Origin of the sequence: Nocardia sp. NPDC101769, assembly GCF_044766925.1 — a bacterium.
Taxonomy (GTDB): Bacteria; Actinomycetota; Actinomycetes; order Mycobacteriales; family Mycobacteriaceae; genus Nocardia.
In genome coordinates this window covers 55,455-113,125 of the sequence record NZ_JBIWMX010000003.1, presented here as the reverse complement: position 1 = coordinate 113,125, position 57,671 = coordinate 55,455, and the positions used below count along the sequence as shown (strand labels likewise).

Genomic DNA, 57,671 nt, shown 5'->3' with positions numbered 1-57,671 from the left:
CCAGACAGCCCGCCACCAGCGTGTTCAGGAACACCGCTGAGGCAATGCCATTGGCCGCCAGGGCCGAACCCGCATTGAAACCGAACCAGCCGAACCACAACAGGCCCGCGCCCAGCAGGACGAACGGCAGATTGTGCGGACGCATGGCATCGGTCTTGAAGCCCACCCGCGGTCCCAGCACCAGCGCCATGGCCAGTGCCGAAGCGCCCGAGGCGATCTCGACCACCAGACCCCCCGCGTAATCCAGCGCGCCCAGCTTGGCCAGCCAGCCGTCCGGCGTCCACACCCAGTGCGCGATCGGCGCGTACACGATCAGCGCCCAGGCCGGCACGAAGATCATCCACGCCGAGAACTTCGCGCGGTCGGCGATCGCGCCGCTGATCAGCGCCACGGTCAGGATCGCGAAGGTCAGCTGGAAGGTGACGAACAACAGTTCCGGCACCGCCGCACCGCTCTTGTCCACCACGTGCAGCGTGTTCGGATCGATTCCGGCCAGCCCGAAATGCCCGAGATTGCCGATGATCCCGTCGCCCGCGTCATCCCCGAAGGCCAGGCTGTACCCGAACAGCAGCCACGCCACCGCGACCAGCGGAATCGAGATGAAGCTCATCATCAGCATGTTGAGCACACCGCTGGACCGCACCATGCCGCCGTAGAAGATCGCCAGTCCGGGTGTCATCAGCAGCACCAGCGCCGTGGCGGCCAGCAGCCAGGCCGTCGCCGCTGGGTCGAGATGAGGTGGTGTCATGCGGTAACTCCTTCCACGCGGTGATCGCGTTTCGTGGAAGTTACCGAATCCTCACGTTAAGGCGCTGTTACAAAAATGAGGCTTTGGATACCTGCCGTTAACAGCCCTAGCTGCGATGATCCTTGACTTTTTTGGCCAGCGCGCGCAATCCGCGCGGGCCGGGGACCGGATTGCCGTCGTCGAGTGCCATCCAGTCGGCGGTCACGAGCCACTGCTGCTGGGTCCGGGCGTCGGCTGTGTCGTTGAACACGCGCCGCCCCCGGTCGTCGCGCAATTCATAGGCCAGTACCGACCAGCGTGGCGGGCGGCCGTGCTCGGCCAGCTGGTCCCGCAGATAGGCCGCCACCAGCGGGCCGATGGTGTTCACCGGTCGCAGCGACACCCGATTACCGTACCGGGCGGCATGGAAACGCCTTCCGGCACACAGGGATCGGGGCGTGGCGTTGTAGGCGATCCAGCCCGCGCGCTGGGCGCGCTCGATCAGCCACAGATGCTTGATGGCGGTCGGTGGGATATCGCCCACCCGCTCCCGGATCAGGGCGATCGCCGGTTCGGAGAGCAGAATGTCGCGTCGGGTCGGACCGGTGCCGTGCGCGATCCAATAGTCATCGGTGAGTTTCGCCAGCACCCGCCCGAAATCGTCGATGCTGCGCTGCGCCCGCCGGCCCAGTCGCTCGATGCGGTCGGCCTCGGCCCGCATGTCGTTCTGCACGATGAGGGTGTGTATCGCCGCCAGGGTCGGCACCTGGCCGCGCTGCAGCAGTTCCAGAATCGCGCCCGCGGTGGCCGGATCGGCGGCGGCGGACACGGGTAGGGAGTCGCGCTTGATGTCGTAATCGTGCGGACTGATGGCCCGGCTGAGCAGTCCGACCGCGGCGGAATCGCCGGCGAATTCGGTACTCGAGAGCCAGGCTGCGGCGATGACGTCATGCGACGGCACGAGGCATGTCCTCCGGGAGATTTGGTTGTGCCCCGGTCGGGATGAGGGACCGGCCGGGGCGACCAACCTGATGAAGGTTTGGCTACCGAAGTTGCCGTTGCCCACGGTAGCCAAGCGATTGCGATCTTGCCGCATCGTTTGACTGGATCGTTATGTCCGCTCTGTGGAGCTGAAACAGAACGTAAGTCTGTATCTGGTGAAGTAGCTGGTAGATGGTTTTGGACAACTGATTGTAAGAATGCGCTGAGAATTAGCTAATGGACTTGTCGAGACATCCGTCCGGGTCGGTCGGTTCTGGCCTAACTCTGGGATTGCATGTGATTTGCATCACAATTTGAATGGTTCACCGGACGGAACCGACATACCGGTCGACCGGCCCGGCGGCGCATGTCCACCTGTCGGACTGCCCCGGTAACCTCTCCACGTGGCTCTGTACCGGAAGTACCGACCGGCAACGTTCGCTGAAGTGGTGGGTCAGGAGCACGTCACCGATCCCCTGAGTATCGCGCTCGACACCGGGCGGATCAGTCATGCCTATCTCTTCTCCGGACCGCGCGGTTGTGGCAAGACCTCCTCCGCGCGCATCCTCGCGCGCTCCTTGAACTGCGTACAGGGCCCGACCTCCAAGCCGTGCGGCGTCTGCTCGTCCTGTGTGGCGCTCGGCCCGGGCGGATCCGGCAATCTCGATGTCATCGAGCTCGACGCCGCCAGTCACGGCGGTGTGGACGACACCCGAGAACTGCGCGACCGCGCCTTCTATGCGCCGGCCGAATCCCGGTACCGCGTCTTCATCGTCGACGAGGCGCACATGGTCACCACCGCGGGCTTCAACGCGCTGCTCAAGATCGTGGAGGAGCCGCCCGCCCATCTGATCTTCGTCTTCGCCACCACCGAGCCGGACAAGGTGCTGCCCACCATCCGCTCGCGCACCCACCACTACCCCTTCCGGCTGCTCCCGCCCGCCACCATGCGCGGACTGCTCGGCAAGATCTGCGACCAGGAGGGGGTGCAGGTCGAAGAGTCGGTGTACCCCTTGGTGATTCGCGCCGGCGGCGGCTCGCCGCGCGACAGCCTCAGCGTGCTGGACCAGCTGCTGGCGGGCGCGGGCCCCGACGGCGTCACCTATCAGCGCGCGGTCTCGCTGCTGGGCGTCACCGATGTCGCCCTGATCGACGACGCCATCGAGGCGCTGGCCGCCTCCGACGGCGCGGCCCTGTTCGGCACCATCGACCGCGTGGTGGAGGCGGGTCACGACCCCCGCCGCTTCGCCACCGACCTGCTCGAGCGGCTGCGCGACCTGATCCTGCTCCGTGCCGTCCCCGACGCCACCGACCGCAACCTGGTCACCGGCCCCGGCGACGTCATCGACCGCATGCGCTCCCAGGCCGAGCGCCTCGGCGCCGCCACCCTGGCCCGCCACGCCGAACTCCTGCACGAGGGCCTCGGCGACATGCGCGGCGCCACCAACCCCCGCCTGCTGCTCGAAGTCATCAGCGCCCGCATGCTCCTTCCGGCCGCCTCCGACGCCGAAACCGCCACCCTCCAGCGCCTCGAGCTGCTGGAGCGCCGAATGGCGAGCGGCGCAATCCCCGCTGCCCCGCAGCAGGCGCAGGCCGCCCCGGCTGTCGAGGCCGCGGCCTCGTCCGCCGCTCCCGCCGTGCCCCCGGCCGACGGCGACAACCGCCGGCGCGGAGCCGCGGCCCTGGCCGCGCTGCGCGCCGAAAAGTCCGGCACAACGGCAGCTACCGTCGCCGAGACGGCGTCCGCGCCGGCCGCTCCCGCACCGGCGCAGGCGGCTCCTGCCCCGGCCGCCGATCTCGCACCGCAGGCCGTCACCGGCGGCATCGCGGTCCGGCCGCCCGAACTGAGCCCGGTGGGCAGCGCCGCACCACAGGTTGCGGCGACCCTGGGAGCGGAAAGCCCTGTGCCGCAGCCAGTTCCGGCCGCCGCTGAACCAGTGCCCGCGTCGGTGGCACCCGAGCCGGAGCCGGTGGCGGTCGAATCCGTTGCGCCGGTTGCCGATCCGATCGCGGTCGCGCCGGTCGCGGAGCCGGTGGCCGAGGCCGAGCCGGTCGTTACTCCCGAGCCGGAGCCTGTCCCCGCGCCCGAGCCGGTCGCGGCACCGGCCGAGGTCGCTGCTCCGGCGGACACCGCGCCCGCGGGCGACGCCGTGCTGCAGGAGATCGAGGCGGCCTGGGCGGATATCCGTGCCAAGGTGCGCGATTTCGGCGCGGCGGTGCAGGCCCTGCTGACCGGGGCCAGCGTGGCTCGGGTCGAAGGGCAGACGATCGTTTTCGCGCATCTGCACGCGCCGCTGGCGCAGCGGTTGTCGCAGCCGCAGAACCTGGACGCGGTGCGGTCGGCGGTGCGGGCCGTGCTGGGGCGCGACCACGATGTGCGGTGGGAGGTCGGGGGACCGGCCGGTGGCGGATCGGCGGCCAAGGCGGCGGCGGGGCGGGCCCCGGCGGGCGGGCAGCCCGCGCCCAAGAAGGCCGCGCCGACGTTCTCGCGGCCGAGTCAGGCCAAGGCGGCCGCGGCCGCGCCGGTCGCCGAGCCCGCGGCGGCCGGTGGATGGGGGAGCACCGCCGCACCCGCGGCGCCGGCCGCTCCGGCACCGGCGGATCCGGGTCCGGGGGGCGGGGATCCGTTCGATGCGAACAGTGCCCGGTTCGCGCCGCCGGAGGACGATATTCCACTGCCTGACGGGCCGGATCTTCCAGATGATCCGGGCCCGGGTGACTACTCGCCGGTAGGTTATGACGGCGTCCCACCTGCTACTACGCCGGAAGAGGAGCGGGAGATGCTGGAGGAGTCGGCGAAGCCGGTGCCTCCGGAGGAGCGCCGCGACCCGGATGAGGTGGCGCTAGCGCTGCTGCGGTCGGAGTTGGGGGCCACACCTCTCGAGGGTTGACAGTTCCCCTGCGGGGCAACTTAAGTTAACCGGAGTTCGCATGGTTCGGTACTATGATCGGGTGGCCGTGAGTATCGGTTTCGCGAGGTTCTAAGGTATGCCCGGGCGTACGGGCTTCCGGAGCGTCGACAAGCCTGCTCGGGACGCTGTTTGTACAGCGTCTAGGCGATCGGTCGTGGGGCCGGTCGGCGAGGTTATAGCCATGGCACTGCCCGCACAACGCGGTGACGGCGCACCCAAGAGAGGAAAACTCCGATATGACCACAGAGGCCTACATTTACGAGGCCATCCGCACCCCGCGCGGCAAGAACCGGAAGGGCTCGCTGCACTCGGTCAAGCCGATCGACCTGACCACCGGTCTGGTCGAGGAGCTGCGGAACCGGTTCCCGAACCTGGACGAGGACCGCATCTCGGACATCATCCTGGGCGTCGTCTCGCCGGTCGGTGATCAGGGCGCCGATATCGCCCGCACCACCGTGCTCACCGCGAACCTGCCCGACACCGTCGGCGGCGTGCAGATCAACCGCTTCTGCGCCTCCGGCCTCGAGGCCGTCAACATGGCCGCCTCGAAGGTCCGCTCGGGCTTCGACGACCTGGTGCTGGCCGGTGGCGTGGAGTCCATGTCCCGCGTGCCGATGGGCTCCGACGGTGGCGCCATGTTCATGGACCCGTGGACCAGCTACAACGCTTACATTGTGCCGCAGGGCATTTCGGCCGATCTGATCGCCACCATCGAGGGCTTCTCCCGCGACGACGTGGACGCCTACGCGGTCCGCTCGCAGAACCTGGCCGAGCAGGCCTGGAAGAACGGCTACTTCTCGCGCTCCGTCGTCCCGGTCAAGGACATCAACGGCCTGACCGTCCTGGACAACGACGAGCACATGCGTCCCGGCACCACCGCCGCCGACCTGGGCAAGCTGAACCCGGCCTTCGCCGGCATCGGTGACATGGGCGGCTTCGACGCCGTCGCCATGCAGCGCTACACCTACGTCGAGAAGATCGAGCACGTCCACACCGGCGGTAACTCCTCCGGCATCGTCGACGGCGCCGCGCTGGTGCTGGTCGGCTCCGAAGAGGCCGGTGCCGCTTCGGGTCTGACCCCGCGCGCCCGCATCGTCGCCACCGGCACCTCCGGCGCCGACGCCACCATCATGCTGACCGGTCCGACCCCGGCCGCGCACAAGGCGCTGGCCAAGGCGGGCCTGACGGTCGATGACATCGACCTGTTCGAGATCAACGAGGCCTTCGCCTCCGTCGTCCTCAAGTTCCAGAAGGACCTGAACATCCCGGACGAGAAGCTGAACGTCAACGGTGGCGCGATCGCCATGGGCCACCCGCTGGGCGCCACCGGCGCCATGATCACCGGCACCATGGTCGACGAGCTGCACCGCCGCAACGCGCGCTACGCGCTGGTCACCCTCTGCATCGGCGGCGGTATGGGTGTCGCCACCATCATCGAGCGCGTCTGACGCCCACCGACTTTCATCTTCAGGAGAATCGAAAACAATGACCGAGAACATGATCGGCTGGGAAAAGGACGCCGACGGCATCGTCGTGCTGACCATGGACGACCCGAACCAGGGCGCCAATACCATGAACCAGCTCTACAAGGACTCCATGCGGGCCACGGTGGACCGCCTGGTCGCCGAGAAGGACGACATCACCGGTGTCGTCATCACCTCCGCGAAGAAGACCTTCTTCGCCGGCGGTGACCTCAAGAACATGATGCAGACCACCCCGGCGGACGCCGCGGCCATCATGGAGGAACTGACCTTCATCAAGGACGACCTGCGTCGTCTGGAAACCCTTGGCAAGCCGGTGGTTTCGGCCATCAACGGCGCTGCCCTGGGCGGCGGCCTGGAGATCACCCTGGCCACCCACCGCCGCATCGCGGCCGACATCAAGGCCGTGCAGCTGGGCCTGCCCGAGGTCTCCCTGGGCCTGCTCCCGGCCGGTGGCGGCGTCACCCGCATCACCCGCATGCTCGGCATCGCGAACGGCCTGATGGGCGTGCTGCTGCAGGGCCAGAAGTTCAACGCGCAGAAGGCCAAGGCCACCGGCCTGATTCACGAGACCGTCGCCTCCGTCGAGGAGCTGGTCCCGGCCGCCAAGGCGTGGATCAAGGCCAACCCCGAGGCGGGCGTGCAGCCCTGGGACGTCAAGGGCTACAAGATCCCGGGCGGCACCCCCTCCACCCCGTCGCTGGCCGCCAACCTGCCGGCGTTCCCGGCCAACCTGCGCAAGCAGCTCAAGGGCCAGAACATGCCCGCCCCCAAGGCGATCATGTCCGCCGCCATCGAGGGCGCGCAGGTCGACTTCGACTCCGCCTCGCTGATCGAGTCGCGCTACTTCGTGTCCCTGCTGACCGGTCCGGTCGCCAAGAACATGATCCAGGCGTTCTTCTTCGACCTGCAGCACATCAACAACGGCGGTTCGCGTCCGAAGGACGTGCCGAAGCGTGAGATCAAGAAGGTCGGCGTGATCGGCGCGGGCATGATGGGCGCGGGCATCGCGTACGTCACCGCCAAGGCGGGCATCGACGTGGTCCTCAAGGACGTCACCATCGAGGCCGCCAACAAGGGCAAGGACTACTCGGTCAAGCTCGAGGAGAAGGCGCTCTCGCGTGGCAAGACCACCGAGGAGAAGTCCAAGACCCTGCTCGACCGCATCAAGCCGACCGCCGACGCGGCCGACTTCGCGGGCGTCGACTTCGTCATCGAGGCCGTGTTCGAGAACCCCGATCTGAAGGCCAAGGTCTTCCAGGAGATCGAGGACGTCGTGGATGCCGACGCGCTGCTCGGCTCCAACACCTCGACCCTGCCGATCACCCTGCTGGCCAATGGAGTGAAGCGGGCCGAGGACTTCATCGGCATCCACTTCTTCTCGCCGGTCGACAAGATGCCGCTGGTCGAGATCATCAAGGGCGAGAAGACCTCCGACGAGGCGCTGGCCCGGGTGTACGACTACACCCTTGCCATCCGGAAGACCCCGATCGTGGTGAACGACTCGCGCGGCTTCTACACCTCGCGCGTGATCGGCAAGTTCATCAACGAGGCCATCATGATGCTCGGTGAGGGCATCGACCCGCAGACCATCGAGCAGGCCGGTCTGCAGGCGGGCTACCCGGCGGCGCCGCTGAAGCTGTCGGACGAGCTGAACTTCACCACCATGCAGAAGATCTACAAGGAGACCGCCGAGGCGATCACCGCCGCCGGCGGCGAGATCGACGCCGCCTCCGGCGCGACCGCGCAGATCCTCGACAAGCTGGTGGGCGAGTTCGACCGCAAGGGCAAGGCCGGCGGCGCGGGCTTCTACGACTACGCCGACGGCAAGGCCACCGGTCTGTGGTCGGAGCTGCGCTCCACCTTCAAGACCTCCACCGAGCTCCCCGAGGGTGTCACCCTGCAGGACCTCAAGGACCGCATGCTGTTCGCCGAGGCCATCGAGACCCAGAAGTGCTTCGACGAGAACGTGCTGACCTCGACCGCCGACGCCAACATCGGCTCCATCTTCGGCATCGGCTTCCCGGCCTGGACCGGCGGTACCCACCAGTTCATCGTGGGCTACCCGGGTGGACAGGAAGCCTTCGTTGCCCGCGCCGACGAGCTGGCCGCCAAGTTCGGCAGCCGCTTCGAGGTTCCGGCTTCGCTGCGCAAGTAATACGCAGGTAATAACGGCGCTCCTGCGCTGAAACACCCGGCCCGGGTCGCGAATACGCGACCCGGGCCGGGTGTTTTACAGGTGTGTGAAGAGGACCGGACGGGACACCCGGAGCTGAGTGAAAGGTCCACACGCCCGTCCGGTCCGCGCTACGTTGGAATATGCGCGGGAGAACACCGGAGGCAGGTCCAGATGAATCCACAGGCGCGCCCGGGCGGCTCGCGGAGTGAGCAGGCCCCTCCCGAGAACTCCACGCAGTCCTACCTTCCCATGACCCTCGACGACGAGCTCGAGGCCATGGGCCTGTTCGACGCGCAGGAGATCGGCCGGGGCGGTTTCGGGGTGGTATACCGCTGTGCCCAGCGCGCCCTGGACCGGGTGGTGGCGGTCAAGGTGCTGTCCACCGAGATCGACGACGAGAGCCGGGAGCGATTCCTGCGCGAGGAACACGCCATGGGCCGGCTGTCGGGGCATCCGAACATCGTCGACATCCTGCAGGTGGACGTGACGCCCAGCGGGCGGCCCTTCATCGTGATGCCCTATGCCACCCGCGGTTCCCTGGAACAGGTGGTGCGGGACAGCGGGCCGCTGTCCTGGACGGATTCGGTTCGGGTCGGGGTGAAGCTGGCGGGGGCCATCGAGACCGCGCACCGGGTCGAAGTGCTGCACCGGGATGTGAAGCCGGCGAATGTGCTGCTGAGCCGGTACGGGGAACCGCAGCTCACCGACTTCGGAATCGCCCGCATCCCAGGGGGTTTCCGCACCTCGACGAGTCTGATCACCGGTTCGCCCGCGTTCACCGCGCCCGAGGTGCTCAAGGGCGACGAGCCGACCGTGCGCTCGGATGTGTACGGGCTGGGATCCACCCTCTTCGCGCTGCTGACCGGTCACGCCGCCTTCGAACGGCAGGCCGGGGAGAAGATCGTGGCGCAGTTCCTGCGCATCACCAGTCAGCCGGTGCCGGATCTGCGGGAGCTCGAGATTCCGCCCGACGTGGCGGCGGCCATCGAGGCGGCCATGTCGCCGGATCCGCGTGATCGGCCCGGCAGCGCCGTGGAATTCGGGGAGCTGCTGCGGACCGTGCAGGGCGAGCACGGGCAGGTCCCGGACGAGATGGCGCTGCTCGAGGGTGAACAGCCCGGGGCGGACGGCGCGGATTCCGCTGCCACCCGGACATATTCGCACCGACGGACGCACACCGTGGTGACCGCCCCGCGCACCCGCTCGCTGACGCTGCGCCCGCAGGGCAATCCCAGCGCCGTGTTCGGGGCCGCCGGCACTACCGAGTTCGGGGCCGTCGGCAATACGCTGCCGCCCACGGCCACAACGAAATTCCTGCCCCCGATGCCGGCGCGCGAGCCGATACCGCGCCCGCGCCTGCTGGAACCGCTGCGCGCGGGCGGTCGCCGCCGGCTGGCGGTGATCCACGCCCCGGCCGGATTCGGCAAGAGCACCGTCGCCGCGCAGTGGTGTGCCGAGCTCACCGATCGCGGGGTTGCGGTGGCCTGGATCGGCATCGACCGTGACGACGACAACGAGGTGTGGCTGCTGGCCCACATCATCGCCGCCATCCGCAAGGTGCGGCCGGAGATCGGCGCGGGGCTCGAGCAGTTGCTGGAGGAGCGGCCCGCCGAGGCGGTGCCGTACGCGGTGTCGGCGTTGATCGACGAGGTGCAGGCGAGCGGGAGCCCGGTGGTCGTGGTGGTGGACGACTGGCATCGGATCACCGACGCGGGGGCGCAGCGGGTGATGGAGTCGCTGCTCGACAACTGTTCGCACGACCTGCGTTTCGTCATCACCAGCCGGGAGCGGGCCGGGCTGCCGCTGAGCCGCCTGCAGGTGGCCGACGAACTGGTGGAGATCGGCTCCCGTCAGCTGCGGCTGACCGAGGCGGAGACCCGGCAGATCCTGGTCGGGCGCATGGGGCTGAAGCTGAGCGAGCGGCAGGTGGAACAGATCCACACCGCCACCGACGGCTGGCCCGCCGCGATCCAGCTGGCGGGGCTGTCGCTGCGGTCGGCCGACCACGACGTGGACCGGTTGATCACTGGACTCTCCGGCGACAACAAGGCGATTCGCGAGTACCTCGCCGAGAACGTGCTCGACACCATCGAGCCGCGCATGCTCGAATTCCTCAGTGCCATAGCGGTTCCCGAACGTGTGAACGCCTCGCTGGCCGAGGCGCTGTCCGGCGCGAAGGACGCCGCCGATCTGCTGGATCAGGCCGAGCGGCGGGAACTGTTCGTGCACCGGCTTGCCGACGATCCGAGCTGGTACCGGATGCAGCCGGTGGTGGCCGAGCACCTGCGCACCCGCCTGGACCGCGCCCAGCCCGGGCAGCTGAAGAAGTTGCACGGCAAGGCCTCTCGCTGGTTCGCGGAACACAATTTGATCAAGCAGTCGGTGGATCACGCGCTGGCCGCCACCGATCTGAAGTACGCGCTGGACCTGGTCGAGAAGGGCGGCATGGACCTGATCGACAGCTCCCGGCTGGCGACCCTGTTCGGTACGGTGTCGAAACTGCCGGTGCAGCAGGTGACTTCGCGTTCCAAGCTGCTGATGGCGCTGGCCCGGGCCAATGTGAACCTGCAGCAGTCCGGTGCGGCCCGCACCGCGCTGGGGCGGTTGTCGAACATGCTGGCGCGCAGTGGCACCGACGACGCCGAGGCGGTGACCCAGCGCTGTCAGGCGGCGGTGCTGGCCGCCGCCGATCAGGTGGCCCGCGACCGCACCGAGGGCGTGCTCGACAAGATCACCGAATGCCTGAAGCTGGCCGACGACCTCCCGGCGTGGACGGTGTCGACGGCCGCGAATCTGGCCTCCTTCGTGCGCCTGTGCGACTTCGACTTCGAGGGCGCCCGGGACATGCAGGAGTGGGCCGCGCCCTATCACGTGCGGTCGGCCGATCCGCTGGGCGAGGTGTTCGGCCGCTGCGCGCAGGGCGCCGCCGCGTACGAGCAGCTCGATATCGACACCGCCACCCGGTGTTTCGAGCAGGCGTGGCAGACCGCCCGCGACCGCGCGGGGTCGCGCTCGAACTCGGCGCGGGTGGCGGCCGCGCTGCTGGGCGAGGTGGCCTACCGGCGTGGAGACCTCGACAGCGCCGAGCGGCTGCTGGATCAGAGCCACGAACTGACCGCCCGGGTCGGCCCGGTGGACTTCCTGGTCACCATCTTCGTGAGCGGGGCCCGGGTGAAGGCCGTCCGCGGTGACCTGGAGACCGCCGCGGCGCGGCTGGACGAAGGCGCGCGCATCGCGGCCGACCGCCGGCTCACCCGTCTGGCCGCCCAGGTCCGGGCCGAGCGCCTGCGGCTGGGCCTGCCCGCCGATTCCCTGACCGCGGGCCTGGTCACCGACCCGGCGGTCCGCCCGCTGCGGCACGCCACCGGTGCGGCGGCGCTGGCCGCCGAGGCGGAGGAGATCGCCACCATCCGCGCCCTGCTGGCCCGGCACTACCGCGGCGAGGACCGCGCCACCGACGACCTGGCCCCGCTCGGCACCGACGACACCGCGGTCAAGCGCGCCCGTGCCCTGTATTCGCGTATCCGCGAACAGCATCGGCCGCGCGCCGAACTCGACGCGGCGCTGCTGCTGGCCGAATGCCTGTCGGTCTCCGGTTGGCTCGGGGAGTCCATCGCGGTGCTCACCCCGGTGGTGGTCCGCTGTGCCGGGCTGGGCTGGTCCCGGCCGCTGCTCGATGCCGGGCCGGGCGTGGTGAACATCCTGCGCACCATGCGCCATGAGATGCCGCTGGACGCCGATACCGATGCGCCGGAGCTGCCGCGGCGATTTCTCGATTCGCTGCTCTGAGCAGCGGATTCGGCGGTACGGCCGGCGAATTCGGGCGAGCGCGCCCAGCATCCAGGCTTCGTGCAGCCTATTCACAGGGTTTCTCGAGGAACGGTGTCGAGAATCGCCGACGTGCCTGTGACGACGATGCTGCAGTCCCCGCCCGCTGTGCCTCCGGCGCCGCAGTTGCCCGCACAGACCCAGACCGGGTTCGGGGGCGGGTTCCACCACGGGGTTTCACTGCTGCACGGCTGGCTGCCCCAGGTGATCACCTTCGTCGCGGTCTTCCTGCTGGTGGTGGCGTTCGCACGGTTCACCCGCCGCTGGTGGCTGCTCTGGGTGCCCGTCTGTGTGGTGTTCGCGCTCGGGGTGGTGTGGGCCTCCTGGATGTACACCAACAACGAGGGGCTGGCGTCGGATCCGGCCCCGGTGCTGCTGTGGGTCGCGATCGGCCTGGCGGGGGCGGCGCTCGCCGCCGCGGTGGTCGGCATCCGGACCGGTGGCTGGTGGCAGCGGATCGTGGCCGTGCTGGCGGTGCCGGCGGCGCTGCTGAACGTGGGTGTCGTGCTGAATCAGTGGGTGGGGTACTACCCGACCGCGAATGCGGCGTGGGCCGCCGTGACGGCGGAACCGCTGCCGCATCAGACCAACCTGGATTCGCTGGCGTCGCTGCGGAACACGAATGTGGGAGCCGGGCGGATCGTGCCGGTGGACATTCCGGAATCGGGTAGCCACTTCAATCACCGCACCGAATACGTGTACCTGCCGCCGGCCTGGTTCCAGGGCGACAAGCCGCCCACCCTGCCGGTGGTCATGATGATCGGCGGCGAGTTCAATACGCCCGCGGACTGGGTGCGCAGCGGTCAGATCATGCCCAGCGTGGACGATTTCGCGAAGTCCAACAGCGGCCTTACGCCGATCCTGGTGTTCGTCGATTCCGGCGGCAGTTTCAACAACGACACCGAATGCGTGAACGGCCCGCGTGGCGACGCGGCCGACCACCTCACCAATGATGTGCCCGCATATGTGGAATCGACCTTCGGCGCGTCCGCGGATCCCGCGAAGTGGGGGATCGTCGGATGGTCCATGGGCGGAACGTGCGCGGTGGATCTGGCGACCATGCATCCGGAACTGTTCGGCACGTTCGTGGATATCGCGGGTGATCTCGGTCCGGCCGCGGGCAACAAGGAGCAGTCCGTCAAGCGGCTCTTCGGCGGCAGCGAGCAGGCATGGGCGGCCTTCGATCCCACGACGGTGATGCAGAAGCACGGCCCGTATGCCGATACGGTCGGCCTGTTCGACGATCTGACGCCGCCCGCGTGGCAGAAGAAGATGGCCTCCGATCCCAAGGTGAAGGCCTACATGCAGCAGCAGTCGATCGACGAGAGCAAGGTCGGCATGGGCGGCAAGGACGGCGTCTACGACACCGGCGAGGTCGGCGCGGCCGAGGCGCTCTGCGCCCAGGGACAGCAGGTCAATATCAACTGCACCGTGCACACCACCGAGGGCGGCCACACCTGGCAGTTCGCTGCGGCGGCCTTCACCTCGTCATTCCCGTGGATGACCGCGCGATTGGGAATTCCGGTGGCGGGTCTGTCCTCGTAGAAGCGAAAGCAGGCGTGCGGTGAAAGCCGCACGCCTGCTTCGTCTTACGAGGGTTCTTACGCCTTCCACCAGGGGCGTAGCGGCACGGTCCACTCCTGGTCCGCGCCGAGCTTGACGCCCAGGATCTGGTGCAGCTGCACCACATTGCGTTCGAAGCCGAGCTGACAGCCGGCCATGTAGAGCCCCCACACCTTGGCGGTGCCCTCGCCGACCTCCTCGACGGCGGCGTCCCAGTTCTTCACCAGGTTGTCGCACCATTCGGCGAGGGTGAGGGCGTAGTGCTGGCGCAGGTTCTCCTCGTGCAGCACCTCGAGGCCCACGTTCTGGACCTCGGAGATGATGCGGCCGGAGCCGGCCAGTTCGCCGTCGGGGAAGACGTAGCGGTCGATGAAGTCGCCCGCCTTGGTGATGCGGGTGTTGTCCGGCCGGGTGATGGAGTGGTTCAGGAACAGGCCGCCGACCTTCAGCTTGGACTTGATGAATTCGAAGTAGGCGGGGTAGTTGTGCACGCCGATGTGCTCGGTGAGCCCGATGGAGGAGACCGCGTCGAACTCACCCTCGCGCACGTCGCGGTAGTCGCTGTGGCGCACCTCGGCGAGGTCGGACAGGCCCTCCTCGGCGATCTTGGCGTGCGCCCACTCGGCCTGCTCGGCCGAGAGGGTGGCGCCGATGACCCGCACGCCGCGCTTGGCGGCGTAGCGCACCATGCCGCCCCAGCCGCAGCCGATGTCGAGCAGCCGGTCGCCGGGCTTCAGGTTCAGCTTTTCGAAGACCAGGCGGTACTTGTTCTCCTGGGCCTGCTCCAGCGTCCAGGCCGGGTCCTCGTAGGACGCGCAGGTGTATGTCATGGACGGGCCCAGTACGTACTCGTAGAACGTGTTGGACACGTCGTAGTGGTGGTGGATGGCCTCGGCGTCACGAGTCTTGCTGTGCCGCAGGCCTTCCAGCGCGATGCGCCGCCAGCGCGGCATGGCCTCCTGTGGCGGCGGGGGCACCGGCTTGAGCAGTTCCCAGCCCAGCGAGCGGGCGATGACCACCAGCTGCAGGGCGGTGGGGCGGCGGAACTTCAAGCCCGCCATGGCCTTCAGCAGAGCGTAGGGGTCGCCGGGTTCGACGCCGTGGGCGATCAGGTCACCGGAGATGTAGGCGCGGGCCATGCCCAGGTCGCCGGGTGCGGTGGCGATGAAGTTGACGCCGCGCGGGGTGGTGATCTCCAGGCCGAACTCCGAGTCCTCCGGTCCGGCGCTGCTGCCGTCGTAACAGGTCAGGCGGATCGGTACGGGTCCGTCGAGGAGGGTCTCGAAGATCTCGGCAATGCTGAGTTTTGTTCCGAGCTCGGCGAATACGTCGGAACGGTCCTTGTACGTGGTCACTTGCGTTGCACCGCCTTCGAATACAGATCCAGTAGACGAGAATCCGGGTCGTAGCGTTTCTTGAGGGTGGAGTACGTATCGCCGCCGTAGTAGAGGGAGGCGAATTCATCCTGGTCGTAGAAGGAGTCCGAATACAGGGATTTATGACCGTCCAGTTCGGACACCTTGCGCTCGATGGCACGGTTGGCCGCGCCGTCGGGTTGTCCCGGCACGGTCGGCACGGCCGACCAGAAACCGACATTGACGTAGATGCGGCCGGGCTCCAGCGGATAGAGCGGCCAGGGGCGTTCGGCCGCGCCCCGCACTTCCGCGCGGGTGTCGCGCAATCGCAAGGGGCACAACCAGATCGGCTCGATGGGGATCTCGCGTAGGAACCACTCCACGAAATCCGCGGTGTGCTCGAGGGGCACCTCGATGTCCTGCACCACTCGTTCGCGCGGCGGATTCCCGTGCCGCGCCTCGATCTTGTCGCCGATCGCGTACCTGTGATCCAGCGCGATGAGCTTCCAGTAGAAGCTGGAGCGCCGATACCGCTGGGGCCAGAAGCGCCGGATCCGCGGGTTCTGTGCCCCGAATGCCCGTGAGCACCAGAACCAGTCGGTGTCCCAGCGCCACAGGTAGTCGTGGATGGTCAGCCGATCGCGCTTGGGCCGCGCCGAATCGTGCTGGATGGATCGGTAGTAGATGTCCATGCCGGTGTAGTCGCTGACCGGGCCGGGCTCGTCGGTCTGGCGGCCCAGGATGAGATAGCTTTCGTCGGCGGTGAAGACCACGCCGTCGAGGTAGTCGACCGGCTCGCCGTCGTGGGAGCGGTCCGCGATGATCTGTGTCATCGTCGCCTCCAGCTCCCGCAGATCGTGGAACCGTATGTGCCGCAATGCCACGTAGGGCAGTACCGGCTCGAGTTCTATCTTCAGCCGGGTCGAGTACCCGAGCGTGCCGTAGGAATTCGGGAATCCGCGGAACAGATCCGCGTGTTCACCGTCCGGGGTGGCGGTGACGATCTCACCGGCGCCGGTCAGCACGTCGATCTCGAGCACGGATTCGTGCGGGAGACCGTTGCGGAACGAGGTGGACTCGATGCCCAGTCCGGTGACGGCGCCACCCAGGGTGATGGTCTTCAGCTGCGGGACCACGAACGGGGCCAGCCCGTAGCGCAGGGTGGTGGCGACCAGGTCCTCGTAGGTGGTCATGCCGGCCACGTCGGCCGTGCGGACCTCCGGGTCCACCGCGATGACCTGCGTCAATCCGGACACATCGAGGCCGGGTGCGGTGCTGCGCGCCCGGGCCCGGAAGAGGTTGGACGTCTTCTTGGCCAGCCGTACGTTCGCATCCGGCGGGATGGCGCGGTACGAGGCCAGGAGGCGATCGACTCCGGCCCGATGCGCGGCGAAACCTGATTCCTGTGCGGCCGGTGCGCGGCCGGCCTTCCCCAACAGACTCACTGCCACCTTCGGAAACCTAGCGTGCACCGACCGGTACGGCCAGCAGGGGAGTACCGGCGGGGCGGGTTTTCACGCACAGTTTGCATGCGTGTCGGCGGGTGCGACCTGCCGTGTAGCGAGGGTATTCCCGCCCTCGCCGTGATGATTGTTACTTCAGCTAACAATTGGGTTACGGTGCTGCCAGGCGCTTTACGGCGGGTCGTCGAGCTCCTGATCGAACCGTCGTCGCCGGCGCCGGCCGGCAGCCGACCCGACGCGGCGCAGCGAACCGGCGCACCCGGACGCGGCGTAGCATGACCCGCGGTAGCAGGGCAGAGTGCCGGTCGGCCCGCGCAATCACTAAGGAGCACATGGTGGGACAGGTCAGCGCCTCCAGTTCGATCGTCGTCGCGGCGGATCCGAAGCGCACCCTCGACGCGATCGCCGATTACGAGACAGTGCGGCCCAAGATCCTCTCCGCGCACTACCGCGACTACAAGGTGGTCGAGGGCGGCCAGGGCGCCGGCACCGTCGCGGAGTGGACCCTGCAGGCCACCGAGAAGCGCTCCCGCAATGTGCGCGCGGCCATCTCGGTCTCCGATTCCATGGTGACGGAACGGGATTCGAACTCCTCCATGGTCACCGCCTGGACCGTGACCCCCTCGGGCACCGGCTCGCTGGTCACCGTGCGCACCACCTGGAAGGGTGCGGGCGGCATCGGCGGCATCTTCGAGGGCATCTTCGCGCCGCTCGGCCTGAAGAAGATCCAGGCCGAGGTGCTCGAGAACCTGAAGCGCGAGCTCGCCTAGCAAGCAGGGGTCAGCCCTCGCCGCCGATATCGAAGAGGTTGCCCTCCGGGTCCGTCAGCGTCGCCCACTTCACGCCGTATTCGTCGAAGTCCGCGAGATGCTTGGCCCCGAGGGCAACCGCGCGCTCCACCTCGGTGGTCAGGGCGCTGCCTGCACTCAGATCGACGTGCACGACGTTCTTGCCCGGGTTCTTGTCCGGCACCTGGACGAACATGAACGTCGGGGTGGCGGCGGCGTTGTCGATGGTCGCGAAATGCTCGTTCGCGCCCTCGTCGACCGGGCGGTCCAGCAGCTGCGCGTAGAAGCCCGCCAGCGCGGCGGCGTCGTGGCAGTCGAAGACGATATTGCCGAGGGACAGTGCCATGGATTCTCTCCTTCTTCAGAGCCGGCCGATGGGCCAGCAGACTTCGGTGCGGTAGTCGGCGGGCCCGGCGTCACCGGGCCCGACCAGGTAGATCTCGCGCACGGGTTCGGCGAGCGCGGTGTCGTGTTCGGCCACATGGCTACCCAGCGCGCCATAGGTGCGGTCGAATTCGGTGAACGGGCCCGCGTGGACGGCGATGGCGAACCGGCGGGCGGGCAGGTCGAGGAGGGTCCCGGCGTCGATACGGTCCCGGTGCCGCTCGTCGATGGGCACGAAGGTGACGACTTCGCCCCGGTCGTATTCGAAGAACTCCGGCGCGTAGGTGGCGCCACCCGGTCCGGAGGGTGCGAGGTTCGCGGCGGTCAGTTGCGCATACATGGTTCCGTAGCTGTGCTCACACCACGCATCGCACTCCTCGCGCGCCACTTCCGATCTCATGGCCAGCGCCGGATAGCTTGCGACGGAACGGTATTCGACGTTGATCCCGGTCGCCGGCAGCAGGAGCGCCCGGAGCGAGGCCACCACATCGCGGGTGCGCACCAGCTCGGCCTCCATGCGCTCGAGATGCGCCCGGATGGCCGCGTCCCGAGCCGCCTGATCCGGGGCGGCCATCACCGCCTTGATCTCCGGCAATGGCATGTTCAGCTCGCGCAGCCGCTTGATCAAGTGTGCCTGGTCCACCTGCTCGGTCGAATAGAACCGGTAGCCGGAGCCCGGGTCGATCGCGACCGGGGCGAGCAGATCGATCTCGTGGTAGTACCGCAGCGTCTTGATGGTCAGGTAGGTGAGCCGGGAGAACTCGCCGATCGGAACCGTTGCCGTCATGCCCTAAGCGAACACCCTCCAGCGAGGGGAGAGTCAAGCAGCGCGGAGCGCGTCGCCGACTAGGCTGGGGGCGATCACCATCCCCCAGGAAGGACGCGCCGTGCAGCCCGGTGAAGGTTTCGATTTCCAGCAGTTGATGGCCCAGGCCCAGCAGATGCAGCAGGCCGTCATGGCCGCGCAGCAGGAGATCGCGGAGTCGGAGGTCGAGGGCGAGGCGGGCGGTGGCCTGGTGCGCGCCCGGATCCGCGCCACCGGCGAGGTGCTGGCGCTGACCATCGACCCGAAGGTGGTCGATCCCGAGGATGTGGACACGCTGCAGGATCTGATCATCGGCGCGCTCAACGACGCCATGGAGACCGCGCAGAATCTGGCCGCCGAGCGGCTGGGCCCGCTGGCCGGCGGTCTCGGCGGCGGCGCGCTGCCCGGACTCTGATCGGGGCTGGGTAGGTGTACGAGGGTCCGGTTCAGGATCTCATCGACGAGTTGGGCAAGCTGCCCGGCGTCGGCCCGAAGAGCGCGCAGCGCATCGCATTTCATCTCCTCTCGGTGGAGCCGCCGGAGATCGATCGGTTGCAGGCGGCCCTGCAGAAAGTGCGGGACGGCGTGCGGTTCTGCGCCGTCTGCGGCACCGTCTCCGACGGTGAACTGTGCCGTATCTGCGCCGATCCGCGGCGCGATCGCACCATGATCTGCGTGGTCGAGGAGCCCAAGGATGTGCAGGCCATCGAGCGCACCCGTGAATTCCGCGGGCGCTATCACGTGCTCGGCGGTGCGCTCGACCCGCTGTCGGGTATCGGCCCGGATCAGTTGCGCATCCGGGAATTGCTGACGCGCATCGGAAATCAGGACGACGGCGTGGATGTCACCGAGGTGATCATCGCCACCGACCCGAATACCGAGGGCGAGGCGACGGCCACCTACTTGGTCCGCATGCTGCGCGATTTCCCGGGACTGAGCGTGACGCGCCTGGCCTCGGGCCTGCCCATGGGCGGCGATCTGGAATTCGCCGACGAATTGACCCTGGGCCGCGCCCTTTCCGGGCGTCGCGCCCTGTAAGTGGTTTACCGGGATCGGGTTATGTCCAGGTCGGCGGCGCGGGGAGCGCCGCCGGCTGCGGGCAGGGGATGTGCTGAACGTTCCTGGGGATATCGGCCCCGGCCCCGCTGGCGTGCAATGCCACGGCGATAGCGAAGGTAGCCGCCAAACCGGCCACGACTGCCAAACCCTTACGCAAGGTCCTGGTCTTCAAGGACTGGCGTAGCTTCGACGGGCGTAGCTTCATTTTTCGCTCCTCGCCTCGGTGAGTAATGCGTACAAGCTCGGAAACACCGCGTGCAATTAGCGAAATGCTAGCTTTCCTGCGCGTGCGCAGCCTTCATTCCGGGGGGCTGGAAGTGGAAATTGAAATCTGTCCGTTATTCGACGGTCAGAACGTGAGACGTTGCCAATCCAGCGCGGCGAATCCCGAACGATCTCCGGTGGCCCAGCCCCACATCAGATCGGCCACAATTCGCGGGTCGTTAGCGGTGGCGGCGAAATGCTTGTCGGCGGACCCTTCCCGGTATTCCAGGTCGTAATGCCCGTCCGGATGCCGATAGGTCTGGATGTAGATCTGATCTCCGGTTTCCACGATCAGATACGGACCGGGCTGTCCCAGCTCCGGAATCCACAGCTCCACCAGTTGCCGTGTCAGATACGGGAATTCACCCGCCCCGCCGTGCGTGACGGCGGCCGTGATCGATTCGGCCGGATCCACCAGCCAGGCCAGCTGCGGGTCCCACAGCGCATAGTCGTGCGGGGTGCCCAGCTCGAACAGCAGCCCGCGCACATGCCCGATGGCGTCGTAGGGGGTGGACACGAACAGGGCGTCGCCCAGCACGCCGTCGACGGCGGGCGAGCCCAGGAAGCTGTCCGCCTCGGGCAGTTCGCCATTGCGCTCGTCCAGCTCGGCCGCGATCTCGGCGACGGCGTCACCGGCCGGTCTGCCGTCCTGCGCGGTCAGGTACGTGTCCACCTCGGCGGGGGACACGGCGGCTCCGGAGGGCAGCAGAACGAGGTCGTAGCTCACCCGGCCAGGCTAATGGCTAGCCGGCGCGGGTCCGCCGCCCGGTGTCCGCCGCGGCGGCGGCACAGCCGCAGCCGCCCGCCATATCGGAGCAGTCGGCCACGAACAGATGCCGCGACCGATCGGTCTCGAGGCAGTCGGATTCGGTGCATTCCACCGATCCGGCGGCGTGCACGATCAGTGTCCCGTGACAGTGATCGAGGGCCGATTCGCACGGTGAGCAATCCGCAGGATGCACCGCAACCTCCTTCACGCGTCGTTACGGTGATATCACCCGCGTGCGACATCTGCGGGAGCTCACCGCGTGTCGCCCGAACTGTCGGAAAAACTCCAGCGTGTCCCGGCCTTCGCGTGGTGAACTGGACAGATGGGGATCAAGGTTTCCCTCGAACACCGCACCACCTATTCCTTCGACCATCCCGTGCGCGTCCATCCGCATGTGGTCCGCCTGCGACCCGCCCCGCACACGCGCACCGCCATCGAGGCGTACTCGATGCGGGTGACCCCGGGGAACCACTGGGTGAACTGGCAGCAGGACGCGTTCGGAAATTTCCTGGCGCGCTTGATCTTCCACGAGCCCACGCCGGAACTGTCCATCGTGGTCGGGCTGATCGCCGATATGGACGCCATCAATCCCTTCGATTTCTTTGTCGAGGAGCACGCCGAGCATTTCCCGTTCGGCTACTCGCCGCAGTTGTCCGCGGACCTCGAGCCCTATCTGCGGCCGGTGGACGAGGGTGGATCCGGTTCCGGCCCCGGCGCTTCGGTGCGGGACTGGGTGCGCCGCCACACGCCGTCGGACCGGCCGCGCACCATCGACTTCCTGATCGCGGTGAATCAGGCGCTACGCCACGATGTCGCGTACACCATCCGGATGGAGCCGGGCGTGCAGTCGCCGGATCACACGCTGCGCGCCGCTCTCGGCTCGTGCCGGGATTCGGCCTGGCTGCTGGTGTCCATCCTGCGGGAATTCGGGCTGGCCGCCCGCTTCGTCTCCGGGTACCTCATCCAATTGGCCCAGGACGTACCGTCTCTGGACGGACCCTCCGGGCCGCCCGCCGATTTCACCGACCTGCACGCCTGGACCGAGGTGTACCTGCCCGGCGCGGGCTGGGTGGGCCTGGACCCCACCTCGGGCCTGTTCGCGGGGGAGGGCCACATTCCGCTGGCCGCCACCCCGCATCCGGTCTCGTCGGCGCCGATCACCGGATCCACCGACCCGGTCGCCGCCAGCCTCGACTTCTCCAACACCGTGCGCCGGATCCACGAGGATCCGCGAGTCACCCTGCCCTACACCGATTCCCAGTGGGAGCGCATCCGCGCCGCGGGCGCGGAGGTGGACGCCCGCACCGAGGCCGCCGGGATCGGCCTGACCATCGGCGGTGAACCCACCTTCGTCTCCCTCGACGATCAGACCGGTCCGGAATGGACCACCGGGGCCGACGGTCCGCGCAAGCGCGAACGCGCCGCCGACCTGGCCGAACGCCTGCGCCGCATCTACGCGCCGACCGGCCTGGTGCAGTACCGCCAGGGCAAGTGGTATCCGGGAGAACCACTGCCGCGCTGGGAAATCGCCATGCTGTGGCGCGACGACGACGAACCGCTCTGGCGGCACCCCGACCTGCTCGCCCACCCCTGGCTCCCGCTGGCCGGCAACGCGGGTGGGGCCGCCGCGGGGACACCCGCTCCGACCGAACAGCGGCGGGCCGCGCCGGGCGACGCACGTCGATCGCGTGGCTCGGGCCCGGTGACCGAAATGCTCGGCGCAGCGGATGTTTCGAGTTCGGACGGTATGGCCGAGCGTCGGGTGGTCGCGTCGAATCCGGATGGTCCCTCGCCGGAGCCGGCCGTGACCGTGACGGAACCGTCGTGTCGCCCGGACGCACGGGTCGCGCGGGCGGTGATCGCCCACATCGCACGGGGCTTGGGGCTGCCGGACAGTCAGGTGCGGCCCGCCTACGAGGATTCGCTGCTCCGGATGGCCGCCAAGGCCGCTGTGCCACAGGGTGATCCGGTCGGTGCCGACGAGGATCTGGACAGCGGCGGGGATTCGCCGTTGGCGCGCAGCGCGCTGCTGGCTCGGCTGGATGCAGCCGTCGGCGAGCCTGCCGCCTACGTGCTGTCGCTGTATCGCCGGGACGACGAGGCCGGGTGGGCGAGCGCCGACTGGAAGCTGCGGCGCGGTCGAATCGTCCTGACGGAGGGCGATTCCCCGGCCGGACTGCGGTTGCCACTGCGGTCCGTCACCTGGAACGCGCCGCCGCCGCGACCCGAGGCGGACCCGTTCGCGCCGCGCCCGCCGCTGGCCGCGGATGAGCCGCCCGCGGTGGTGGAGTCCGCCGAGCGCGCGCCGATCACCGCGCTGGTCGCCGAGGTCCGCGACGGCCGGCTGTTCGTATTCCTGCCTCCCGTCCAGGAATTCGGCGCGTTCTGCGATCTGGTGCGCCGGGTCGAGGAAGCCGTCGTCGCGGTCGGGCGGCCGGTCGTGCTGGAGGGTTATCCGGCCCCGGTGGACGGCCGGCTGCATACCCTGTCCCTGGCTCCCGACCCGGGCGTGATCGAGGTGAACGTCCAGCCCACCACCGATTTCACCGAGCAGTCGCGGCTGCTGGAGACGCTCTACGAACAGGCCCGGCTGGCCCGGCTGAGCACCGAATCCTTCGATGTGGACGGCACCGACCGTGGCACCGGCGGCGGCAACCACATCACGCTCGGCGGCCGCACCCCGGCGCGCTCACCCCTGCTGCGCCGCCCGGACCTGCTGGTGTCCCTGCTCACCTACTGGCAGCGGCATCCGGCGCTGTCCTATCTGTTCTCGGGCCGGTTCATCGGACCGACCTCGCAGGCGCCACGCGTCGACGAGGGCCGCGAGGACGCACTCTACGAACTGGAGATCGCCTTCGCCGAGATCGACCGCCTGAGCCGGGCTGCCGCGGCCACCGATCCCGACGAGCCGGCCGCGCCGCGCTGGGCGGTCGATCGCGCGCTACGCCACCTGCTCACCGACCTCACCGGCAATACCCACCGCGCCGAATTCTGCATCGACAAGCTCTACAGCCCGGATTCGGCGCGCGGCCGCCTCGGACTGGTGGAGTTGCGTGGCTTCGAGATGCCGCCGCACTTCCGCATGGCCATGGTGCAGTCGCTGCTGGTGCGGGCGCTGGTGCTGCGGTTCTGGGAACACCCCTACACCGCGCCGTTGCTCCGCCACGGCGCCAACCTGCACGGGCGCTACCTGCTGCCGCATTTCCTGCAGGCCGATATCGCCGAGGTGGCGGCCGATCTGCGCACGCACGGCATCGAATTCGACACCAGCTGGCTGGATCCGTTCTCGGAGTTCCGTTTTCCCCGGTTCGGCACGGTGGTACTCGGGGATATGGAAGTGGAACTGCGCGCGGCGATCGAGCCGTGGAACACCCTCGGGGAACAGACCACCGTGTCCGGGACCGCGCGATACGTGGACTCCTCGGTCGAGCGCCTGCAGGTCCGGGTGACCGGGGCGGACCGGGACCGGTATGCGGTGACCTGCAACGGTTTCCCGCTGCCCCTCATCCCGGCCGGCCGGGCGGACGTGCAGGTGGCGGGCGTGCGGTATCGGGCGTGGCAGCCGCCGGAGTCGCTGCATCCGACGATCACGGTGGACGCGCCGCTGATCTTCGACGTGGTCGAACTGCAGACCGGCCTGTCCCGCGGCGGCTGCACGTATCACGTGAGCCATCCGGGCGGTATGTTCTATGCCGGGCCGCCGGTGAATTCGGTGGTGGCGCAATCCCGGCGCAATCGGCGATTCGAATCCTCCGGGCACACCCCGGGCCCGGTCGATATCGCGGATTTGCGTGCCAAAATGGCCATACAGGCAACAGATGTCGGTGCGCCCGGAATACTCGATCTGCGCCGGGCGCGGACCGTGTGGGGCGTCGGCGGCGATCGATAGGCATACCCGGGGAAGTGGTAGCGGTGACAGTGCTCGAAGCAGTGCCACCCGGCGAGGAGTTCGCGAATTACCGTGCCGCCGCGGCCGATACCGGCGCTCGCGACGCCTGCGGCCTGGCCACCGGCGGCTTCTACGACGAACTCGTCGATCACGACGGCCGCCTGCGCAGCCTGTGGGCCGACCTGTCCGCCGACTTCCTGGACCAGGGCCGGGCCGGACTGCACCGCATCGACGGCCGGGTCCGGCGGCTGATCGAGGACGACGGCATCACCTACACCGAACTGACCAGCTCCGAGGAGCCCGCCACGCCCTCGCCGTGGCGGCTCGACCCGATTCCGCTGCTGCTCTCCGACACCGAGTGGGCGGCGCTGGAATCCGGTGTGGTGCAACGCTCCCGGCTGCTCGACGCGGTGCTCGCCGACGTGTACGGCCCGCGCCGCACCCTCACCGAGGGCCTGCTGCCGCCGCAGGTGGTCTTCGCGCATCGCGGCTATGTTCGTGCCGCACACGGTATTTCACTGCCCGGCCGGCATCAGCTGTTCCTGCACGCCTGCGATGTCAGCCGCTGGAGCGACGGCGGCTTCCGGGTGCTCGCCGATTGGGCGCAGGCGCCCTCCGGCGCGGGCTATGCGCTGGCCGACCGCCGCGTGGTGTCCGCCGCCATTCCCGAGGCGTTCGAGCTGGCCAGCCCGCGTCCGCTCACCCCGTTCGTGCGGGCCATGCGGCTCATGCTCATCGAGGCCGCGCCGCACGGCGCCGACGAGGACCCGGTGGTCGTGGTGCTGAGCCCCGGTGTGCACTCCGAAACCGCCTTCGATCAGGCGTATCTGGCCTCCGTGCTGGGCTTCCCGCTGGTGGAGAGCGCCGACCTGGTGGTACGCGACGGCCGGCTGTGGATGCGCTCGCTGGGCACGCTCGAACGGGTCGACGTGGTGCTGCGCCGCGTGGACGCCGAGTTCTCCGATCCCCTGGACCTGCGGCCGGATTCACGATTGGGCGTGGTGGGCCTGGTGGAGGTGCTGCGTCGCGGCGCGGTCACGGTGGTCAACACCCTGGGCAGCGGGCTGCTGGAGAATCCGGCGCTGGCCGCGTTCCTGCCGCGCCTGTCGCGGCGGCTGCTGGACGAGGAACTCACTCTGCCCGGCATCGAATCCTATTGGGGCGGAGACGATTCTGAACGCTCTCACCTGGCGGTCAACCTGCACCGCCTGATCCTGCGCTCCACCGTGGACGGCACCACGGTCTTCGGTCCCATCCTCACCGCCGTGCAGCGTGCGCAGTGGCGGGCCCGCATCGAGACCGAGGGCTGGAAGTGGATCGGCCAGGAACCGGCCCGCTTCTCGGTCGCCCCCGCGGTCGACGGCTCCGGCGGACTCGCCGCCGCCCCCGTCGCCGTCCGCCTGTTCTCCCTGGCCGGACGTGTCGGATACCGCATCATGCAGGGCGGATTGGGGCAGCTGCATCAGCGCGGCGGACCCGAGGGCGTGGTGGGGGAGGTCGCCGCCAAGGACGTCTGGGTGCGCGCCGCGCCCGCCGCCGTCCCGGCCGTGCCCGCGGCGACCGCCGAGGTGCCCGAGGAGCGCGAGCGCCGGGTGGCCGCGGTCGCCTCGATGGAGGTGGTCAGCTCGCCCCGTGTGCTCAACGACCTGTTCTGGCTGGGCCGCTACGGCGAGCGCGCCGAGGTCACCGTGCGCCTGCTCAGCGCCATCCACGAACGCCACCAGGACTACCGCTACCGGCCGTGGCTGGAGGGCGCGGCGGCCATGCCCGTCCTGATGGCCGCCCTCGCCCGCATGACCGGCACGACCCTGGCCGAACCGAAGCTGCCTGGCGTGCCGAAACCAACTGCCGTGCAATTGGATTCATCGGAGCGTCGGCGCGGGCGCCGCCAGCCCGAGGCGCAGACCCGATCAGGATCCCAGCCGCCGCGGCGGCGCGAATACTCCGACGAGCCGACCGTCCCGATCGCGCTGCCCGGCGCGTCCCGCCGCGACCACGACTACCTGGTCTCCCTCACCGTCGACCGAGAGGTTCCCGGCTCGCTCGCGTTCTCCGTGGAGCGCTACGCGAAAGCCGCGCGCGCCGTGCGTGATCAGCTCTCTCCCGACACCTGGATGGTGCTCGGCTCCATCGATCGCGCCCTGTCGGAGTACCGCGCTGTCCGCGGCGATCGCGGCGCGGCGCTGTCGGCCGTGCACTCCCGCGCCCTGTCCGCCCTGTTGTCGCTGACCGGCATCGACGCGGAATCGACCGTGCGGGACACGGGGTGGCACGTCATGGACATCGGCCGCCGCATCGAGCGCGCGCTGGCGCTGTCGGCCCTGCTGACCTCCGCCCTCACCGGCGCCTACCCGCCGGAGGTCGGCCGGGTGCTGACCGACGCGGTCCTGCAGGCGACCGTGTCCGCGGTGAGTTACCGCCGCCGGCACGGTGATTCGGTCCGCATCGCCGCCGTCGCCGGACTGCTGCTGTTCGACGGGCACAATCCGCGCTCGCTGGCCTACCAGCTGGAACGCCTCGAGGACGACTTCCCGGCGCTGCCCGGGGCCTCCGGATCCTCACGCCCGCAACGACTCCTGGCCGATGCCCAGCGCATGCTGCGCCGCGTCGACCCGGCCGAGCTGGAGACCGTCGCGGACGGCCGCCGCACCGAACTGGCCGAGCTGCTCGACGGCGTCCACCTGCGGCTGCGCAAACTCTCCGAATCTTTCGAGGCGAGCCGGCTGTCGGTGCCGCGCGAGATCCAGCCGCTGTGGGGCTCCGCCCGGGTGGTGGGCTGATGCGCCGCTATCGGGTGCTGCACCGCACCGTCTACCTGTACTCGGACGTGGTCAGCAGCTCCTACGGCCGCGCCTACCTGACGCCGCGCGAGTTTCCGGGACAGCGGTTGCTGTCCCACGACATTCGTGTCGATCCCCTCCCGTCGGATCGATCGGTCGGCACCGACGTGTACGACAACACCACCCTCTACTTCCACGTCACCGCCGAACATCGCCGCCTGGAGGTGACCGGCGAATCCCTCGTCGAAGTCGGCGCGTCCGCCGCGCCCGCCGCGCAGCCGGCCTGGGAGCAGGCCCGCCCGACCGCCGAGAACGGCCCGCTCGCCGTGGAATTCACCCTCGACCTGACCCCGCCCGAGATCATCCCCGAGGTCGCCGCCTACGCCGCCGAATCCTTCCCGCCCGGCCGCCCGCTGCTGGACGCGGTGCGGGAACTGACCGCGCGCATCCACACCGACTTCGCCTACGAATCCGGCTCCACCACCGTCAGCACCAGCGTCGCCGACGTCTTCGCCGCCCGCCACGGCGTCTGCCAGGACTTCGCCCGTCTCGGCATCGCCTGCCTGCGCTCCCAGGGCCTGGCCGCCCGCTATGTCTCCGGCTACCTGTCCACCGACCCGCCCCCGGGCAAGGAGCGCATGGTCGGCGCGGACGCCACCCACGCCTGGGCCGCCGTCTGGCTCCCGGGCGGCGCCGGGCACTGGATCGGCTTCGACCCCACCAACGACCAGTTCGCCGACGACCGCTACGTCACCGTCGCCTGGGGTCGCGACTACGCCGACGTGCCGCCCCTGCGCGGCATCATCTATACCGACGCCAAGGAATCGACCATCACCGTGTCGGTCGATGTGGCGCCGATCGCCGCCGATGAGTGACGCACTCGCACCGTGGCCCCGCCTCCCCGACTTCCGGGCGTCTATCGCGCCCCTGTAAGCTCGCGATCATCATGCAGCGGGCACTTCTCCTCGGCCGCCGCGACGGGGTCTGATTCGGACCGGCTCCCGTCGCGGGGATCTGCCGTGCCGGTCTACCCCAAACCTGGGATCCAGCCACACCCTCGGAGATAAATCGCCATGTCAGCCGCTGACGCTTTTGTATCCGGTACGCGGTCCATCACCGCGCCGTCCAAGCCCGCGCCCGCCGACCAGCCCGCCTGGAACACGCAGAAGAACTCCTCCATGCCGGTCTTCCGGTACCGGCCCTTCGCCGAGGAGGTCGAGCCGGTCACCGTGCCCGACCGCACCTGGCCGGACAAAATCATCGACCGCGCGCCCGGCTGGTGTGCCGTGGACCTGCGCGACGGCAACCAGGCGCTGATCGACCCGATGAGCCCCGCCCGCAAGCGCCGCATGTTCGACCTGCTGGTGCGCATGGGCTACAAGGAAATCGAGGTCGGCTTCCCGTCCGCCTCCCAGACCGACTTCGACTTCGTCCGCGAGATCATCGAGGACGGCGCGATTCCGGCCGACGTCACCATCCAGGTGCTGACCCAGTCCCGGCCCGAGCTGATCGAGCGCACCTTCGAGGCCTGCGCCGGCGCGGCCAATGTGATCGTGCACTTCTACAACTCGACCTCGATCCTGCAGCGCCGCGTCGTCTTCCGCGCCGACCGCGACGCCGTCAAGAAGATCGCCACCGACGCCGCCGAGCTGTGCCTGGAGGTCGAGAAGCGCTACCCGGACACCAACTGGCGCTACGAGTACAGCCCGGAGTCCTACACCGGCACCGAGCTGGACTACGCCCGCGAGGTGTGCGACGCGGTCTCCGAGATCATCGCGCCGACCCCGCAGAAGCCGCTGATCATCAACCTGCCGGCGACCGTGGAGATGGCGACGCCCAACGTCTACGCCGACTCCATCGAGTGGATGCACCGCAACCTGGCCCGCCGCGACTCCATCGTGCTGTCGCTGCACCCGCACAACGACCGCGGCACCGCCGTGGCCGCGGCCGAACTGGGCTACCAGGCCGGCGCCGACCGCATCGAGGGCTGCCTGTTCGGCAATGGCGAGCGCACCGGCAATGTCTGCCTGGTGACGCTGGGCATGAACATGTTCTCGCGCGGCATCGACCCGCAGATCGACTTCTCCAACATCGACGAGATCCGCCGCACGGTCGAGTACTGCAACCAGCTGCCCGTCGCCGAGCGTCACCCCTACGGCGGCGACCTGGTCTACACGGCCTTCTCCGGCTCGCACCAGGACGCCATCAACAAGGGCCTGGACGCCATGAAGGCCGCCGCCGACGCGCAGGGCGCCGACGTGGACGACATCGTGTGGGAGGTCCCGTACCTGCCCATCGACCCGAAGGACGTGGGCCGCACCTACGAGGCCGTGATCCGGGTGAACTCGCAGTCCGGCAAGGGCGGCGTGGCCTACATCATGAAGACCGATCACGGGCTGGTGCTGCCGCGCCGGCTGCAGATCGAGTTCTCGCAGGCCGTGCAGAAGCTCACCGACGGCGAGGGCGGCGAGGTCACCCCGAAGGAGATGTGGGACGTCTTCTCCGAGGAGTACCTGACCCCGATCCTGCCGCTGGAACGCATGCGCCAGAAGGTCACCGCCTCCGAGACCGACGGCGGCGTCGATCACATCGAGGCCGTGGTCAAGGTGGACGGCGTCGAGCACGCCGTCTCCGGCGAGGGCAACGGCCCACTGGCCGCCTTCGTCGACGCGCTCGCCACCATCGGCTACGACGTGCGCGTGCTGGACTACAGCGAGCACGCCATGTCCTCCGGCGACGACGCCCAGGCCGCCGCCTACGTCGAATGCGCCATCGGCGATCAGGTCACCTGGGGTGTCGGCATCGCCACCTCCATCACCACCGCCTCGCTGCGCGCGGTCGTCTCCGCAGTCAACCGCGCTGCCCGCAAGGCCTGAGCGAAATCGCAGGTAGGAGAGCCCGTCTCGACGTTGTCGAGGCGGGCTCGCCGCGTCCGGACGGGTCAACAATGCTAGCGTTGGGGCGCATTAGCGCCGAGCTCTCTGTTCGAGCCGTCGAGCAGATGGGGGACACGTGACCACGAAAGATCAGAATTCGACCTCTAAGCCTGTGCAGGGCAAGGGGGATACCGACGACGCCGTCAAGGTGGCCGATGTCGAGGCCGAGCAGGTCGCGGTGCAGGCCGACGGACAGGCCGAGAACAACGGCGCGGCGAGCGATTCCGAGGAGCAGGTGGCCGGATTCTTCCCGCCGGTGCCGGATTCGATCGACCGGGCCGTGCCGCACAACGGTCCCTTCCCGGGGCCCTACGGGCCGGGCGGGCCGGGCGGCCACAACCCGTTCGCAAGCGATGGCCACAATCCGTTCGCGCCGGGCGGTCCCGGGCCGTACGGCCAGCCGGGCTTCCCGCCCGCCGGCGCGTTCCCGCCGCCGGATGCCGGGCAGTTCGCGCCGCCGCCGAATCCCGGTGCGCCGGGCGGTTTTCCGCCGCCCGGTGCACCGCTGGGTGAGGTGCGCGAGCAGACGCCCTACGGCGAGATCCGGCAGGAGATCGGCAGCGACGGCATGGTGCGCCGGGTGTTCGCCGAGCCGCCGGGCGTGCCGGGTGACGGTGAGAAGCCCGGGGAGCCGGGACATTTCGGTGGTCCGGGACAGCCGGGGCAGTTCGCGCCGTCCAATGATCAACCGGGCGGGCCGATCTACAGCTGGTCGCCGCCCCCGGCCGCGCCGCCGCTGCAGACCCAGCTATCCCAGCCGCAACCCCAGGTCGGTTTCCAGCCGGGCTGGAATCCGCAGCCACAGCAGGGTTTTCCGCAGCAGCAGGGCGGTTTCGGGCAGCAGTTCGGGCAGCAGCCGATGCCTCCGGGGCATTCGGTCAATGATCTGAACCTGTTGAAGCGGGCCAAGCGGGCGCCGCGCAGCGGGTGGCGGCGGGCCGTGCACAAGGCGTCCGGCGGTGCCATCAACCCGGGCGAGTCGGCCGCGGACGTGGTGTACCGGCAGCTGGTGGACCGGGTGAACCAGCCCGTCCGCGGGGACTACCGGATCGCGATCCTGTCGCTCAAGGGCGGCGTCGGAAAGACCACCACCACGGTCGGTCTGGGCTCCACCTTCGCCTCGCTGCGCGGTGACCGGGTGATCGCCATCGACGCCAACCCGGACCTCGGGACGCTGGCGCACCGGGTGCCCCGGCAGACCCGTTCCACGGTGCGAAACCTGTTGGAGGACGGGCACATCTCGCGGTATTCGGATGTGCGCGCCCACACCTCGCAGGCGCCGAGCCGACTGGAAGTGCTTGCCAGTGAACAGGATCCGGCCGTGTCGGAGGCGTTCTCCGAGGCGGACTACCGCAAGGCCATCGGCATCCTGCAGCAGTTCTACAACATCATCCTCACCGACTGCGGCACCGGCCTGATGCACTCGGCCATGTCCGGCGTGCTGGATATGGCCAGCTCGCTGGTGCTGGTGACGTCCCCGGCCATCGACGGCGCGCGCAGTGCCTCGGCCACCCTGGACTGGCTCGACCACCACGGCTACCACAAGCTGGTGGAGCGAACCGTGGTGGTGGTCAACGCCTCTCGCAAGGGTTCCTCCACGGTGGACCTGGACCAGCTGCGCAAGCTGTTCCTGGACCGGACCCGCGCGGTGCAGGTCGTCCCGTTCGACGACCACCTGGCCGAGGGCGCGGAGATCGACCTCGAATTGGTCGGCAAGCCCACGCGGCGGGCCCTGCTGGAACTGGCCGCCATGGTGGCCGATGATTTCGGCTATCAGGCTGCACAGCAAGGGTTCCCGCCGCAGGGCAGCTTCCAGCGGCAGCCCCCGCAGGGTGGATTCGTGCCGCAGCAGGGCGGCGGTTATCCGCCACAAGGTGACGGCGGTTACCCGCCACAAGGTGACGGCGGCTATCCGCCGCACGGCGACGGCGGCTATCCGCCGCACGGCGACGGCGGCTATCCGCCGCACGGCGACGGCGGCTATCCGCCGCACGGCGAGGGCTTCCGGCCGCAGGGCTGATCCGGTATCGAACGACGAAATGCCCCGCAGTTCAACTGAACTGTGGGGCATTCCTATGAGTCGGCCTCGGAAAGGGGAGCGGGTCAGCCCCGGACCAGGGGAGCCAGGGCGCGCCCGGCGAGTTCGACCGCGCCGGCCTCATGGCCGTTGGTGACCATGTTCACGATGATGCCGTCGATGCCGTGGTCGAGCACCCGGGACTGGATCTGCTCGGCGACCTGGTCCGGGGTGCCGACGAACTGGCGGTCCGCCGGGGTGTTGCGCAGGGCCTCGTTGGGCATCGCGCCCAGATCGGTGATGCCGATGCGGGCCAGTATCTCGGCCTGGGTCTTGCGGGCGCGGTCGCCGTCCTCGTCCACGATGACGAACGCCAGGAAGCTGGTCTCCAGGGTCTTCGGGTCGCGGCCCGCCTCGTCCAGGCGCGCGTGCAGGGCCTCGAGCTTGCGGGGGATCTCCGAGGCATTGCAGATGATGTTGAGGTGGTCGGCGAAGCGGGCGGCCAGGCCGAAGGTCTTCTTCTCGCCACCGCCGCCGAGCAGGATCGGCAGGTCGTCGCGCACGCGCGGCTCGTTCATGGCGTTGTTCGTGCGGTACCACTTGCCGTCGAAGGTGGAGTGCTGCCCGCGCAGCATCGGGGCGATGATCTCGAGGGCCTCCTCCAGCTTCTCGAACCGCTCGGTGAAGGTGCCGAAGTCGAAGCCGTAGGCCTGGTGCTCGAGCTCGAACCAGCCCGCGCCGATGCCCAGCACGGCCCGGCCGCGGCTCACCACATCCAGGGTGGTGACGGTCTTGGCGGTGAGCGCCGGATTGCGATAGGTGTTGCCGGTCACCAAGGCGGACAACTGGATTCGCTCGGTCGAGGCGGCCAGGCCGGACAGCGCGCTGTACGCCTCCAGCATGGGCTCCCCGGGCGCGCCGAGCAGCGGCAGCTGGTAGAAGTGGTCCATGACGAAGGCCGCGTCGAAGCCGGCCGCCTCGGCCTCCCGCGCCTGCGCCACCACCGCCGGGAACAGGTCCCGCGGCGCGACCCCGTAGCTGAAGTTCGGCATCTGATACCCGAGTCGAATGCTCATGCCGCAAAGGTAGAACCTGGAGTGCGCTCCAAGTCAACCGCTGATTTCCGATTCCAGGTCGCGCGGCGCGGCCGGGCTATTCGGTCCCGGTGGCGCGGCGGGCCGCGGCCTTGAACGCGGCGATGACCATTGCGACGGCCGGGCGCTTGTCGGCATGCGGGCGGGTGGCCAGATCGTAGACGCGGGCGGCGCGGACACCGGCCAGCCGGAGCATGACCAGGTCGGGGTGACGGACCGCGTGGCGGGGCATGAGGGCGACGCCGTAGCCGGTGGACACCAGCGCCTCGATGACGCTGAACTCGTTGAGCCGCTGTGCGATTCGCGGCTGCACGCCGGTCACGGTCGCGATCGAGCGCAGCACGTCGTCGACCGGGAAGCCGGTGCGGACGCTGATCCAGGTCTCGTCGGCCAGCTCGGCCGGAACCACCGCGCCCTGCCGGGCCAGCCGGTGATCGGGCGCGACCACCACGTCGATCGGCTCGCGCATGAGCACCCGCGAGGACACCCGCGGCCCGCTGAGCGAGGGCGCCCGCTCGTCGCGATGGGTCAGCACCACGTCGTAATCGGCCAGTAAGCGCGGCACCTCGCTGGGCGGCACATCCTCGTCGCGCGCCACCATCTCCACCCCGCTGTCCGCCAGCTCGGCCAGTACATGCGGCAGCAGCAGCGCCGCACCCGACGGGAACAACGCCACCCGCACCCGGCCGCGCGGTGACCCGCGATACTCCGCCATCTCGCTGACCGCCCGTTCCATGGCGGCGAGCACCTCATCGGCTCGCACCACCAGCGCCCGCCCCGCATCGGTCAGCCGCACCCGCCGCCCATCCGGCTCCAGCAGCGCCACCCCCGCCTCCCGCGCCAGCACCTTCAGCTGCTGAGACACCGCCGACGGCGTCATCGACAACGCCTCCGCCACCGCGGCAACCGTCCCGCGATCGGCCAATTCTCTTAGTACCCGCAGCCTTTCGAGCGACATGAGCGGCCCATCGGACCGCGCCGCACCGGACTCCTCGAGCTGTGCACGGCCGGCCTCCGCCGCTCCGCCCGCGCCTCGGCCGCCCGCTTGGACCGGGGCTGTGCCGGGAGGGCCCGGCTTGACACGCCGCGCCCGAATCGGGGCGGGGCCGGGGTGGGCTGTGGTCGCCGGTGCTTCCCGTGCGGCGGCCGGGGTGTCTCGGGGTACACGGCGTGGGGGTGGGACGGAGCGGGGTGGGTCGGGCTGGGGCATGGTTAAGTAGTACTACATTGTTGGTGCAGAATTATTCGATTGTTCTTATCTATTAGCGTTAGCAAGATTTTCGGCATGACCAATCGCGATCGACTGCTCGGGCTCACCGTCGTGGTGCTGTGGGGGTTGAACTTCCTGGCCATTCACGTGGGGCTGGAGCATTTCCCGCCGTTCTTCTTCGCGGGCCTGCGGTTCGCCGTGATCGCGATTCCGGTGCTGCTGTTCGTGCCGCGGCCGAGGGTGCCGTGGAAGTGGCTGCTGCTGTACGGGATCGGGTTCGGGATTCTGCAGTTCGCATTTCTGTTCACGGCCATGCGGGCGGGGATGCCGACGGGGCTGTCCTCCCTGGTGCTGCAGTCGTCCGCGCCGTTCACGGTGCTGCTGGGCGCGGTGTTTCTGCGGGAGCGGCTGCGTGGCATTCAGCTGGCCGGAATTGCGGTGGCCATGGCGGGTATGGCGGTGATCGGGTGGGACCGCTCGCACCACGCGGCACTGCTGCCGCTGGTGCTGACCCTGCTGGGCGGATTGGGCTGGGCCTTCGGCAATATCGGGTCCCGGCTGGCCGCGGCCTCATCCGAGCAGGTGAACCCGCTGCACCTGACGCTGTGGATGGCCGTGGTGCCGCCGATCCCCATGTTCGTGCTGTCCGCGCTCACCGAGGGCCCGGCCACCGGCTGGAACGACCTGATCGTCTCCTTCTCGGCGACCGGTTGGCCCGCTTTCGCGGCCCTGGCCTACATCGTCGCGCTGGGGACCATCGCGGGATCGGGGTTGTGGACCTATCTGATGAGCCGCTATCCGGCGGGCACGGTGGCGCCGCTGTCGCTGGCCGTGCCGGTGGTGGGAATCGCCGCCTCCTGGGCGTTCCTGCACGAGACTCCATCCACGTTGTCCCTGTTCGGGGCCATCGTCGTGATCGCCGGCGCCTTCACGGCCACCTCGGCGGGCCGCCGGGCCCGGGTGCCGGAGGCGGCGCTCGACACGCCCGGCCCCATCCGACCCGCCGAGCCGACACGCCGGTCAGAACTGGACCAGAATCTCGTCGAGGCCTAGCTGAGCAGTCCGATTTGCTGTGGTTCGCTCATCTTCCGGGCCTTCGGGATGAAATTTTCCACCCCAACCGACCATCTGTCTGCGACAGCTCCATAGGATGCGGACCAGGCGTGGGAGGTAACGGGTATGGCAGGACAGCGTTTGTCTGTCACGCGGCGATCAGTGCTGCGTGGAGCGGTCTCAGCCGGGGCAATGGCGGGAGCGGTGGCGGCGGGGGCCGCCCGCCCCACCGCCGCCCGGGCCGAGACCGGACGGCGAGTCGCGGTGCTGGGCGGTGGGGTCGCGGGTCTGACCGCGGCACACGAACTGGCCGAACGCGGCTTCGAGGTGACCGTCTACGAGCGGCGGGCCCTGGGCGGCAAGGCGCGCAGCATCGCGGTACCGGGCAGTGGCAAGGACGGGCGGCCGGATCTGTGGGGTGAGCACGGATTCCGGTTCTTCCCCGGCTTCTACCGCCACATTCCCGACACCATGCGGCGAATTCCGTTCGCGGGCAACGCCAATGGTGTGTGGGACAACCTGATCGCCGCCCCCGAGGCGCGGTTCTCGCGCAAGGACGCGGACGACACCATCATTCCGATGGGCAAGTTCGGCAAGCTCTGGTCGAGTCCGGACGACTTCCGCGAGACCGTCGGGTCGGCCATTTCGACCTCCACGAAAATGGGCACCAGCGATGCCCTCTATTTCGCGAGTCGCCTGCTGGTCTTCAACACCAGCTGCGACGCCCGCCGCTACGGGCAGTGGGACAACATGGCCTGGCGGGATTTCGTGGGCGCGGGCAGGCGCTCCAACGAATTCCGCATGCTGCTCTCGCGCACGCTCACCACGCTGCTGGTGGCCGCGCGGGAAGACAAGGCCAGCACCCTCACCATCGGCACCATGGGCGAGCAGTTCCTGGGCAATCCGCTCGAGGTCGGCAATGACGGCGCGCTCGACCGACTATTGAACGGGTCCACCAATGAGGCATGGATCGATCCCTGGGTGAACCGGCTCCGGGATCTCGGCGTCACCTTCGTCAACGCCGAGGTCCGGGGTCTGGATCTGGAGGGCGCGCGCATTTCCGGTGCGCGCGTGGTGGATTCCTCGGGAGCGGCCCAGACGGTCACCGCCGACCATTTCGTGAGCGCGCTGCCGGTGGAGGTGGCCCGCACCCTGTGGACACCCGAAATCCTGGCGCTGCGACCGGAACTGGCGGGCATGAGCCAGCTGACGGTGGACTGGATGACCGGCATCCAGTTCTTCCTCCGCCGCCCCACCGATATCGCGCGCGGTCACACCGCCTACGTCGACTCCCCCTGGTCGCTGACCTCCATTGCGCAGGGCCAGTTCTGGAACCGCACCCCGGTCACCGGCATGGGCGACGGCACCGTGCAGGACTGCCTGTCGGTCGACATCTCCGACTGGAACACGCCCGGCATGCTCTACGGCAAAACGGCCAAGGAGTGCACCCATGACGAGATAGCGCGCGAGGTGTGGGAGCAGCTGAAGGCGCACCTCAACGATCGCGCCGACCTGCTGCGCGACGAGGATCTGCACTCCTGGTTCCTCGACGCCGGCATCGCGTGGGACGCCGCGCAGCAGCGCAACACCAATGCCGATCCGCTGCTGATCAATACGGCGGGCTCGTGGGCGCTGCGCCCGGAATCGCATTCCGACTCGCTCCAGAACCTGTACCTGGCAGGCGATTACGTGCGCACCAATGTGGACCTGGCCACCATGGAAGGCGCGTGCGAGGCGGCTCGCGGCGCGGTGAACAAACTGCTGGAGGTGGCGGGTTCGGATGCCCCGCGCTGCAAGCTGTTCACGCTCTACCGCGCGGAGGTGCTGGAGCCGTTCCGGCAGCTGGACATCCAGCGGTACGCGGCGGGACAGCCGAACATGTTCGACACCTAGGGTGCTTCCTCACACCGGCGAAAAAGGCTGGTGTGAGGCCCGCGCGCCACGTTGAATCGGGAGCATGAGCGAGATCACGGACCCGGTCGAACTGCGTGAACTACTGGGGGAGGTCGCGCCGCGGCCGCGGAACAAGGACCGGTACTCCCTGCATCACTGGGATCGGGAATGGATCGCCCGCTCACCGTTCGTGGTGCTGGCCACCAGCGACGCCGACGGCAACTGCGATGCCTCGCCGAAGGGTGATCCGGCGGGGTTCGTGCAGGTGCTGGACGACAAGACGATCGCCATTCCCGAGCGGCCCGGCAATCGCCGCGCTGACGGCTACCTCAATATCCTGAGCAATCCGCATGTCGGCGTGCTGTTCCTGATTCCGGGCCGCGGCGACACCCTGCGGATCAACGGCCGCGCCCGATTGGTCCGTGACGCACCGTATTTCGACGACATGGTGGTCAAGGGTCATCGCCCGATCCTGGCCATCGAGGTCGCCATCGAGCAGATCTTCTTCCACTGCTCCAAGGCGTTCATGCGCAGCGCGCTGTGGAAGCCGGAACAGTGGCCCGAGGACACGATGCCCGGCGTCGCGCGCCTGGTGAAGGATGTGCAGCCGGTCACCCCCGAGACCTTCGAGCAGCTCGAGGCGTACTACACGGGCGAGGCGTATCGAAAGATGCTCTACAACGGCTGATTGCGGCGTGTATCACGCCGTGGGCCCCGATGCCGCCTGCACGTCCCGCCCGCCATCCCCATAAACTCGCGTCGTGGCAGACATCTCGATGCGCGGACAGCTGGCGCTGCGGGCGGCGACGGCGGCGTCGTGGGCCTCGCGGCGGGCCGGGCGCGGCAACGGCTCGATGATCGGCGGGCTGATCGCGCTGAAGATCGATCCCTCCCTCATGACGCAGCTGGGTCGCGGCAAGCGCACGGTGCTGGTGACCGGCACCAATGGCAAGTCCACCACCACCCGCATGACCGCCGCGGCGCTGCAGACCCTCGGCCGGGTCGCCACCCAGGCCGACGGCGCGAACATGGACGCCGGGATCGTGGCCGCGCTCACCGCGCACCGCAGCGCGCCGCTGGCCGCCATCGAGGTGGACGAGCTGCATCTGCCGCATGTCGCCGACGCGCTGAACCCGTCCGTGGTGGTGCTGCTGAACCTCTCCCGGGACCAGCTGGACCGGGTCGGCGAGATCAATATGATCGAGCGCCGCCTGCGCGAGGGCATGGCGCGGCATCCCGCGGCCGTGCTCATCGCCAACTGCGACGACGTGCTGGTCACCTCCATCGCCTACGACCACCCGAATGTGGTGTGGGTGTCGGCCGGCAGCGGCTGGTCGGTGGACGCCACCAGCTGCCCGCGCAGCGGTGAACCCATCGTGTGGGAGGGCGAGCACTGGTACAGCACCGGCGCCGACTTCCAGCGGCCGGTGCCGCAGTGGCGGGTCGGCGAGCACACGCTTTCCGGGCCGGACGGCCTGGAAATCCCGCTCGCCCTTGCGCTTCCGGGGCGCGCCAATCGCGGCAACGCCGCGCAGGCGGTGGCCGCAGCCGTGGCGCTGGGCGCGGATCCGGACGCGGCCGCGGCCGCCGCGGGCACCGTGCGCGAGATCGCGGGCCGCTATCGCACCGTCGAGGTGGACGGCCGCCGCACCCGCATGCTGCTGGCCAAGAATCCGGCCGGCTGGCAGGAGGCGCTGTCCATGATCGATCCGGCCGCAACGGGTCTGGTGATCGCGGTCAACGGTCAGGTGCCCGACGGCGAGGACCTGTCCTGGCTGTGGGATGTCCGCTTCGAGCACTTCGAGGGCACACAGGTGGTGGCCGCCGGCGAGCGCGCCACCGATCTCGCGGTCCGGCTCACCTATGCCGGCGTCGAGCACATCACTGTCGCGGACCCCCTTGATGCCATCGCCTCCTGCCCGCCGGGACGGGTCGAGGTGCTGGCCAACTACACCGCGTTCCGCGACCTGAACCGCGACCTGGAGACGGGGACCCGCGCATGAACGGTCAGGCCCGGAGGCGGGAGCGAAGTGTAACCACGGAGGGCCCCGTTCAGGCACGAAAGGGCAGAGCATGAACGGTCAGGCCCGGAGGCGGGAGCGAAGTGTAACCACGGAGGGCCCCGTTCAGGCACGAGAGGGCAGAGCATGAGTGAATCGACCGTCCGTATCGGCCTGGTCCTGCCCGACGTCATGGGCACCTACGGCGACGGCGGCAATGCCGTGGTGCTGCGCCAGCGGCTGCGCATGCGCGGCTACGACGCCGAGATCATCGAAATCCCGCTCACCGAGCCGGTTCCCAACTCGCTGGACGTCTACACCCTGGGCGGCGCGGAGGACTCGGCCCAGCGCCTGGCCACCCGCCACCTGCAGCGCCACCCGGGCCTGCAGGAGGCCGCCGAACGCGGCGCTCCGGTGCTGGCCATCTGCGCCGCGATCCAGGTGCTCGGCCACTGGTACGAGACCTCCTCCGGGGAACGTGTGGACGGCGTCGGCCTTTTCGACGTCACCACCTCCCCGCAGGAGAAGCGCGCCATCGGCGAGGTGGCGACCCAGCCCCTCGTTCCGGGCCTCTCACAGCCCCTCACGGGCTTCGAGAACCACCGTGGCGGAACCAAACTCGGTGGCGACGCCAAACCGCTGGGGCGCGTCACCAAGGGCGTCGGCAACGGGGTGGGCGACGGCCTCGAGGGCGTCATCCAGGGTTCGGTGCTCGGCACCTATATGCACGGTCCGGCCCTCGCCCGTAACCCGGAGCTCGCCGACTATCTGCTGATCCGCGCCCTGGGCGTGGATTCGCTTCCGCCCCTGGATCTCCCGGAGGTCGACCGGCTCCGCCGCGAACGCCTCCGGGCCTGACAGCGTCTGCCTCCGCCCGGTCCCGCGATGCCGGTGAAGTGTGGAAACACCTAGCCAGACAGCCTATCTCGGTAGCGATCTCACAGCAACCTGTTGAGGCGTCGCCGGTCGGCCGGTAATCTCGCGCGCGGCCATGCGTGATCGAGGGAGGTGGCCGCTTGCGTAGGCGCGCCGTGTTGAAGGCTGCCGCTTTTGCGGCTCTGCTGGCAGGCGTCGGGACGGGTACTGCCGGTCGCGGTGCCGGCCCGGCTTCGGCCAATCCGTTGTGGAACGCGCTGTTCCAGGCGTGGGTACCGGAAATCTTTGCGCCGCTACCGGATCCGCCGGAGCACAGCGAGGCCATCGTCATCGGCTCCGGTTTCGGGGCTGCGGTGACCGCGCTGCGGCTGGCCGAGGCGGGCGTGCAGAACACCGTGCTCGAGCGCGGCTCGCGCTGGCCCAACGACCCGTGGCGAGAGATCTTCACCGGCGACGACCTGCCCGACGGGCGCGGCTTCTGGCATCGCACCGGCTTCACCGGCATCACCAAGGTACCCATGCCGTGCTCGGATTTCGGCGGCGTGCTGGACGTCACGGAGTACCCGGGCATCGACGTGTGGCGCGCCGCCGCGGTGGGTGGCGGGTCCATCGTGTTCAGCGGCGCCATGGTCGCGCCGCCGCGGTACCTGTTCGACCAGGTCTTCGGGGGCGTGGTGAACTACGACGAACTCGATTCGGTCTACTACCCGCGGGTCCGCCAGATGCTGCGACTGTCCACCATGCCGCCGGACGTGTACGCCTCCGTGCCCTTCACCCATTCGCGGGTATGGGATCAGCAGGTGCGGGCCGCGGGTTACGAACCGCAGGCCAATGATTCGATCTTCAACTGGGATGTCATCCGCGCCGAGCTGGCGGGTACCAGCCGGGCCTCGGCCACCGCTTCGCGCAGCAATCTCGGCAATTCCAATGGCGCCAAGTTCGATCTGAACCAGAACTACCTGCGCTACGCCGAGGGCACCGGCCGCTCGGCCATCTACCCGGGCCACCGGGTGGACGCCATCGGCCAGGACGGCAGCGGCAGGTACGTGGTCACGGTGACCAAGCTGGCCCCGACCGGTCAGGTGCTCGGCACCCGCACCCTCACCTGCGACCGCCTGTTCCTCGGCGCGGGCTCGGTGGGCACCTCCGAACTGCTGGTGCGTGCCCAGGCCACCGGCGCCCTGCCCAACCTCAACGAGTATGTGGGCGACGGCTGGGGCACCAATGGCGATGTGGTGCTGGCCCGCAGCGTCAGCTCGCTGTCCATGACCGGCGGTGGCGTGCCCAGTGCCAGCCGCATCTTCGACGACTCGGGTATGCCGCTGCACCTCGAAAGCTGGTATGTGCCGGGCATTCCGGTGGACACCGGCGCCATCGCCTCGCTCGGTATCACCCTGGATCCGACCCGGGCCCGGTTCGGCTACGACGCCGGCCGCAACGCGGTGGGGCTGAGCTGGCCCAGAGCGGCCCAGGATCAGGTGGTCGCGGCCTGCCGCGCGGTCGATCAACGGGTGGCGCAGGCCGACCACTCGCTGCTGAACTACACGCCGATCGGCTATGACGCGCAAGGCTTCTTCACCGCGCACCCGCTGGGCGGGGCGGTGCTGGGGCAGGCCACCGACGCCTACGGCCGCGTGATCGGGCATCCGGGCCTGTACGTCATGGACGGCGCCGGCATTCCGGGCAGCACCGCGACGGTGAACCCCTCGCTCACCATCACCGCTGTGGCGGAACGCAATATCGAGGCGATCATCAGGGCCGGGAGGTAGCCCGGCCGCGGCATGCACCGGGCCCGGCCGCCCGGCCCCTCGAAGCCCGCCTCACGGTCGTTTGCGCCGACTACGCTGGCGGGACCGTTCGATGAGGAAGGGGACGTCGTGATCGAGCTCGGCGATGCGGATGAGGATGAATTCCCCCGCAAGCCTCCCATCCTGTGGACCGATTTCGTCATGCTCGGGCTCGCGGTGGTCTCGGTGGCGCTCGTCACCTGGGTGACCTTCTTCCGGGTCTCCGATCACACCTACCGGACGATCCGCATCACGGACTACAGCATCTGCGCGGTGTTCCTCGCGGAATTCCTGTGGCGCTGGCGGCGTGAGGGCTGGAGCTGGACCTTTCCCTTCATCTACTGGTACGAGGTCCTCGGCATGGTCCCGGTGACCAGTCCGTTCTTCCGCGGTTTCCGGCTGCTGCGCATCGTGGTGATCGCGGTGCGGGTGGGCCGGGTGGCCGACCGCGCGTTCGGCGACCGGATCACCGCGGCCCTGGTGAACCGGTCCGTCGGCGCCATCGTCGAGGCCATCGAGCGCCCGATCACGGTGGCCGTGCTGGACGAGGTCGCCGAGGTGTTGCGGTGCGGCAAATACACCCGCAATATCGCGAATGCGCTGGAGGAGAACCGCTCCGAGATCGACCAGATGATCCTCGAGGTGATCCGCAATGATCCCCAGCTGGGGAGGGTGCGCTACGTCCCGTTCCATGAGGAGATGATTCGCGGCATCGCCGACGCCAGTTTCCGCGTCGTGCTGCAGGTGCTCGCCGATCCGCGCACCGACGAGCTGGTGGCGGATGCCCTGCGCGAGAACATCAATCAGATCCGCGAGGCCGTGCACTCGGGGGAGCGGGTGCCAGAGGCCATCGACAACCGGCTCGCCCCGCGTCCCTGAGCTGTCGCCGGCCGCGTGTCGGAGGGCCTCAGTCCAGCCCGTGCCGGATCAGATCGCGTGGCTGGGCGTAGCGCACCACCTCGAACACGATGAGCGCCAGCAGCACCGCACAGAGCATGCCCAGCGCGGCCAGCGCGGGCACCGTCGACGCCAGCGGGATCAGGGCCAGCAGCACCACCGCCGTCACCAGCCGCGGCACCAGCACCTTGCCGGTCGCGTAATGCCGGAACCCGACCAGGGCGATCAGATACGCGATCACACCGCCGTACAGCGCGAACAGCGGGATCCCGTGCAGCTCGTCGCTGAGCGAATGTCCTTGCGCCCCACCCACGTAGTTGAGCACCTTCTTCAAACCCAGTGCCATGGCCACGATTCCGGCGATCATCGGGAAGTGCCAGAAGGTGTAGCAGTTCCGCGCGATCTGGACGCGGCGCTCGCCGCCGGCGCGATGCATCGCGTGCTCCACGACCAACGCGGCCACATCGAAGTACGCCCACCACAGCAGGCCCGCCACCCCCAGGCCCAGCGTCGAGCCCAGGGTGATGGACCAGGAGATCGGCAGCCCGGCGACGCCGACGCCGATGGACACGATGGATTCGCCCAGCGCGATGATGACGATCAGCCCGTATCGTTCGGCGAAGTGCGAGGGCGAGTAGAGCCGCCACTCGTTGCCCGCGAAGAACGTCCAGCCCATGTCCCAGACCAGCGCCGCCAGCCACAGCACCAGCTGCGCGGTCCCGGTGGTGAGCGCGCCGGCCACCAGCAGCACGCTTGCCACGCTGAGTGAGCCTGCGGCCCAGCGGATCACCTGGCGGCGTAGCTGGGCGTCGTGGATGCTGGCCATCCAGAACACGGTCAGGTGCACCAGCCGGACGGCCAGGTACGCGATGACGAACACCAGCGGCCCGTACCAGCCGCCCGGCAGATCGTGGAAGGACTCCGGAATGGCGAGCGCGACGATGAACGCCGCGCCCATGGCCACGAACATGGCCACCCGGGCGATGCCCTCATCGGCCTTGACCACATTGCCGAGCCAGGAGTAGCCGATCCAGCCCCACCACAGCATGGCCAGGATGAGCAGTGCGCGCAGCAGGTTGACCGCGGTGGTCTCGTGCGCGGCGAAGTCGGTGACCATCGTGATGGCGAACACGATCACCAGGTCGAAGAACAGTTCCAGCTGCGTCACCGAGGCGTCCTCGGCGACGGGCATCATGCGGGTGTGAACGGGGCCGGGCATGAGGGATATCCTGCCCAATGCACGGCCCGAAAGGCAGTGCCGATCACGAGCGTTCGCTGTTCGCGATCAGCTGCGAGCGTTGGCGGCCGGCCTAGGCGGTGCCGAAGCCGGGCTCGAAATTGCGGCCGTAGTCCAGACGCTGCGCGTAGCCCGGCTGGGCGTACCCGGGCTGAGCCTGACCGGGCTGCTCGAAGGCGGCCGATTCGGTGTAGGGCGCATCCTCCACGTCGCCGAGTCCTTGGACACCGGTGACGGATTCGACGAATGCGATGAAGTTGCTGATCATCGCGTCGCCCTCGCGGCGGGCGCTGCGTTTGAGCAGCATGCCGGGCGCGGGAATCGGCAGGTAGACCTCGGAGTGGTACCAGACCTCGGTGGCGCCGTCCTCGGTTTCGCCGAGGTCGAACCAGCCCTTGCCGCCGGCACCGGCGCTGGATTCGGAAACCCGCCATTCCATGCGGTTCTCGGTGCAGGTGTACTCGACGACCTGCCGGTCGGGGCGGCCCATGAGATTGGCCGACACGTAGACGCGCTTGGGGCGGCCGCGCTTGTCGCGGGTGGCGACCCGGACGTCCTGATGGGAGGGGGACCAGTCGGGCATCTGCTCGACCATGAGCAACGCATCCATCACCTGTCCGGGATCGATGTCGATGACGAACCGGTGATCAGTCTTCGTTCTCATATCTACCCTTCCATCCGGGCACCGATTGTGACCAGGGTCGCTCGGAGAGTCAACTGTGCTACCCCTCGCTTCTGACCGACTGGTCGGTCTGGTAAGTCCCGATTTCCCTGCTGGCAGGGCTATCCGATCGCGCCGGGGCGTGATTGGAAAATCTTGGGCTAATGCGGCCGAAACGGGTTGTGACCGGGTGTCGTCAGCCCGGCTGCACCACCGAGTCCGGACCCGGGAACACCAGGCTCGTACGGCCGTCGGCAAACCGCACCACGTAGGGCGGTTCACCTTCCGCGCCGCGCACTTCGACGATTTCCGCGGTGTGATCGGGGAGTCCGACATTGCGCCCATGGATGACCAGATGATCACCGACACTTGCTCGCATACTTGGGATTATTCGCCGGTGGTGATGCTCGTCACAAGGCCGGAATGGCACGGTCGACCGCCATGCGCACCAGCCGCGCCGCCTCCTCGTCGGTAAAGATGTCCGGCAGTGTGAGTCTTTCGACGATCAGCCAGTTCAGGGCCAGGTAGAGCAGCGTCACCGAGTCGGCGTCGCCGGGCAGGCCGGAGTCCAGATGGTTGCGGACATTGAAATCGAGGTCCGCGCGCACCCGCTCGGCGAGGATCGCCTGCAGCTCCGGGCGGCGGGTGGCCTCCAGTCGCAGTTCCAGCAGGGCGAGGTAGCCGGTGCGGAACCCGGTGATGCGGGTGATGGTTTCCGCCATCAGTTCCGCGATGGTCTCGCGGGTGCGCGGGCCGGTGAAGAGATGGTCCATCGTCTCCTTGCTGGGTTGTAGCCGCTCGTAGAAGCGGTGTCCGGCCTGGACCAGGAGTTCGTCGCGATTGGAGAAGTAGTTCGAGGCCGTGCCCGCGGGCACCCGGGCCTCCTTGTCGACCGCGCGGAAGGTGAGTCCGCGTGCGCCGTCGCGGGCCAGGATCTCGATGGCCGCGTCGATCAGGGCATTGCGTCGTTCCGGATTCGTCCTAACCATTGACACCACTCCATATGTAGTACTACGTTAGTAATCACTACGGACATAGTACTACGAACAAGGCGGCAATTGATGCGAAAGCTCGTCTACTACGTGGCGGTCTCCCTCGACGGCTACATCGCCGGTCCGCAGGGGGAGTACGACTTCTATCCGATCGGCGACGACATGATGGCCTGGTTCAACGAGGCCATGCCGGAGACGGTCCCGACCCACATTCGCGAACTGGTCGGCCTGCCAGTCGATACGCCGAACCGGCAGATCGACACGGTCCTCATGGGACGCGGCAGTTATGAACCCGGCCTGGCTGCCGGAACCGACAGCCCGTACAACCACCTGAAGCAGTACGTCTTCTCGACCACCCTCGCGCCGGTCGGCAATCCGCAGGTGGAGATCGTCTCGGGCGATCCGGTCGAACTGGTCCGGCGCCTGAAAAAGGAAGAGGGCCTGGACATCTGGCTCTGCGGCGGCGCGAATCTGGCCGGGCAGCTGATCGACGAGATCGATCGGTTGATCCTCAAGAGCTACCCGGTCATCGCGGGTGCGGGCCTGCCCATGATCGTCGGCAACTTCAGCCCGGCCCGGTTCGAGGTCACCCAGCGCCGGGAATTCGGCAACGGCACCCAGGTCACCTGGCTCGACCGGGCCTGAGTCCCGGTCCTGCTCAACCGCTTTCGCGGATCCGCGTGGTGACGTCCATCGAGGTCTCGTGCAGCCGGTTGAAGATCTCGAGCAGTAGCTCCAACTGCTCGTCCGAATAATCGAGGGCGATCTTGGCGAATTCCGTCGCCAGGAGCTCGTAGTGCGGTGCGATCTCGTCGATGCGGTCGTCCAGGGCGGTGATGATCACCCGCCGCCGATCTTTCGAATCGTGTTCGCGCCGAACGAATCCGCCCTTCAGTAACCGGTCGATCATCCGGGTGATGGCCCCGGTGGTGAGGCCGGTGCGCTGGGCCAGTTCGCCGGCGGTGGCGGGTCCGCCGATGCGCAGCATATTGAGACAGCGCAGGTCGGTGACGTGCAGGCCGAGCTTGTCGGCCATGGCCCCGTGCAGCATCACGGCGTCGGTGGCGCTGCGCTGGGCGGCGAAGGTGAGGGCGGCGCCCAGCTCGTCGTGTTTCTCGCTCATCCCTTGACAGCTTAGTCTCACTCGGACAATATCTGAATGAGTCAACTACTTCTCAAATCAGTTGATGACTCGTTCAGATATCTTCGGGAGGGATGTCATGACTGTTCAGCAGATCACCGACGAAGCCGCCGTTCGCGCGCTGTTCGACCGCTCGAATCGGGCGTGGGCGGACGGGGATGCCGCCGCCTACGCCGAGGTATTCACACCGGACGCCGACTACGTCACCTGGTTCGGCGCCCGGCTGCGCGGGCGCGAGGCGATCCGGGCCTCGCACGAACCGCTGTTCGCGAAGTACATGAAGGGCACCCACCTCGACGGTGAGATCACCGATCTGCGGTTCGTCACCCCGGATGTCGCGGTCGTGCACGGCCGCGGCGCGGTGGTGAAGGGCAAGCGCCGCCGGAACCGCTTCAACACCAAGGTGAACGTGTACGTCGCGGTGCGGCGTGACGGCGAGTGGGGCTTCGTCGCCTTCCACAACACCAAGTACCGCTGGCTGTTCAACACCCTTGTCGCCAAGCAGGATCCGGGCGTGCGGATGTCGGCGCCGGAATAGCTGCCGGGTGACTGGAATACGCGGACGGGAGGTAGGACGAAAAGTCGTGGACCTGGGCCGGTAGTCTTGTGGGTCGGTAGCAGCAGTTTGTCGATCTTGGAGGATTTCCGCCGTGGCTCTAGTCGTCCAGAAGTACGGAGGATCCTCGGTCGCCACCGCCGAGCGCATCCGTCGGGTCGCTGAGCGGATCATCGAGACCAAGAAGCTGGGCCACGATGTGGTCGTCGTGTGTTCCGCCATGGGCGACACCACCGACGAGCTCCTCGATCTGGCCCAGCAGGTCGCGCCCGCCGCCCCGCCCCGCGAGATGGACATGCTCCTCACCTCCGGTGAGCGCATCTCCAATGCGTTGGTCGCCATGGCCATTCACTCCCTCGGCGCCGAGGCTCGTTCGTTCACCGGCTCGCAGGCCGGTGTCATCACCACCGGCACGCACGGCAATGCCAAGATCATCGACGTGGCCCCGGGCCGGGTGCAGCAGGCGCTCGGTCAGGGCACCATCGTGCTGGTCGCGGGCTTCCAGGGCGTGAGCCAGGACAGCAAGGACGTGACCACGCTGGGCCGCGGTGGTTCCGATACCACCGCCGTCGCACTGGCCGCCGCGCTCAACGCCGATGTCTGCGAGATCTACACCGATGTGGACGGCGTCTTCTCCGCCGACCCGCGCATCGTCTCCGACGCCCAGAAGCTCGACACCGTCTCCTACGAGGAGATGCTGGAGATGGCCGCCTGCGGCTCGAAAGTTCTCATGCTGCGTTGCGTCGAGTACGCGCGCCGCTACAACGTGCCCGTGCACGTGCGGTCCTCGTACACCGACAAGACGGGCACCATGATTACCGGATCGATGGAGGACATCCCCTTGGAGCAAGCAATCCTCACGGGCGTCGCGCACGACCGCAGCGAGGCCAAGGTGACCGTGGTCGGCATTCCGGACGAGCCGGGCTACGCCGCCAAGGTGTTCCGCGCGGTCGCCGATGCCGAGATCAATATCGACATGGTGCTGCAGAACATCTCCAAGGTGGAGACGGGTAAGACCGACATCACCTTCACCCTGCCCAAGCTGGAGGGCCCGCGTGCCGTCGAGCTGCTCACCAAGCGGCAGGGCGAGATCGGTTTCTCCCAGGTCGTGTACGACGACCACATCGGCAAGGTGTCGCTGGTCGGCGCGGGCATGAAGTCGCACCCGGGCGTGACCGCCACCTTCTGCGAGTCGCTGGCCGAGGCCGGCATCAACATCGACCTCATCTCCACTTCGGAGATCCGGATCTCGGTGCTGGTCAAGGACACCGACCTGGACGAGGCCGTGAAGGTGCTGCACTCGGCGTTCGATCTGGGCGGCGACGAGGTCGCGGTCGTGCACGGCGGAACGGGACGCTGACTTGATCGGGTCAAGCGCGGAGGCGGCAGCGCAGCGTAACCACGTAGCGCTCCCGATCAAGTCGAAAGGACGCTGACTTGATCGGGTCAAGCGCGGAGGCGGCAGCGCAGCGTAACCACGTAGCGCTCCCGATCAAGTCGAAAGGACACAGCCCATGGGTGTGCGTGTAGGGGTCGTCGGCGCGACCGGTCAGGTTGGCGCGGTCATGCGAAAGCTGCTGGAGGAGCGCAACTTCCCGGCCGACGAGGTGCGGTTCTTCGCGTCCGCGCGCTCGGCGGGCAAGACGCTGCCGTTCCGCGGCAAGGACATCGTGGTCGAGGACACCGAGACTGCCGACCCGAGCGGCCTGGACATCGCGCTGTTCTCGGCCGGTGCCACCATGTCCCGGGTGCAGGCCCCGCGCTTCGCGGCCGCCGGTGTCACCGTCATCGACAACTCTTCGGCCTGGCGCAAGGATCCCGAGGTGCCGCTGGTCGTCTCCGAGGTGAACCCGGAGGCCACCCGCAACCTGGTCAAGGGCATCATCGCCAACCCGAACTGCACCACCATGGCCGCCATGCCGGTGCTCAAGGTGCTGCACGACGAGGCCGGACTGCAGCGGCTGATCGTGTCCAGCTACCAGGCGGTGTCGGGCTCCGGCCTGGCCGGTGTCGAGGAACTGGCCTCGCAGGTGCGCGCCGTCATCGGCGACGCCGAGAAGCTGGTGCACGACGGTTCGGCGGTGCAGTTCCCGGCCCCGAACAAGTACGTGGCCCCCATCGCCTTCGACGTGATCCCGCTGGCTGGTTCGCTGGTGGACGACGGCAGCGGCGAGACCGACGAGGACCAGAAGCTGCGCAACGAGTCCCGCAAGATCCTGGGTCTGCCGGATCTGCTGGTGAGCGGCACGTGTGTGCGCGTCCCGGTCTTCACCGGCCACTCGCTGTCGATCAATGCCGAGTTCGCGCAGCCGCTTTCGGTGGAGCGCGCCGAGGAGCTGCTGGCGAAGGCGCCGGGTGTGAAGCTCACCGACGTCCCCACCCCGCTGGCCGCCGCCGGTATCGACGAGTCGCTGGTGGGCCGTATCCGCCAGGATCCGGGTGTGCCGGACGGCCGCGGTCTGGCGCTGTTCATCTCCGGCGACAACCTGCGTAAGGGCGCCGCGCTCAACACGATTCAGATCGCGGAAGTTCTTTTGAACAACTGATCAGATCTATCCGTTACGGACCGTGCACAAGAAAGTGCACGGTCCGTTTTCGGATATTGTCCGAGTGTCAATGCGATAGGCTGCCTGGAGTCGGTCAATCCGCCCAAAGTTCGGCACAGGGGAGCGGCGGTAGTCGATCGGTCGGGAGCACGTCGATGGTGACTTCTATGCGATGCGGGCGTAAATGCGCAGCGAGGCGTTCGGCAATTGCGCGCTCCGCGCGGTAATCCAAGATCATTCCTCCGGGAAACCGCAGGCGCACATGGACTTCATCGGTTTTCGGCGCGGCTGTCATCGGGGTACTGCCCGATGCGCGGCTGGTTGACCTTTCATCGAGCGCGAGTTCCGGATACCCTCGCGTTCGAGGCGCGCGGTGATGCTTTGCACCGTCGCCCCGTCGGCAGTGGAGGAATACTTGGCGGCAGCAAGGGCGCACGCCGCGAACCACATTGCCGCGCTGCCGATTCCGGCTCCGAGTAGGAAGAAGAGAAGTTCGCGGGGCATGACCACCTCTTGTCGTCCGTTTGGTTCGACGGGTCCTCTTCAAACGTTAAACACAGAAAAATTGCGGTGCAATAAGAAAAATCCATGTTCCATACTGTGCGTCGTAAGCTCGGTCGGTCTGGAATCCTTGTCGGCAGATCCCCCTCTGGATGGAAAGGGTGGAAGGAGAAGGGCATGGTAGACATCGGCGAAACAAGCGGGCGGTGACGGCCGGGAAAGCCGATCAGGCAGAAGGAGTTTGACCCGGTGGCCGAAAGTACCCTTGGGGCACGGGTAGCGGAGTTGCGCCGGCGGCGGGGACTATCGCAGAAAGAGTTGGGAGCGGCGATTCGGCGCTCGGAAAGCTGGGTGTCGCAGGTCGAGCGAGACGTGCTGCCTGTTGAGCGACTGTCCGTTCTGCAAAGACTGGCGGACGTGCTCGGAGTGGCGGTACGCGATCTGCGTCCCGAAGCGGCCGAACCGATGGCCGCCGACCGCGGTGACGGGCATCGGCCCGGCTCGGCGGTGTTCGAGCAGCTGCGGCTGCTGCTCACCGGGCATCCCGCCCTGGAACAGCTCTTCGGAGACGAGGCCGATCGCAGTCTCGAGCTGAGTACTGCGGCCGCGAAACTGCCGGAGCTGCAACAGCGAGTGGACCTGGCCTGGCAGCTGGCGCACGAATCCCGGCTGGTCGAGGTGGGCAGCAGTCTGCTGGAACTGATTCCGGATCTCGAGCACGCCGCGCGGGCGGATGCCACGCGGCGGCCGGAGGTGCTGACCCTGCTTTCGCGCGCCTATCAGGTGGCCGCGACCGCGTTCACCCGCCAGGAAGAGGTCGACGCGGCGTGGGTCGCGGCCGATCGCGCACTGTCCGCGGCCGAAGAATCCGGTGACGCGCTGAGCGTGGTGGCCGGAACCTATCGCATGGCACAGGCATTCCTGCGTCTGCAACGCCTGGAACAGGCCGAGCAGGCGGCGCGAGTGTCGGTGGCCGCGCTGGCCGCGCAGGTGGCGGCCGAGCAGCCTCGGCCGGAAGTGCTGTCGCTCTACGGATCTCTGCAGCTCATGCTGGCGGTGATCGCGGCGACGGACGGGAATCGCACGGCCGCCCGCACCGGGCTGGCAGCGGCGCGCGCCGCCGCCGACCGGCTGGGCGAGGGCCGCAACGATTTCGACACCGAGTTCGGTCCGACCGGGGTCGCCGTGCACGCGGTGGCCGTGGCGGTCGAACTGGGTGACGCCGGCGAGGCGCTCGATACCGCGCGCACCGTCGACGCCTCGATCCTGTCTCCGGAGCGGCAGGCGCGCTTCCTGGTCGACGTGGCCCGCGCGCACGCACAGCGGCGGCAGGCAAGTGAGGCCTTGGAAGCGTTGCTCAATGCCGAGCGACTGACCCCAGAACTGGTGCACACCGATCATCGCGCCCGCGAAGTGGTGCGGGATCTGCTGCAGTTCGCCGGTCGCCGACCGGCCGACGAATTACGGGGGCTGGCGGGCCGCGCCGCGGTCACCCCCTGAACGAACCAGGGGTGGCGGCCGGTCAGCGAATTCCCGGTGTGCGCGGGTCGGGTCCGACGCATGCCAGCAGCAGGCAGCCCGGCGGCGTGTCACTGAACGGCGCCGAGAGGGGGAGGTCGAGACAGGACACCACGGTGCAGTCCGGATAGGAGTCAGCGCCGAGGCCGAAGACGGCCAGCGCGATATCGGTGTCGACATAGGAGCGGTAGTCGACCGAGAGCGGTGCCTCCACATAGGGGCCGGGATCCGGAATCGGGTTGTCCCGCAAGGCCGCCAGCAGCCGGCGGAAGAATTCGTGCGACGGCTCGCCGCCGTATTGGAGGATGCCGCTCAGGCCCTGTGTGGTGTGGACGCCGAAGACGCCGGTCCACACCACCATCAGATCCAGGCTGGGCACCACGAAGACGTGCTGCAGGCCAAATCCGGACATGGAATAGGTGTCGGCGGGCAGGAATTCGGGATTCTCCGCGCATCCGGGACCGGTCCAGAACAGGTATCCGTAGCAGGGGTTGGTATCCGACGGGGTGATGGCCCGATTCAGGTAGTCGGCGGAAATGATGGCGCGCCCGTTCCATTGCCCGTGTTCGGCGACCAGCATGCCCAGCCGCGCCAGATCGGCGGGCGGGATGTACAGGTGCGCGTAACCATAGGTGTGGCCGGACCGATCCCGCGCCCAGTAGTAGTCGCCGCGCTGAATTCCGATGGGCCCGAACAGTTCCCGCTGCGCGAATTGCTGTAGCGGCTCGCCGACGGCCGATTCGATCACATACGACAGCAGATCCACAGTGCGCTGGCTGTATTGGAAGGTCGTGCCCGGCGGCGAGTCGAACGGCACGCCCAGCGCCTGGACCGCACTGAACTGATCGATCGGGACAATGCCGGTAATCCCCTCGGTGATAGCACCGACACGCAGACCCGAGGTCTCCTGGAGCAGATTCCGCACCGTGATGGCGCGATGCGCGGCATCGCCGAGGCCCGGCGGGAGATAGCGGTCCAGGGGTGCGTCGATATCGAGTTTTCCTTGATCCCAGGCAATTCCGGCGAGCAGGGAGACGATGCTCTTGGTGACGCTCCAGACATTCCACGGCACCGAATCGGTCCGGGTATTCCCCGGTCCGGTGCCGATCAGGCAGTTGTGCCGGAAGACCTGGACGTTCAATCGGTTTCGGGAGGCCGCGAAGTCGAGAGCGGCGGTCAGCAGGCGGGAATCCACCCCGGTGTCCTCGGGTGCGGCGCGCTGGAATTCGCGCCCTTCGGGCGCACCGCAGTGTGCCGGCCCGGGCGCCGCCGCCGCGACACCGCCGCCCACGATCACGCTGCCTGCCGTCGATACCGCCGCTATCGCGCCGGCCAACCCCCTGCGCATGCGCCACATGCGGCTCAGGCTAGCCCGGAAAGTTGAAGCCGACGCCCAACAAGCGCCTCTCGGCGAGTGGTCGCTCGTAGCGACGAAGGGTGCGGCCCGGGGCTGTTCCGACGCCGGCAAGGGGGATCAACCCGGCCTCCACCGGATCTATTCCGGGGCGGGCACTGTGATCTGGGCAACGGTCCCGCGACAACTCTTCGCTCGATATTTGCCAAACCTGCGCGGATGGACCGTATACACCTTTGTTTACTTACCGCCTTGCCCAGTTTTCTTGACTAGTTCCAGAAAACTCGGCACGCTCGAAAACATGACCAAGGCGACCACCACCAATACCGGCGCCCCGGTGCCCAGCGACAACGAATCGCTCACCGCGGGCACACAGGGCCCGATCCTGCTGCACGATCACTATCTGATCGAGAAGCTCGCCCACTTCAACCGGGAGCGGGTGCCCGAGCGCGTGGTGCACGCCAAGGGTTCGGGAGCGTTCGGCGAACTGGTGGTTACCGGCGATGTCAGCCGCTACACCAAGGCCGCGTTGTTTCAGCCGGGCACCCGCACCGAGTCGCTGGTGCGTTTCTCCACCGTCGCCGGTGAGCAGGGCAGCCCCGACACCTGGCGCGACCCGCGCGGCTTCGCGGTGAAGTTCTACACCACCGAGGGCAACTACGACATCGTCGGCAACAACACCCCGGTGTTCTTCATCAAGGACCCGATCAAGTTCCCCGACTTCATCCACTCGCAGAAGCGCCTGCCCGGGTCCGGCCTGCGCGACGCGAACATGCAGTGGGACTTCTGGACCCTGCGTCCGGAGACCGCCCACCAGGTCACCTGGCTCATGGGCGACCGCGGCATCCCGGCCACCCTGCGCCACATGGACGGCTTCGGCTCGCACACCTACCAGTGGATCAACGAGGCCGGCGAGCGCTTCTGGGTGAAGTACCACTTCAAGACCGACCAGGGCATCAAGAATCTGACCCAGACCGAGGCCGACGAGCTCGCCGGTAAGGACGCCGACTTCCACCGTCGCGACCTGTACCAGGCCATCGAGCGCGGCGATTTCCCGAGCTGGACCCTGAAGGTCCAGATCATGCCGGTCGCCGAGGCGGACAACTACCGCTTCAACCCGTTCGACCTGACCAAGGTCTGGTCGCAGCAGGACTACCCGCTCATCGAGGTCGGCCGCTGGACCCTGAACCGCAACCCCGCGAACTTCTTCGTGGATATCGAACAGGCCGCCTTCGCGCCCTCGAATGTGGTTCCCGGCATTGCCTTCTCGCCCGACAAGATGCTGCTGGGCCGCGTCTTCGCCTACGCCGATGCGCACCGCTACCGCATCGGCGCGAACCACGAGCAGTTGCCGCCGAACCGGGCCAAGGCCGCGCCGGTGAACTCCTACTCGCAGGACGGCGCCATGCGCTTCGCGCACAATGCCGCCAGCGTTCCGGTGTACGCGCCCAACTCCTTCGGCGGCCCGCACGCCGATCCGGCGCGCGCCATCGACGACGGCGCCTGGGCGTTCGACCCGACCATGGTCCGGGCCGGCTACATCCAGCACCGCGAGGACAATGACTTCGCGCAGGCCGGCACCCTGGTCCGCGAGGTCATGAACGACGCCGAGCGGGATCGCCTGGTGGGCAATGTGGTCGGCCACATCCTGGGCGGTGTGCGCGAGCCGATTCTGAGCCGTGTCTTCGACTACTGGAAGAGTGTCGACGCCGAGCTCGGCAAGCGCATCGAGATCGGCGTCCGCGAGCAGCTCTGACCCGACTCCCCGGACCCCACACGAGGCCCGCGCCGCGAATTGTGGCGCGGGCCTTCGCTGTGCCCGCGTAGCGGATAGCTCGGCTGTCTATAACGCGGCTATCTATGATGGTGGGTCGGTGGGCAAGCCCGCGCGGTGACGAGGAGGTCCGATGCGAATCGGGGAGCTGAGCAAGGCCAGTGGCGTGTCCACCCCGACGATCAAGTACTACCTGCGGGAAGGCCTGCTGCCCAAGGGCGAGGCGACCGGCCACAATCAGGCGCAGTACGACGACGCGCATCTGCGCCGCCTGCGGCTGATCCGGGCGCTCATCGAGGTCGGCGGGCTCTCCATCGCGTCGGCGCGCGAGGTGATCGCGGCTCTGGACGATCCGGATCTCGGCACCCACAAGATCCTCGGCGTCGCCCAGCACACGGCCGCCCGCAGCATCGCCTTCTGTGACGAGGAATCACGCACTGCCGCCGACGCCGAGGTGGGGGCCATGCTCGATCGCCTGGGCTGGCGCGTCGGCCGTGACAATCCGGCGGTGTCGGCCGCCGCCGAGGTGGTCGGCGCGCTCCGCCAGCTCGGCCACGGCGATATCGCGGACCGCCTCGACGACTACGCCCGCGCCCTGGCGCCGATCGCCGAATTGGATATGGCCGTCCTGACCTCGCGCGGCGGTATCGACAGCATGGCCGAGACGGTCGTGGTCGGAAACGTCCTCGGTGACGAGCTCATCGCCGCGCTGCGGCATCTGGCGCAGACGGATCGCTCGGCCGAATTCTTCAGCGGCCGGCCAGCATCGAGTCGGTGAGCCGTTCGGCGAGGGCGTCGTCCAGGGGCGCGTGGCCGAGGATGAAGCGGTACCAGAACACCCCGTAGAACTGGTCGACCAGCAGATCGAGATCGGCGTCGGCGGGCAGTTCGCCGCGCTGCCGCCCGCGCTCGAGCACGGCCCGCACCGCTGCCCGGCGCTGGGCGGTGAAGGTCCGCAACAGCTCCGCGAGATGCGGGTCGTGCGCCGCCTCGCGCACCAGCGTGCGCAGTGCGGGTGCGGTCGAACTGCTCTGCGCGCCACGGAAAGTCGCTTCCATGAGGGTGCGCAGATCAGTGCGCAGCGAGCCGCTGTCCGGCGGCGGCACCTCGAGCGCCGACCGCTCGGTGAGCGCGTCCAGCAGGACCGCGCCCTTGGATGGCCACCATCGGTACACGGTCTGCTTCCCGACGCCGGCCGCCCGCGCGATGGCGTCGATGGTGACCGGGGCGCCGGCCGATTCGCCGAGCAGCCGCAGCGAGGCGTCGAGGATGGCCTGCCGGGTGGCTTCGTTGCGCCGTCGCCCGGTGTGCGGCCGCGCCGGATTGGGCTGTGCCGCGGTGCTTTCCATGATCACCTCCTGTGACTCAGCTCACTACTTTGTCGAGACTAAAAGTCTCGTCAACAGTGTTGTCGAGACTGTCAGTTCCGTAAGAATAGACGGGCAGCGACAGAGAGGTTTCCGACAATGACCACAACACCGCGCGTCGTCGTCATGGGTGGCAGCTCCGGCATCGGCGAGGCCACCGCCACCGCCTTCGCCGCCGACGGCGCCGAGGTCGTCATCACCGGCCGCGGCCGGGACAAGCTCGACGCGGCTGTCGCGCGCATCGGCGGCAAGACCACCGGCTACGCCCTGGACGCCACCAGCCAGGCCGATATCGACGCCTTCTTCGCCCAGGCCGGGACCATCGATCACCTGGTCATCTCGGTGAGCGGCTCGGCCGGCAGCGGTCCCTTCGCCGACCTCGATCTGGACCAGCTGGCCGCCGGCTTCGACGGCAAGTTCTGGCCGCAGGTGCGCATCCTGAAAGCCGCGCTCCCGCACCTGGATTCGCAGGGCTCGGTCACCCTGGTGACCGCGGGCTCGTCCCGCTCGGCCTTCCCCGGCACCGCGGGCCTGGCCGCCATCAACGGCGCGCTCGACGCCATGGTGCCGCCGCTCGCCGTCGAACTCGCCCCGCTACGCATCAATGCCGTCTCCCCGGGCGTCATCGACACCCCGTGGTGGGACCGGGTTCCCGAGGCGCAGCGCACCGCCCTGTTCGACGGCCTGGTGGCGACCACCCCGGTCGGCCGCGTCGGCCGCCCCGAGGACATCGCCCGCGCCATCCACATGCTGGCCACCAACGGATTCATCACCGGCGTCGTGCTCGACGCCAATGGCGGCACCAGTCTCGCGACGGGTCGCTGACCGGCCAGTAGTTTGGTCGGCATGCTCGAAAGCTCCGCCGCCGCACCGGAAACCACCACACCGCGCCGGGCCACCTGGTTCGAATGCTTCGGGGATCTGGTGTTCGCCGCGGCGGTCGGCCAGATCACGCATCGGGTGGGCGCGCACCCCGATGCCGGATCGGTGGCCGCGGCGGCCGGACTGTTCGTGCCGCTGTGGTGGGCGTGGGT

46 protein-coding genes (2 of these 46 cut by a window edge) are annotated in these 57,671 nt (G+C 68.5%); 29 read left to right on the top strand and 17 right to left on the bottom strand.

The features are described from left to right. Nucleotides 1-748 carry the 5' portion of an ammonium transporter gene (locus tag ACIRRA_RS06475; RefSeq protein WP_402763956.1) on the bottom strand. Its footprint begins 548 nt before the window's first position, so the window shows 748 of its 1,296 coding nt (coding positions 1-748); it begins with the start codon at nucleotides 746-748; its stop codon lies beyond the left edge, outside the window. Nucleotides 749-854: 106 nt separating this feature from the next. Continuing rightward, the gene (locus ACIRRA_RS06470) at nucleotides 855-1,688 is read right to left on the bottom strand and encodes a hypothetical protein (protein WP_402763955.1); all 834 of its coding nucleotides are present in this window, start codon (nucleotides 1,686-1,688) and stop codon (nucleotides 855-857) included. 424 nt (nucleotides 1,689-2,112) lie between these two features. Here ACIRRA_RS06470 and ACIRRA_RS06465 point away from each other — a divergent pair, with 424 nt between their 5' ends. The 5 genes from ACIRRA_RS06465 to ACIRRA_RS06445 all read left to right on the top strand — a co-directional run bounded on the left by ACIRRA_RS06465 (nucleotide 2,113) and on the right by ACIRRA_RS06445 (nucleotide 13,653). Continuing rightward, nucleotides 2,113-4,599, top strand: coding sequence for a DNA polymerase III subunit gamma and tau (locus ACIRRA_RS06465; RefSeq protein ID WP_402763952.1), 2,487 nt, complete (start codon nucleotides 2,113-2,115; stop codon nucleotides 4,597-4,599). Between the two features lie 257 nt (nucleotides 4,600-4,856). Continuing rightward, entirely contained in the window at nucleotides 4,857-6,068 is a 1,212-nt protein-coding gene (locus ACIRRA_RS06460) for an acetyl-CoA C-acetyltransferase (protein WP_402763950.1), read from the top strand. A gap of 37 nt (nucleotides 6,069-6,105) precedes the next feature. After that, entirely contained in the window at nucleotides 6,106-8,259 is a 2,154-nt protein-coding gene (locus tag ACIRRA_RS06455; RefSeq protein WP_402763947.1) for a 3-hydroxyacyl-CoA dehydrogenase NAD-binding domain-containing protein, read from the top strand. Nucleotides 8,260-8,451: 192 nt separating this feature from the next. Beyond that, on the top strand, nucleotides 8,452-12,069 hold the full coding sequence (locus tag ACIRRA_RS06450; RefSeq protein ID WP_402763945.1) for a protein kinase: 3,618 nt from the start codon (nucleotides 8,452-8,454) through the stop codon (nucleotides 12,067-12,069). 111 nt (nucleotides 12,070-12,180) lie between these two features. Beyond that, the gene (locus ACIRRA_RS06445) at nucleotides 12,181-13,653 is read left to right on the top strand and encodes an alpha/beta hydrolase (RefSeq protein ID WP_402763942.1); all 1,473 of its coding nucleotides are present in this window, start codon (nucleotides 12,181-12,183) and stop codon (nucleotides 13,651-13,653) included. A gap of 56 nt (nucleotides 13,654-13,709) precedes the next feature. On the opposite strand, the gene ACIRRA_RS06440 is transcribed toward ACIRRA_RS06445, so the two are convergent. Next, nucleotides 13,710-15,026, bottom strand: coding sequence for a class I SAM-dependent methyltransferase (locus tag ACIRRA_RS06440; protein ID WP_402763939.1), 1,317 nt, complete (start codon nucleotides 15,024-15,026; stop codon nucleotides 13,710-13,712). Then, nucleotides 15,023-16,471, bottom strand: coding sequence for an FAD-binding oxidoreductase (locus ACIRRA_RS06435; RefSeq protein ID WP_402763936.1), 1,449 nt, complete (start codon nucleotides 16,469-16,471; stop codon nucleotides 15,023-15,025). Before ACIRRA_RS06435 ends, ACIRRA_RS06440 begins: the two co-directional genes overlap by 4 nt. 353 nt (nucleotides 16,472-16,824) lie before the next feature. Here ACIRRA_RS06435 and ACIRRA_RS06430 point away from each other — a divergent pair, with 353 nt between their 5' ends. Then, nucleotides 16,825-17,259, top strand: coding sequence for an SRPBCC family protein (locus ACIRRA_RS06430; protein ID WP_354838852.1), 435 nt, complete (start codon nucleotides 16,825-16,827; stop codon nucleotides 17,257-17,259). A 10-nt stretch (nucleotides 17,260-17,269) separates the two neighbouring features. Here ACIRRA_RS06430 and ACIRRA_RS06425 read toward each other — a convergent pair whose 3' ends face one another. Beyond that, on the bottom strand, nucleotides 17,270-17,623 hold the full coding sequence (locus tag ACIRRA_RS06425; RefSeq protein WP_402763933.1) for a VOC family protein: 354 nt from the start codon (nucleotides 17,621-17,623) through the stop codon (nucleotides 17,270-17,272). Nucleotides 17,624-17,638: 15 nt separating this feature from the next. Beyond that, nucleotides 17,639-18,448: a MerR family transcriptional regulator gene (locus ACIRRA_RS06420; protein WP_402763930.1), complete on the bottom strand. Its 810-nt coding sequence runs from the start codon at nucleotides 18,446-18,448 to the stop codon at nucleotides 17,639-17,641. Nucleotides 18,449-18,548: 100 nt separating this feature from the next. Here ACIRRA_RS06420 and ACIRRA_RS06415 point away from each other — a divergent pair, with 100 nt between their 5' ends. Together ACIRRA_RS06415 and recR are read left to right on the top strand one after the other, a co-directional pair. Beyond that, the gene (locus ACIRRA_RS06415; protein ID WP_354838861.1) at nucleotides 18,549-18,881 is read left to right on the top strand and encodes a YbaB/EbfC family nucleoid-associated protein; all 333 of its coding nucleotides are present in this window, start codon (nucleotides 18,549-18,551) and stop codon (nucleotides 18,879-18,881) included. A gap of 14 nt (nucleotides 18,882-18,895) precedes the next feature. Then, complete coding sequence (recR, locus tag ACIRRA_RS06410) at nucleotides 18,896-19,504, top strand: recombination mediator RecR (RefSeq protein WP_033090831.1); 609 nt, start codon at nucleotides 18,896-18,898, stop codon at nucleotides 19,502-19,504. A 370-nt stretch (nucleotides 19,505-19,874) separates the two neighbouring features. Here recR and ACIRRA_RS06405 read toward each other — a convergent pair whose 3' ends face one another. Both ACIRRA_RS06405 and ACIRRA_RS06400 read right to left on the bottom strand, forming a co-directional pair. Continuing rightward, on the bottom strand, nucleotides 19,875-20,516 hold the full coding sequence (locus tag ACIRRA_RS06405; RefSeq protein ID WP_402763926.1) for a hypothetical protein: 642 nt from the start codon (nucleotides 20,514-20,516) through the stop codon (nucleotides 19,875-19,877). Nucleotides 20,517-20,532: 16 nt separating this feature from the next. Next, a complete protein-coding gene (locus ACIRRA_RS06400) occupies nucleotides 20,533-20,751 on the bottom strand; it encodes a hypothetical protein (protein ID WP_402763923.1) in 219 nt (72 codons plus the stop codon). A 129-nt stretch (nucleotides 20,752-20,880) separates the two neighbouring features. On the opposite strand from ACIRRA_RS06400, the gene ACIRRA_RS06395 reads away from it, so the two are divergent. The 5 genes from ACIRRA_RS06395 (at nucleotide 20,881) to ACIRRA_RS06375 (ending at nucleotide 32,183) form a co-directional block, all read left to right on the top strand. Continuing rightward, nucleotides 20,881-24,447, top strand: coding sequence for a DUF2126 domain-containing protein (locus tag ACIRRA_RS06395; RefSeq protein WP_402763920.1), 3,567 nt, complete (start codon nucleotides 20,881-20,883; stop codon nucleotides 24,445-24,447). A gap of 23 nt (nucleotides 24,448-24,470) precedes the next feature. Next, nucleotides 24,471-27,227, top strand: a complete 2,757-nt coding sequence (locus ACIRRA_RS06390; protein WP_402763917.1) for a circularly permuted type 2 ATP-grasp protein — start codon at nucleotides 24,471-24,473, stop codon at nucleotides 27,225-27,227. Beyond that, complete coding sequence (locus ACIRRA_RS06385) at nucleotides 27,227-28,102, top strand: transglutaminase N-terminal domain-containing protein (protein ID WP_402763914.1); 876 nt, start codon at nucleotides 27,227-27,229, stop codon at nucleotides 28,100-28,102. Before ACIRRA_RS06390 ends, ACIRRA_RS06385 begins: the two co-directional genes overlap by 1 nt. Before the next feature lie 198 nt (nucleotides 28,103-28,300). Continuing rightward, nucleotides 28,301-30,103 carry a 2-isopropylmalate synthase gene (gene leuA / locus ACIRRA_RS06380; protein WP_402763911.1) on the top strand — a complete coding sequence of 601 codons (1,803 nt, stop codon included), beginning with the start codon at nucleotides 28,301-28,303 and terminating at the stop codon, nucleotides 30,101-30,103. A gap of 136 nt (nucleotides 30,104-30,239) precedes the next feature. Further along, the gene (locus ACIRRA_RS06375; protein WP_402763909.1) at nucleotides 30,240-32,183 is read left to right on the top strand and encodes an AAA family ATPase; all 1,944 of its coding nucleotides are present in this window, start codon (nucleotides 30,240-30,242) and stop codon (nucleotides 32,181-32,183) included. Nucleotides 32,184-32,266: 83 nt separating this feature from the next. Here ACIRRA_RS06375 and ACIRRA_RS06370 read toward each other — a convergent pair whose 3' ends face one another. Further along, complete coding sequence (locus tag ACIRRA_RS06370) at nucleotides 32,267-33,256, bottom strand: LLM class F420-dependent oxidoreductase (protein ID WP_402763906.1); 990 nt, start codon at nucleotides 33,254-33,256, stop codon at nucleotides 32,267-32,269. 76 nt (nucleotides 33,257-33,332) lie between these two features. Then, nucleotides 33,333-34,232 (bottom strand): LysR family transcriptional regulator, encoded by a 900-nt coding sequence (locus ACIRRA_RS06365; RefSeq protein ID WP_402763903.1) that lies wholly within the window; start codon nucleotides 34,230-34,232, stop codon nucleotides 33,333-33,335. A gap of 327 nt (nucleotides 34,233-34,559) precedes the next feature. On the opposite strand from ACIRRA_RS06365, the gene ACIRRA_RS06360 reads away from it, so the two are divergent. From ACIRRA_RS06360 to ACIRRA_RS06330, 7 genes are all read left to right on the top strand, one after another. Next, a complete protein-coding gene (locus ACIRRA_RS06360; RefSeq protein ID WP_402763900.1) occupies nucleotides 34,560-35,537 on the top strand; it encodes an EamA family transporter in 978 nt (325 codons plus the stop codon). 126 nt (nucleotides 35,538-35,663) lie between these two features. Next, nucleotides 35,664-37,430 carry an FAD-dependent oxidoreductase gene (locus ACIRRA_RS06355; RefSeq protein ID WP_402763898.1) on the top strand — a complete coding sequence of 589 codons (1,767 nt, stop codon included), beginning with the start codon at nucleotides 35,664-35,666 and terminating at the stop codon, nucleotides 37,428-37,430. Between the two features lie 64 nt (nucleotides 37,431-37,494). After that, nucleotides 37,495-38,118 carry a pyridoxamine 5'-phosphate oxidase family protein gene (locus tag ACIRRA_RS06350; RefSeq protein WP_402763895.1) on the top strand — a complete coding sequence of 208 codons (624 nt, stop codon included), beginning with the start codon at nucleotides 37,495-37,497 and terminating at the stop codon, nucleotides 38,116-38,118. An 88-nt stretch (nucleotides 38,119-38,206) separates the two neighbouring features. Then, nucleotides 38,207-39,433 carry a MurT ligase domain-containing protein gene (locus tag ACIRRA_RS06345; RefSeq protein WP_402764826.1) on the top strand — a complete coding sequence of 409 codons (1,227 nt, stop codon included), beginning with the start codon at nucleotides 38,207-38,209 and terminating at the stop codon, nucleotides 39,431-39,433. A gap of 144 nt (nucleotides 39,434-39,577) precedes the next feature. Then, nucleotides 39,578-40,288, top strand: a complete 711-nt coding sequence (locus ACIRRA_RS06340) for a type 1 glutamine amidotransferase (RefSeq protein WP_402763892.1) — start codon at nucleotides 39,578-39,580, stop codon at nucleotides 40,286-40,288. A gap of 158 nt (nucleotides 40,289-40,446) precedes the next feature. Further along, entirely contained in the window at nucleotides 40,447-42,075 is a 1,629-nt protein-coding gene (locus ACIRRA_RS06335; RefSeq protein WP_402763889.1) for a GMC oxidoreductase, read from the top strand. 108 nt (nucleotides 42,076-42,183) lie between these two features. Beyond that, nucleotides 42,184-42,972 (top strand): ion transporter, encoded by a 789-nt coding sequence (locus ACIRRA_RS06330; RefSeq protein WP_402763886.1) that lies wholly within the window; start codon nucleotides 42,184-42,186, stop codon nucleotides 42,970-42,972. Between the two features lie 28 nt (nucleotides 42,973-43,000). On the opposite strand, the gene ACIRRA_RS06325 is transcribed toward ACIRRA_RS06330, so the two are convergent. From ACIRRA_RS06325 to ACIRRA_RS06310, 4 genes are all read right to left on the bottom strand, one after another. Continuing rightward, nucleotides 43,001-44,209 carry a low temperature requirement protein A gene (locus tag ACIRRA_RS06325; RefSeq protein ID WP_402763883.1) on the bottom strand — a complete coding sequence of 403 codons (1,209 nt, stop codon included), beginning with the start codon at nucleotides 44,207-44,209 and terminating at the stop codon, nucleotides 43,001-43,003. 91 nt (nucleotides 44,210-44,300) lie between these two features. Beyond that, nucleotides 44,301-44,891 (bottom strand): SRPBCC family protein, encoded by a 591-nt coding sequence (locus ACIRRA_RS06320; RefSeq protein WP_402763880.1) that lies wholly within the window; start codon nucleotides 44,889-44,891, stop codon nucleotides 44,301-44,303. Between the two features lie 193 nt (nucleotides 44,892-45,084). Then, the gene (locus ACIRRA_RS06315; protein WP_402763877.1) at nucleotides 45,085-45,267 is read right to left on the bottom strand and encodes a DUF1918 domain-containing protein; all 183 of its coding nucleotides are present in this window, start codon (nucleotides 45,265-45,267) and stop codon (nucleotides 45,085-45,087) included. 31 nt (nucleotides 45,268-45,298) lie between these two features. Further along, complete coding sequence (locus ACIRRA_RS06310) at nucleotides 45,299-45,877, bottom strand: TetR/AcrR family transcriptional regulator (RefSeq protein WP_402763875.1); 579 nt, start codon at nucleotides 45,875-45,877, stop codon at nucleotides 45,299-45,301. Between the two features lie 72 nt (nucleotides 45,878-45,949). On the opposite strand from ACIRRA_RS06310, the gene ACIRRA_RS06305 reads away from it, so the two are divergent. Beyond that, a complete protein-coding gene (locus tag ACIRRA_RS06305) occupies nucleotides 45,950-46,525 on the top strand; it encodes a dihydrofolate reductase family protein (protein WP_402763873.1) in 576 nt (191 codons plus the stop codon). A 13-nt stretch (nucleotides 46,526-46,538) separates the two neighbouring features. Here the strand turns inward: ACIRRA_RS06305 and ACIRRA_RS06300 are convergent, their stop codons facing one another. Continuing rightward, nucleotides 46,539-47,003 carry a MarR family transcriptional regulator gene (locus ACIRRA_RS06300; protein ID WP_357000674.1) on the bottom strand — a complete coding sequence of 155 codons (465 nt, stop codon included), beginning with the start codon at nucleotides 47,001-47,003 and terminating at the stop codon, nucleotides 46,539-46,541. A 97-nt stretch (nucleotides 47,004-47,100) separates the two neighbouring features. Between ACIRRA_RS06300 and ACIRRA_RS06295 the strand changes: the two genes are divergently transcribed. The 4 genes from ACIRRA_RS06295 (at nucleotide 47,101) to ACIRRA_RS06280 (ending at nucleotide 52,124) form a co-directional block, all read left to right on the top strand. Further along, nucleotides 47,101-47,559: an SgcJ/EcaC family oxidoreductase gene (locus ACIRRA_RS06295; RefSeq protein ID WP_402763870.1), complete on the top strand. Its 459-nt coding sequence runs from the start codon at nucleotides 47,101-47,103 to the stop codon at nucleotides 47,557-47,559. Nucleotides 47,560-47,671: 112 nt separating this feature from the next. After that, entirely contained in the window at nucleotides 47,672-48,937 is a 1,266-nt protein-coding gene (locus ACIRRA_RS06290) for an aspartate kinase (protein ID WP_402763867.1), read from the top strand. A 154-nt stretch (nucleotides 48,938-49,091) separates the two neighbouring features. Beyond that, nucleotides 49,092-50,123, top strand: coding sequence for an aspartate-semialdehyde dehydrogenase (locus ACIRRA_RS06285; protein WP_402763864.1), 1,032 nt, complete (start codon nucleotides 49,092-49,094; stop codon nucleotides 50,121-50,123). Between the two features lie 750 nt (nucleotides 50,124-50,873). After that, nucleotides 50,874-52,124: a helix-turn-helix domain-containing protein gene (locus ACIRRA_RS06280; protein WP_402763861.1), complete on the top strand. Its 1,251-nt coding sequence runs from the start codon at nucleotides 50,874-50,876 to the stop codon at nucleotides 52,122-52,124. 22 nt (nucleotides 52,125-52,146) lie between these two features. Here ACIRRA_RS06280 and ACIRRA_RS06275 read toward each other — a convergent pair whose 3' ends face one another. Further along, on the bottom strand, nucleotides 52,147-53,499 hold the full coding sequence (locus ACIRRA_RS06275) for a serine hydrolase domain-containing protein (protein ID WP_402763858.1): 1,353 nt from the start codon (nucleotides 53,497-53,499) through the stop codon (nucleotides 52,147-52,149). A gap of 298 nt (nucleotides 53,500-53,797) precedes the next feature. Between ACIRRA_RS06275 and ACIRRA_RS06270 the strand changes: the two genes are divergently transcribed. Next, entirely contained in the window at nucleotides 53,798-55,252 is a 1,455-nt protein-coding gene (locus tag ACIRRA_RS06270) for a catalase (protein WP_402763855.1), read from the top strand. Nucleotides 55,253-55,403: 151 nt separating this feature from the next. Continuing rightward, a complete protein-coding gene (locus tag ACIRRA_RS06265; RefSeq protein ID WP_402763853.1) occupies nucleotides 55,404-56,048 on the top strand; it encodes a MerR family transcriptional regulator in 645 nt (214 codons plus the stop codon). On the opposite strand, the gene ACIRRA_RS06260 is transcribed toward ACIRRA_RS06265, so the two are convergent. Further along, a complete protein-coding gene (locus ACIRRA_RS06260; RefSeq protein WP_402763850.1) occupies nucleotides 56,020-56,619 on the bottom strand; it encodes a TetR/AcrR family transcriptional regulator in 600 nt (199 codons plus the stop codon). The genes ACIRRA_RS06265 and ACIRRA_RS06260 overlap by 29 nt on opposite strands. Nucleotides 56,620-56,736: 117 nt before the next feature. Here ACIRRA_RS06260 and ACIRRA_RS06255 point away from each other — a divergent pair, with 117 nt between their 5' ends. Both ACIRRA_RS06255 and ACIRRA_RS06250 read left to right on the top strand, forming a co-directional pair. After that, entirely contained in the window at nucleotides 56,737-57,462 is a 726-nt protein-coding gene (locus ACIRRA_RS06255; protein ID WP_354838942.1) for an SDR family oxidoreductase, read from the top strand. Between the two features lie 21 nt (nucleotides 57,463-57,483). Beyond that, nucleotides 57,484-57,671, top strand: the 5' end (the start) of a protein-coding gene (locus ACIRRA_RS06250) for a low temperature requirement protein A (RefSeq protein WP_402763847.1). Its footprint extends 973 nt past the window's final position; 188 of the gene's 1,161 nt are visible here — the first part of the coding sequence; the start codon lies at nucleotides 57,484-57,486; the stop codon falls past the right edge of the window.

What these genes read in the sequence shown, in the direction of transcription:
- ACIRRA_RS06395 (WP_402763920.1), top strand. Translation starts at nt 20,881, where the DNA reads ATGGGGATCAAGGTTTCCCTCGAACACCGCACCACCTATTCCTTCGAC.
- ACIRRA_RS06355 (WP_402763898.1), top strand. Translation starts at nt 35,664, where the DNA reads ATGGCAGGACAGCGTTTGTCTGTCACGCGGCGATCAGTGCTGCGTGGA.
- ACIRRA_RS06255 (WP_354838942.1), top strand. Translation starts at nt 56,737, where the DNA reads ATGACCACAACACCGCGCGTCGTCGTCATGGGTGGCAGCTCCGGCATC.
- ACIRRA_RS06350 (WP_402763895.1), top strand. Translation starts at nt 37,495, where the DNA reads ATGAGCGAGATCACGGACCCGGTCGAACTGCGTGAACTACTGGGGGAG.
- ACIRRA_RS06295 (WP_402763870.1), top strand. Translation starts at nt 47,101, where the DNA reads ATGACTGTTCAGCAGATCACCGACGAAGCCGCCGTTCGCGCGCTGTTC.
- ACIRRA_RS06305 (WP_402763873.1), top strand. Translation starts at nt 45,950, where the DNA reads ATGCGAAAGCTCGTCTACTACGTGGCGGTCTCCCTCGACGGCTACATC.
- ACIRRA_RS06285 (WP_402763864.1), top strand. Translation starts at nt 49,092, where the DNA reads ATGGGTGTGCGTGTAGGGGTCGTCGGCGCGACCGGTCAGGTTGGCGCG.
- ACIRRA_RS06420 (WP_402763930.1), bottom strand. Translation starts at nt 18,448, where the DNA reads ATGACGGCAACGGTTCCGATCGGCGAGTTCTCCCGGCTCACCTACCTG.
- ACIRRA_RS06360 (WP_402763900.1), top strand. Translation starts at nt 34,560, where the DNA reads ATGACCAATCGCGATCGACTGCTCGGGCTCACCGTCGTGGTGCTGTGG.
- ACIRRA_RS06310 (WP_402763875.1), bottom strand. Translation starts at nt 45,877, where the DNA reads ATGGTTAGGACGAATCCGGAACGACGCAATGCCCTGATCGACGCGGCC.
- ACIRRA_RS06300 (WP_357000674.1), bottom strand. Translation starts at nt 47,003, where the DNA reads ATGAGCGAGAAACACGACGAGCTGGGCGCCGCCCTCACCTTCGCCGCC.
- leuA (WP_402763911.1), top strand. Translation starts at nt 28,301, where the DNA reads ATGTCAGCCGCTGACGCTTTTGTATCCGGTACGCGGTCCATCACCGCG.
- ACIRRA_RS06265 (WP_402763853.1), top strand. Translation starts at nt 55,404, where the DNA reads ATGCGAATCGGGGAGCTGAGCAAGGCCAGTGGCGTGTCCACCCCGACG.
- ACIRRA_RS06385 (WP_402763914.1), top strand. Translation starts at nt 27,227, where the DNA reads ATGCGCCGCTATCGGGTGCTGCACCGCACCGTCTACCTGTACTCGGAC.
- ACIRRA_RS06425 (WP_402763933.1), bottom strand. Translation starts at nt 17,623, where the DNA reads ATGGCACTGTCCCTCGGCAATATCGTCTTCGACTGCCACGACGCCGCC.
- ACIRRA_RS06460 (WP_402763950.1), top strand. Translation starts at nt 4,857, where the DNA reads ATGACCACAGAGGCCTACATTTACGAGGCCATCCGCACCCCGCGCGGC.
- ACIRRA_RS06275 (WP_402763858.1), bottom strand. Translation starts at nt 53,499, where the DNA reads ATGTGGCGCATGCGCAGGGGGTTGGCCGGCGCGATAGCGGCGGTATCG.
- ACIRRA_RS06325 (WP_402763883.1), bottom strand. Translation starts at nt 44,209, where the DNA reads ATGCCCGGCCCCGTTCACACCCGCATGATGCCCGTCGCCGAGGACGCC.
- ACIRRA_RS06320 (WP_402763880.1), bottom strand. Translation starts at nt 44,891, where the DNA reads ATGAGAACGAAGACTGATCACCGGTTCGTCATCGACATCGATCCCGGA.
- ACIRRA_RS06455 (WP_402763947.1), top strand. Translation starts at nt 6,106, where the DNA reads ATGACCGAGAACATGATCGGCTGGGAAAAGGACGCCGACGGCATCGTC.
- ACIRRA_RS06270 (WP_402763855.1), top strand. Translation starts at nt 53,798, where the DNA reads ATGACCAAGGCGACCACCACCAATACCGGCGCCCCGGTGCCCAGCGAC.
- ACIRRA_RS06340 (WP_402763892.1), top strand. Translation starts at nt 39,578, where the DNA reads ATGAGTGAATCGACCGTCCGTATCGGCCTGGTCCTGCCCGACGTCATG.
- ACIRRA_RS06260 (WP_402763850.1), bottom strand. Translation starts at nt 56,619, where the DNA reads ATGGAAAGCACCGCGGCACAGCCCAATCCGGCGCGGCCGCACACCGGG.
- ACIRRA_RS06365 (WP_402763903.1), bottom strand. Translation starts at nt 34,232, where the DNA reads ATGTCGCTCGAAAGGCTGCGGGTACTAAGAGAATTGGCCGATCGCGGG.
- ACIRRA_RS06450 (WP_402763945.1), top strand. Translation starts at nt 8,452, where the DNA reads ATGAATCCACAGGCGCGCCCGGGCGGCTCGCGGAGTGAGCAGGCCCCT.
- ACIRRA_RS06345 (WP_402764826.1), top strand. Translation starts at nt 38,207, where the DNA reads ATGCGCGGACAGCTGGCGCTGCGGGCGGCGACGGCGGCGTCGTGGGCC.
- ACIRRA_RS06370 (WP_402763906.1), bottom strand. Translation starts at nt 33,256, where the DNA reads ATGAGCATTCGACTCGGGTATCAGATGCCGAACTTCAGCTACGGGGTC.
- ACIRRA_RS06315 (WP_402763877.1), bottom strand. Translation starts at nt 45,267, where the DNA reads ATGCGAGCAAGTGTCGGTGATCATCTGGTCATCCATGGGCGCAATGTC.